The organism is Pseudomonas sp. EB271-G4-1 (genome assembly GCF_058791355.1).
On the sequence record NZ_JBYTEO010000005.1, the window covers coordinates 1 to 57,671 of the forward strand.

General features: G+C 59.3%; 46 protein-coding genes and 4 pseudogenes (1 of these 50 running past the window's edge). 29 read left to right on the forward strand and 21 right to left on the reverse strand.

What is annotated here, in order from left to right; translation table 11 throughout:
• The first annotated feature begins 201 nt into the window (after nt 1-201).
• Together rhtA and AC3WWR_RS03830 are read left to right on the forward strand one after the other, a co-directional pair.
• The gene (rhtA, locus tag AC3WWR_RS03825) at nt 202-1,089 is read left to right on the forward strand and encodes a threonine/homoserine exporter RhtA (RefSeq protein ID WP_020795980.1); all 888 of its coding nucleotides are present in this window, start codon (nt 202-204) and stop codon (nt 1,087-1,089) included.
• 169 nt (nt 1,090-1,258) lie between these two features.
• Nucleotides 1,259-1,540: a hypothetical protein gene (locus AC3WWR_RS03830; protein WP_033045385.1), complete on the forward strand. Its 282-nt coding sequence runs from the start codon at nt 1,259-1,261 to the stop codon at nt 1,538-1,540.
• Nucleotides 1,541-1,552: 12 nt separating this feature from the next.
• On the opposite strand, the gene AC3WWR_RS03835 is transcribed toward AC3WWR_RS03830, so the two are convergent.
• Complete coding sequence (locus AC3WWR_RS03835) at nt 1,553-2,113, reverse strand: TetR/AcrR family transcriptional regulator (RefSeq protein WP_083349554.1); 561 nt, start codon at nt 2,111-2,113, stop codon at nt 1,553-1,555.
• Between the two features lie 93 nt (nt 2,114-2,206).
• Between AC3WWR_RS03835 and AC3WWR_RS03840 the strand changes: the two genes are divergently transcribed.
• Nucleotides 2,207-2,935: an SDR family oxidoreductase gene (locus AC3WWR_RS03840; protein WP_020795977.1), complete on the forward strand. Its 729-nt coding sequence runs from the start codon at nt 2,207-2,209 to the stop codon at nt 2,933-2,935.
• A 39-nt stretch (nt 2,936-2,974) separates the two neighbouring features.
• Nucleotides 2,975-3,565, forward strand: a complete 591-nt coding sequence (locus AC3WWR_RS03845) for a 2-hydroxychromene-2-carboxylate isomerase (RefSeq protein WP_020795976.1) — start codon at nt 2,975-2,977, stop codon at nt 3,563-3,565.
• Between the two features lie 64 nt (nt 3,566-3,629).
• On the opposite strand, the gene AC3WWR_RS03850 is transcribed toward AC3WWR_RS03845, so the two are convergent.
• The 4 genes from AC3WWR_RS03850 to AC3WWR_RS03865 form a co-directional block, all read right to left on the reverse strand.
• Complete coding sequence (locus tag AC3WWR_RS03850; protein WP_020795975.1) at nt 3,630-5,438, reverse strand: aminopeptidase P family protein; 1,809 nt, start codon at nt 5,436-5,438, stop codon at nt 3,630-3,632.
• Between the two features lie 64 nt (nt 5,439-5,502).
• The gene (locus AC3WWR_RS03855; RefSeq protein WP_020795974.1) at nt 5,503-6,660 is read right to left on the reverse strand and encodes an aminotransferase class V-fold PLP-dependent enzyme; all 1,158 of its coding nucleotides are present in this window, start codon (nt 6,658-6,660) and stop codon (nt 5,503-5,505) included.
• A gap of 206 nt (nt 6,661-6,866) precedes the next feature.
• Nucleotides 6,867-7,481: a LysE family translocator gene (locus AC3WWR_RS03860; RefSeq protein WP_020795973.1), complete on the reverse strand. Its 615-nt coding sequence runs from the start codon at nt 7,479-7,481 to the stop codon at nt 6,867-6,869.
• Between the two features lie 101 nt (nt 7,482-7,582).
• Nucleotides 7,583-7,852 (reverse strand): hypothetical protein, encoded by a 270-nt coding sequence (locus AC3WWR_RS03865; RefSeq protein ID WP_020795972.1) that lies wholly within the window; start codon nt 7,850-7,852, stop codon nt 7,583-7,585.
• Between the two features lie 389 nt (nt 7,853-8,241).
• On the opposite strand from AC3WWR_RS03865, the gene msuE reads away from it, so the two are divergent.
• The 4 genes from msuE (at nt 8,242) to AC3WWR_RS03885 (ending at nt 12,384) form a co-directional block, all read left to right on the forward strand.
• Nucleotides 8,242-8,805: an FMN reductase gene (gene msuE, locus AC3WWR_RS03870; RefSeq protein ID WP_168758701.1), complete on the forward strand. Its 564-nt coding sequence runs from the start codon at nt 8,242-8,244 to the stop codon at nt 8,803-8,805.
• A 10-nt stretch (nt 8,806-8,815) separates the two neighbouring features.
• A complete protein-coding gene (gene ssuD, locus AC3WWR_RS03875; RefSeq protein ID WP_020795970.1) occupies nt 8,816-9,955 on the forward strand; it encodes an FMNH2-dependent alkanesulfonate monooxygenase in 1,140 nt (379 codons plus the stop codon).
• Nucleotides 9,956-10,067: 112 nt separating this feature from the next.
• Complete coding sequence (locus tag AC3WWR_RS03880) at nt 10,068-11,255, forward strand: acyl-CoA dehydrogenase family protein (RefSeq protein ID WP_492598471.1); 1,188 nt, start codon at nt 10,068-10,070, stop codon at nt 11,253-11,255.
• Between the two features lie 25 nt (nt 11,256-11,280).
• Nucleotides 11,281-12,384 (forward strand): sigma-54 interaction domain-containing protein, encoded by a 1,104-nt coding sequence (locus AC3WWR_RS03885; RefSeq protein ID WP_020795968.1) that lies wholly within the window; start codon nt 11,281-11,283, stop codon nt 12,382-12,384.
• Here the strand turns inward: AC3WWR_RS03885 and AC3WWR_RS03890 are convergent.
• A complete protein-coding gene (locus AC3WWR_RS03890; protein WP_020795967.1) occupies nt 12,381-12,746 on the reverse strand; it encodes an antibiotic biosynthesis monooxygenase in 366 nt (121 codons plus the stop codon). The genes AC3WWR_RS03885 and AC3WWR_RS03890 overlap by 4 nt on opposite strands.
• A gap of 96 nt (nt 12,747-12,842) precedes the next feature.
• On the opposite strand from AC3WWR_RS03890, the gene soxR reads away from it, so the two are divergent.
• Entirely contained in the window at nt 12,843-13,316 is a 474-nt protein-coding gene (gene soxR / locus AC3WWR_RS03895) for a redox-sensitive transcriptional activator SoxR (RefSeq protein WP_020795966.1), read from the forward strand.
• A 109-nt stretch (nt 13,317-13,425) separates the two neighbouring features.
• On the opposite strand, the gene AC3WWR_RS03900 is transcribed toward soxR, so the two are convergent.
• Nucleotides 13,426-14,166, reverse strand: coding sequence for a MetQ/NlpA family ABC transporter substrate-binding protein (locus AC3WWR_RS03900; RefSeq protein WP_492598472.1), 741 nt, complete (start codon nt 14,164-14,166; stop codon nt 13,426-13,428).
• A pseudogene (locus AC3WWR_RS03905) lies at nt 14,141-14,278 on the reverse strand (SfnB family sulfur acquisition oxidoreductase); the annotation flags it as partial. The gene AC3WWR_RS03900 and the pseudogene AC3WWR_RS03905, both read right to left, overlap by 26 nt.
• Nucleotides 14,279-14,586: 308 nt before the next feature.
• Here AC3WWR_RS03905 and AC3WWR_RS03910 point away from each other — a divergent pair.
• From AC3WWR_RS03910 to AC3WWR_RS03950, 9 genes are all read left to right on the forward strand, one after another.
• Nucleotides 14,587-15,045, forward strand: coding sequence for a VOC family protein (locus AC3WWR_RS03910; RefSeq protein WP_020795964.1), 459 nt, complete (start codon nt 14,587-14,589; stop codon nt 15,043-15,045).
• 289 nt (nt 15,046-15,334) lie between these two features.
• A complete protein-coding gene (locus AC3WWR_RS03915) occupies nt 15,335-16,534 on the forward strand; it encodes a PepSY-associated TM helix domain-containing protein (RefSeq protein ID WP_033041963.1) in 1,200 nt (399 codons plus the stop codon).
• Nucleotides 16,531-17,073 carry a PA2404 family protein gene (locus tag AC3WWR_RS03920; RefSeq protein ID WP_020795962.1) on the forward strand — a complete coding sequence of 181 codons (543 nt, stop codon included), beginning with the start codon at nt 16,531-16,533 and terminating at the stop codon, nt 17,071-17,073. Before AC3WWR_RS03915 ends, AC3WWR_RS03920 begins: the two co-directional genes overlap by 4 nt.
• A complete protein-coding gene (locus AC3WWR_RS03925) occupies nt 17,070-17,399 on the forward strand; it encodes a hypothetical protein (RefSeq protein WP_033041967.1) in 330 nt (109 codons plus the stop codon). The genes AC3WWR_RS03920 and AC3WWR_RS03925 overlap by 4 nt, the downstream gene beginning before the upstream one ends.
• Nucleotides 17,396-17,968 (forward strand): DUF6162 family protein, encoded by a 573-nt coding sequence (locus AC3WWR_RS03930; RefSeq protein ID WP_151142956.1) that lies wholly within the window; start codon nt 17,396-17,398, stop codon nt 17,966-17,968. Before AC3WWR_RS03925 ends, AC3WWR_RS03930 begins: the two co-directional genes overlap by 4 nt.
• Nucleotides 17,969-18,003: 35 nt before the next feature.
• On the forward strand, nt 18,004-18,930 hold the full coding sequence (locus AC3WWR_RS03935) for a metal ABC transporter substrate-binding protein (RefSeq protein WP_492598473.1): 927 nt from the start codon (nt 18,004-18,006) through the stop codon (nt 18,928-18,930).
• Nucleotides 18,927-19,772 (forward strand): metal ABC transporter ATP-binding protein, encoded by an 846-nt coding sequence (locus AC3WWR_RS03940; RefSeq protein WP_033041973.1) that lies wholly within the window; start codon nt 18,927-18,929, stop codon nt 19,770-19,772. Before AC3WWR_RS03935 ends, AC3WWR_RS03940 begins: the two co-directional genes overlap by 4 nt.
• Nucleotides 19,772-20,671 carry a metal ABC transporter permease gene (locus tag AC3WWR_RS03945; protein WP_033041974.1) on the forward strand — a complete coding sequence of 300 codons (900 nt, stop codon included), beginning with the start codon at nt 19,772-19,774 and terminating at the stop codon, nt 20,669-20,671. The genes AC3WWR_RS03940 and AC3WWR_RS03945 overlap by 1 nt, the downstream gene beginning before the upstream one ends.
• Nucleotides 20,672-21,574: a metal ABC transporter substrate-binding protein gene (locus AC3WWR_RS03950; protein WP_083349560.1), complete on the forward strand. Its 903-nt coding sequence runs from the start codon at nt 20,672-20,674 to the stop codon at nt 21,572-21,574. It begins immediately after the preceding gene.
• A 324-nt stretch (nt 21,575-21,898) separates the two neighbouring features.
• Here AC3WWR_RS03950 and AC3WWR_RS03955 read toward each other — a convergent pair whose 3' ends face one another.
• The 5 genes from AC3WWR_RS03955 to AC3WWR_RS03975 all read right to left on the reverse strand — a co-directional run bounded on the left by AC3WWR_RS03955 (nt 21,899) and on the right by AC3WWR_RS03975 (nt 26,362).
• Nucleotides 21,899-22,126 carry an MbtH family protein gene (locus AC3WWR_RS03955; RefSeq protein WP_033041979.1) on the reverse strand — a complete coding sequence of 76 codons (228 nt, stop codon included), beginning with the start codon at nt 22,124-22,126 and terminating at the stop codon, nt 21,899-21,901.
• Between the two features lie 81 nt (nt 22,127-22,207).
• The gene (locus tag AC3WWR_RS03960) at nt 22,208-23,620 is read right to left on the reverse strand and encodes an aspartate aminotransferase family protein (protein ID WP_033041980.1); all 1,413 of its coding nucleotides are present in this window, start codon (nt 23,618-23,620) and stop codon (nt 22,208-22,210) included.
• A 57-nt stretch (nt 23,621-23,677) separates the two neighbouring features.
• Nucleotides 23,678-24,160: a GNAT family N-acetyltransferase gene (locus AC3WWR_RS03965; RefSeq protein WP_492598474.1), complete on the reverse strand. Its 483-nt coding sequence runs from the start codon at nt 24,158-24,160 to the stop codon at nt 23,678-23,680.
• Between the two features lie 196 nt (nt 24,161-24,356).
• On the reverse strand, nt 24,357-25,682 hold the full coding sequence (locus AC3WWR_RS03970) for an ATP-binding protein (RefSeq protein WP_110749455.1): 1,326 nt from the start codon (nt 25,680-25,682) through the stop codon (nt 24,357-24,359).
• A complete protein-coding gene (locus AC3WWR_RS03975) occupies nt 25,679-26,362 on the reverse strand; it encodes a response regulator (protein ID WP_020795951.1) in 684 nt (227 codons plus the stop codon). The genes AC3WWR_RS03970 and AC3WWR_RS03975 overlap by 4 nt, the downstream gene beginning before the upstream one ends.
• Before the next feature lie 295 nt (nt 26,363-26,657).
• Between AC3WWR_RS03975 and AC3WWR_RS03980 the strand changes: the two genes are divergently transcribed.
• From AC3WWR_RS03980 to AC3WWR_RS04000, 5 genes are all read left to right on the forward strand, one after another.
• A complete protein-coding gene (locus tag AC3WWR_RS03980; protein WP_492598475.1) occupies nt 26,658-26,993 on the forward strand; it encodes a hypothetical protein in 336 nt (111 codons plus the stop codon).
• A gap of 445 nt (nt 26,994-27,438) precedes the next feature.
• Nucleotides 27,439-29,175: a protein-disulfide reductase DsbD gene (dsbD, locus tag AC3WWR_RS03985; RefSeq protein WP_492598476.1), complete on the forward strand. Its 1,737-nt coding sequence runs from the start codon at nt 27,439-27,441 to the stop codon at nt 29,173-29,175.
• Nucleotides 29,175-30,029, forward strand: a complete 855-nt coding sequence (locus AC3WWR_RS03990; protein WP_020795948.1) for a TlpA disulfide reductase family protein — start codon at nt 29,175-29,177, stop codon at nt 30,027-30,029. The genes dsbD and AC3WWR_RS03990 overlap by 1 nt, the downstream gene beginning before the upstream one ends.
• Nucleotides 30,005-30,772 carry a thiol:disulfide interchange protein DsbG gene (dsbG, locus tag AC3WWR_RS03995; RefSeq protein WP_020795947.1) on the forward strand — a complete coding sequence of 256 codons (768 nt, stop codon included), beginning with the start codon at nt 30,005-30,007 and terminating at the stop codon, nt 30,770-30,772. The genes AC3WWR_RS03990 and dsbG overlap by 25 nt, the downstream gene beginning before the upstream one ends.
• A 356-nt stretch (nt 30,773-31,128) precedes the next feature.
• Nucleotides 31,129-31,962: a fibronectin type III domain-containing protein gene (locus AC3WWR_RS04000; protein WP_052024672.1), complete on the forward strand. Its 834-nt coding sequence runs from the start codon at nt 31,129-31,131 to the stop codon at nt 31,960-31,962.
• A gap of 90 nt (nt 31,963-32,052) precedes the next feature.
• Here AC3WWR_RS04000 and AC3WWR_RS04005 read toward each other — a convergent pair whose 3' ends face one another.
• The 6 genes and pseudogenes from AC3WWR_RS04005 to AC3WWR_RS04030 form a co-directional block, all read right to left on the reverse strand.
• Entirely contained in the window at nt 32,053-32,793 is a 741-nt protein-coding gene (locus AC3WWR_RS04005; protein WP_020795945.1) for a hypothetical protein, read from the reverse strand.
• Nucleotides 32,794-32,851: 58 nt separating this feature from the next.
• Entirely contained in the window at nt 32,852-34,078 is a 1,227-nt protein-coding gene (locus AC3WWR_RS04010; RefSeq protein WP_454866208.1) for a hypothetical protein, read from the reverse strand.
• Nucleotides 34,079-34,128: 50 nt separating this feature from the next.
• Nucleotides 34,129-36,648, reverse strand: coding sequence for a TcfC E-set like domain-containing protein (locus AC3WWR_RS04015; protein WP_492598477.1), 2,520 nt, complete (start codon nt 36,646-36,648; stop codon nt 34,129-34,131).
• A gap of 105 nt (nt 36,649-36,753) precedes the next feature.
• Nucleotides 36,754-37,257 (reverse strand): CS1 type fimbrial major subunit, encoded by a 504-nt coding sequence (locus AC3WWR_RS04020; protein ID WP_033041099.1) that lies wholly within the window; start codon nt 37,255-37,257, stop codon nt 36,754-36,756.
• Between the two features lie 719 nt (nt 37,258-37,976).
• Nucleotides 37,977-38,166, reverse strand: a pseudogene (locus tag AC3WWR_RS04025) (alpha/beta fold hydrolase); the annotation flags it as partial.
• A complete protein-coding gene (locus AC3WWR_RS04030) occupies nt 38,167-51,162 on the reverse strand; it encodes a non-ribosomal peptide synthetase (RefSeq protein WP_492598478.1) in 12,996 nt (4,331 codons plus the stop codon). It abuts the pseudogene before it with no gap.
• 382 nt (nt 51,163-51,544) lie between these two features.
• Between AC3WWR_RS04030 and AC3WWR_RS04035 the strand changes: the two genes are divergently transcribed.
• Nucleotides 51,545-52,093, forward strand: a complete 549-nt coding sequence (locus AC3WWR_RS04035) for an RNA polymerase factor sigma-70 (RefSeq protein ID WP_492598479.1) — start codon at nt 51,545-51,547, stop codon at nt 52,091-52,093.
• A gap of 407 nt (nt 52,094-52,500) precedes the next feature.
• Here AC3WWR_RS04035 and AC3WWR_RS04040 read toward each other — a convergent pair whose 3' ends face one another.
• The gene (locus tag AC3WWR_RS04040; RefSeq protein WP_020795935.1) at nt 52,501-53,478 is read right to left on the reverse strand and encodes a TerC family protein; all 978 of its coding nucleotides are present in this window, start codon (nt 53,476-53,478) and stop codon (nt 52,501-52,503) included.
• Between the two features lie 386 nt (nt 53,479-53,864).
• Between AC3WWR_RS04040 and AC3WWR_RS04045 the strand changes: the two genes are divergently transcribed.
• Together AC3WWR_RS04045 and AC3WWR_RS04050 are read left to right on the forward strand one after the other, a co-directional pair.
• Nucleotides 53,865-54,767, forward strand: a complete 903-nt coding sequence (locus AC3WWR_RS04045) for a universal stress protein (RefSeq protein WP_033042256.1) — start codon at nt 53,865-53,867, stop codon at nt 54,765-54,767.
• A gap of 252 nt (nt 54,768-55,019) precedes the next feature.
• Nucleotides 55,020-55,220, forward strand: a pseudogene (locus AC3WWR_RS04050) (transposase); the annotation flags it as partial.
• Between the two features lie 33 nt (nt 55,221-55,253).
• On the opposite strand, the gene AC3WWR_RS04055 reads toward AC3WWR_RS04050, so the two are convergent.
• Nucleotides 55,254-56,081: a fibronectin type III domain-containing protein gene (locus AC3WWR_RS04055; protein WP_492598480.1), complete on the reverse strand. Its 828-nt coding sequence runs from the start codon at nt 56,079-56,081 to the stop codon at nt 55,254-55,256.
• Between the two features lie 827 nt (nt 56,082-56,908).
• Between AC3WWR_RS04055 and AC3WWR_RS04060 the strand changes: the two genes are divergently transcribed.
• The 3 genes and pseudogenes from AC3WWR_RS04060 to AC3WWR_RS04070 all read left to right on the forward strand — a co-directional run.
• A complete protein-coding gene (locus AC3WWR_RS04060; RefSeq protein WP_492598481.1) occupies nt 56,909-57,118 on the forward strand; it encodes a hypothetical protein in 210 nt (69 codons plus the stop codon).
• A gap of 85 nt (nt 57,119-57,203) precedes the next feature.
• Nucleotides 57,204-57,524: a hypothetical protein gene (locus AC3WWR_RS04065; RefSeq protein WP_492598482.1), complete on the forward strand. Its 321-nt coding sequence runs from the start codon at nt 57,204-57,206 to the stop codon at nt 57,522-57,524.
• Nucleotides 57,525-57,526: 2 nt separating this feature from the next.
• Nucleotides 57,527-57,671: pseudogene (locus tag AC3WWR_RS04070) on the forward strand (SOS response-associated peptidase family protein); its annotated part runs 341 nt beyond the window's last position; the annotation flags it as partial.

The following is a 57,671-nucleotide window of genomic DNA, read 5'->3' on the forward strand; positions in this document are numbered from 1 at the left end:
CCAAGGAGTTTTCCGTTTCGACTGCGCCGGAAGTGGGGCGAATTATAGGCTTCCAGAATCTGCCGTCAAGCATTGATCTGGTTTTTCTATCGAGAACACAAAAACAGCGCTTATATATAGACGCGCCTGCACCGATTGCGCAGTATATTGCCCAATACCAAGCACAACACTCAAGTTCCATACCTCGGACGGTGCCTCCCAATGAACGATCAGCCGCGCAGCCTTGCCTCGACCCTGTTTTCGGTCGGCCTGCTATTAATAGCCATGGCATCGATTCAGTCGGGAGCCTCGCTGGCCAAAAGCATGTTCCCCATTATCGGCGCCCAGGGCACCACCACCTTGCGATTGACCTTTGCCAGCGTGATCATGGTGTTGCTGCTGCGCCCATGGCGAGCGAAGCTCACCGCAAAATCACTGCGCACCGTCATTGTCTACGGCATGGCACTGGGCGGCATGAACTTCCTCTTCTACATGTCCCTGCGCTCTGTTCCCCTGGGTATCGCGGTCGCGCTGGAGTTCACCGGGCCATTGGCCGTTGCCATCTATGCTTCGCGCCGCGCCATCGACTTTTTATGGATTGCCCTGGCCGCTGTCGGCCTGCTGCTATTGATACCGACGGGGGCCACGGCACAAGGGATTGATCTACTGGGGGCCGGTTACGCGTTGGGTGCAGGGGTCTGCTGGGCGCTGTACATTCTCTTCGGGCAGAAGGCTGGTGCCGACAACGGTGTACAGACCGCCGCCTTGGGGGTGGTGATTGCCGCCCTGTTCGTCGCCCCCATCGGCATCGTTCATGCGGGTGCAGCGCTGTTGACCCCGTCATTGATTCCGATCGCCATCGGTGTTGCCATCCTGTCCACGGCCCTTCCCTATACGCTGGAGATGGTTGCCCTCACGCGCATGCCGGCCAAGACCTTCGGCACATTAATGAGCATCGAACCGGCGGTGGGTGCCTTGTCCGGTTTGTTGTTCCTGCATGAATTCCTGTCTTTGTCACAGTGGATGGCCATCCTGTGCATCATCCTGGCTTCCGTCGGTGCCACCATGACGATGGGCAGTGCCGCCAAGCCCGCCGTTGCAGCCGATTGACGACCGGTTTTACACAGACTCTGGTATTTACCGCTCAATTAGGCCATGTTTAGGCCCGCAACCCAGTGCCAGAAATGGACTTTTTCAGGACAGGGACCTCAAAACGCTTCATGCGCAAGCGAATACTGCCAGACCGGGCGATAGATCCGGGAACGCTACAAGGATAGCAATGAAACGAATTTTGATACTGATCGCCGTTCTTGCAGTTGCGGGCTGCGCGGCGACCGCCAAACCCCAGATCAAACACGGAAAGAAAGGCATTCATATCAACTGTTCGGGGCTGTCGTCCTCGTGGGAACAGTGCTACACCAGCGCCGCCAACTCGTGCGCCCCCAAGAACTACAAGGTCATCGCCAAATCCGGCGATGCCGTGGAAGAGCCGGGTGATTATCCGTTCGGACTCAACCCCGCGGGCTATGCCAGCCGCAGCATGATCGTCATCTGTAAATGATCTGAGCCGTTGTCAGGTCCTGGGGCCTGCCAACTGGCGGCCGATCTCCTCATGGCTGGACTTCAGCACCCTGCGCTGCAGATCCGGCGTGATGAGCATTCGCGCCACCACCAGTGCACCGATGCATTGCGACAGAATCGCCCAAGCAAGACTGTCGCTCTCCAGCACCCGCGCCCAACTTTCCTGAAGCTGGCAGATCCAGTGCTCAGCCTGCTGTCGAATCAGCGGATCGGAGCGGGCGATCTCAGCCCCCAACGCCGGTAATGCACAACCTGTTTCCGGGTGCTCGACGTGGGACATGCTCAAGTAGAGCTTGAGGCAACGCTCGAATTTGTCGCGCCCCCGATCAGCCCCCAGCCGCTCCAGGCTCTGACGCAACTCACGCTCGACTATGGAAGCGAACAACGCGTCCTTCGACGCGAAGTGGCTGTAGAACGCGCCACCACTCAAGCCGATGGCTTTCATCAAACCGTCGACCCCCACCGTGGAAAACCCGGATTGCTTGGCCGACAGCGCGCTGCTTTGCAGCAGTTTCTCTCGGGTTTCCAGCTTGTGACTGGCTGAATAACGCATGGCCCTTCCCTCAGGTTCCGTGATCTTGACGCCTGTCGAATCGTAGCATAACGTTCGTTTAGTTAACGATCGTTTACTAAAGGGGTCCAGGCAATGAATAATAAGAAGGTCGTGCTGGTTGTCGGTGCGGGAGATGCCACGGGTGGCGCCATTGCCAAGCGGTTTGCACAGGAGGGATTCGTTGCCTGCGTGACCCGTCGCAGCGCGGACAAACTCCAGCCACTGGTCGATGCCATCAGGGCTGGCGGCGGCGAAGCCCACGGCTTCGCCTGCGATGCCCGCAAAGAAGACGATGTGATTGCGTTGGTCGAGCAAATCGAAAGCGACATCGGCCCGATCGAAGCGTTCGTGTTTAACATCGGCGCCAACGTGCCTTGCAGCATTCTTGAAGAAACCGCCCGCAAGTATTTCAAGATCTGGGAAATGGCCTGTTTCTCAGGCTTTCTCAATGGTCGGGAAGTGGCCAAGCGCATGGCCAAGCGGCAACGGGGTACCATCCTGTTCACCGGCGCCACCGCCGGCTTGCGCGGCGCAGCAGGCTTTGCCGCGTTTGCCGGAGCCAAGCACGGGATTCGTGCGCTGGCACAAAGCATGGCTCGCGAACTGGGACCGATGAATATTCATGTCGCCCACGTCGTGGTCGACGGCGCGATCGATACTGACTTTATCCGTGAGAGCTTCCCCGAGAAGTACGCCACCAAGGACCAGGATGGCATTCTCGACCCCGAGCACATCGCCGAGAACTATTGGTACCTGCACAGCCAGCCCCGCGACGCCTGGACCTTCGAGCTGGACCTGCGCCCCTGGAGCGAACGCTGGTGATCCGCCCCACCCTACGACAACAAGAAGAGTGCATCGACGATGAGCAAAACCGTGGAGTTTTATTTCGATCTGGGCAGCCCCGCCACCTACCTGGCCTATACCCAGCTACCGAAGATCTGTGAACAGACCGACAGCCAACTGGTCTACGTGCCAATCCTGCTCGGCGGAGTGTTCAAAGCCACCGGCAACGCCTCCCCGGCCACCGTCCCTGCAAAGGGCCGCTACATGTTCATAGACCTTGATCGGTACGCTAAACGCTACGGTGTGCCGTTGAAAATCAACCCGCACTTTCCGATCAACACACTGGTGCTCATGCGTGCCGTAACAGGTATGCAGATGCGCCACCCTGAGCGCTTTGCCGCGTTCGTCGATTGCCTGTTCAAGGCACTGTGGATCGAAGGTCGCAACCTCAATGATCCGGCCACCGTCGGGGCAGTACTGAGCGAAAACGGTTTCGACCCGGAAGAGATACTGGCCCTGAGCGCCGAAGAGGATGTCAAAAGCGCCCTCAAGGACACCACCGAAAAAGCCGTGCAACGCGGCGTATTCGGTGCACCGAGCATGTTCGTCGGCGAGCAACTGTTCTTCGGCCAGGATCGATTGGACTTTGTCATCGAAGCCCTAAGTTAAAAACCTAGGGCCCAGTCGACAATGTGAGCCCGGGCGCTGGAGACAGCGCCCGGGCCAAAGTCGGTCAAACGGCCGCAGTTCGCGTGTTCAACCACTCCAGCGCAGCACCGTCGAGCAACGGGCTCAAGCGTTCGCGCACTTCGGCGTGGTAGGCGTTGAACCACTGTTTTTCCTCTTCGCTCAGCAGCGAGGTATCAAGACAGCGCGTATCGATCGGGCACAGGGTCAGGGTTTCGAACTTGAGGAATTCACCGAATTCACTGCTGCCTGCCTCGCGGTTCATGGCCAGGTTCTCGATTCGCACACCCCAGCGTCCTGGACGGTAGGTGCCCGGTTCGATCGACGTGATCATGCCTGGCAGCATGGCGGTTTGCGGCGCGGGGGCGGCCTGGTAGGCAATCACCTGCGGACCTTCGTGGACGTTGAGGAAATAGCCGACGCCGTGACCGGTGCCGTGACCATAGTCGACGCTTTCGGCCCAGATCGGCGCCCGGGCAATGGCGTCCAGCAGTGGCGACAGGATGCCCTTGGGGAATTGCGCACGGGACAAGGCAATCACGCCCTTTAGCACGCGGGTGCAATCGCGTTTCTGTTCTGCCGTTGGTGTGCCGACCGCGACCATCCGCGTGATGTCGGTAGTACCACCCAGGTACTGGCCGCCGGAATCGATCAGCAACAAGCCGTCACCTTCGATCACCGCGTGCTCTTCTTCGGTGGCGTGGTAATGGGGCATGGCACCGTTGGCGTTGAATGCGGCAATGGTGTTGAAGCTCAGCGACACGTAACCCGGCCGGCGTTTACGTGCCGCGGTCAGTTTTTCGTCGATGGTCAATTCGGTAATGCGCTCACGGCCCCAGGCCGATTCGAGCCAGGTGAAGAATTCGCACAGTGCTGCGCCGTCCTGCTCCATGGCCTGGCGGATGTGTTCGGCGTCTGCCAGGCTCTTCTGGGACTTGGCCAGGGTAGTCGGGTTCAGGCCTTCGATCAGCTTGACAGCGCTATCGAGGTTACCCAGCAGGCCCGCCGTTACCCGCGCCGGATCGACCAGCAGGCTTGCACCCGCCGGTATGGCGCGCAAGGCGTCGGCCACTTCGCTGTAGTCGCGCAAGGTCACGCCGTCCTGCTCCAGGACCGCACGCAGCTGCGCATCGACCTTGCCTAGCGCGACAAACAGCGTCGCCTGCTGCTGGCTGATCAAGGCGAAAGAGATGAACACCGGATTGAATGACACATCGCCGCCACGCAGGTTGAACAGCCAGGCGATGTCATCCAGGGTGGCAATGAAATGCCAGTCGGCAACACGTGCCTGCAAAGTCTCGCGCAGCTTGGCGAGTTTTTCGCCGCGGCTGACGGTCGCTTGCGGCGGCAAGTGCTGATAGATCGGTTCGTTCGGCAGGCTCGGGCGGTCACTCCAGACTTGGCTCAACAGGTCGATGTCGGTGCGCAGGCGTGCGCCCCGCTCCTCAAGCTTGCTGCCCAACGTGCGTGCGGAAGCCACCGCCATCACCGCGCCATCGACTGCGACCACTCCACCCTGTGGGGTTTGCTCGGCCAGCCAGTCCAACGGCCCGGGTTGCCCAGGTTGCAGCTTGACCAGCTCAATGCCACTGCCCTTGAGTTCCTTGCTCGCTTGTTCCCAATAGCGGCTGTCGGCCCAGACGCCTGCGAAATCCGCGGTAACGATCAGGGTGCCAACGGAACCGTGGAAACCCGACAGCCATTGGCGCCCTTGCCAGTAACCCGGCAGGTATTCGGACAGGTGGGGATCGGCCGACGGCACCAGCAAGGCATGGATACCCTCCCGGCTCATCAGCTCGCGGGTTTGCGCCAGGCGCTGGGGCACTGACCCGGTGATCGTAAACTGCGTATTCATCGTGACTCCTGCTAACCACTTGTCATTATTGTTCAGTGCCGATCAGGGTCGGCGCCTGGTTGCCCTATTGCCAGAATGCCGGAGCACTGGCGCAGGCGCTTTTAATCAGCTGTACCGCTTGATCGATATCCTGCTCGGTGGTGAACCGCCCCAGGCTCAAGCGAATGGTGCGACTCGCCGTGCGGGCATCATGCCCCAAGGCCAGCAGCACATGGGATGGCGCATTACTGGCGGAATTACAGGCCGAGGTCGCGGAAAACGCCATCGAGGCGAGCAATGCCGCGGAGTTGAACTCGCCTTCACTGAAGGTCAGGCTCAGGGTATGCGGGATGCGCCGGGTGAGGCTGCCATTGAGCCGCACACCCGGAATGCTCAGCAATTGCTCAAGCAGGCGTTCACGCAGGCGCACGATCAAGGCTTTTTCTTCATGGAACGAGGCCGCCGCCAGGGCAAAGGCCGCGCCCATCGCGGCAATCTGGTGGGTCGCCAGGGTACCGGAACGCAAGCCGCCTTCGTGACCGCCGCCGTGGATCTGCGCCAGCAAGCGCTGGTGCGCACGCGGGCCGACATACAGCGCACCGATGCCTTTGGGGCCATAGAGCTTGTGCGCCGAGAAGGACATGAGGTCCACCGGCCACTGCGCCAGGTCGATCGCAACCTTGCCCGCGCCTTGCGCCGCGTCGACATGAAACAATGCATTGCGCTCGCGCACCACCTGGCCGATGGCCGGGATGTCGTTGACCGTGCCCAGTTCATTGTTGACCAGCATCAGCGACACCAGGAAGGTGTCCTCGCGCATGGCGTCGCTGACCGCTTGCGCGGTGATCAGGCCATCGGCATCCGGCACCAGGTACGTCACCGCCACGCCGCTGTCCTGCAACTGCCTGGCGGTATCGAGGATGGCCTTGTGTTCGATCTGGCTGGTGATGAGGTGGCCGCAGGCCGAGCCGCGCGCCTGGGCCACACCCTTGAGGGCAAGGTTGTTGGATTCGGTGGCACCCGAGGTCCAGACGATCTGTTCTGGCGTGGCGCCAACCAGTTCGGCAACCTGGCGCCGCGCCTGCTCTACCGATTGCCGGGCCTGTTGGCCAAAGGCGTGGGAGCTGGAGGCCGGATTGCCGAAATTACCGTCAAAGCCCAGACACTCGACCATGATCTTGATGACTCGCTCATCCACCGGCGTGGTGGCGGCATAGTCGAAATACAGCGGACGTTTATTCATAAAAGACTCGCAGAGCGTGTTCCGGGATCAGGAAGCTCATGACTGCAAACGGCGAAACGCAGCCTTATGAGCTGCGTGCGGTTTTCAGAAGGTTACCAATACCTGATCGGATGCCGTTAAAGAAGAACAACTTCATTTAAAAGTGCGTCGGAACGCTCCTGATGAGCCAGCTTAACAGGCATCGGGCGAGCGGTTGAAGCAATGCGTCAGCTAAAGCTATCGAGCAAGATCGGATACAGCGACGCCACCAGCAGCGCGGCCATGCCCCAATTGAACAGGCGCAACCAGCGCCGGTCCTTGAGGACATTGCGCAGCAGCGTGCCGCAAGCGGCCCAGACACCGACGCTCGGCAGGTTGATCAGGGCGAACACCGCGGCAATCACAACCACGTTGGTGAAATAGCCCTGCATCGGTGTGTAAGTGCTGATGGCACCGATGGCCATGATCCAGGCCTTGGGATTGACCCACTGGAATGCGGCGGCGCCCAGGTAGCTGATCGGCTTGGGCTCGCCTTTGCCGCTGTCCGAGACAGGCCCGGAGTGCGCGATTTTCCACGCCAGGTAAAGCAAATACGCCGCACCGACGTAACGCAGCACGGTGTAGAGCAGCGGATACGCCTGGAACACCGCGCCGAGCCCAAACCCCACTGCCACGACCAGCACGAAGAATCCGCAGGTGATGCCCAACATATGGGGAATGGTCCGCTGAAACCCGAAGTTCACCCCCGACGCCAGCAACATGGTGTTGTTCGGACCCGGTGTGATCGAGGTGACGAGGGCAAACAGGGCAAAGCCCAGCAGCAGATCGAGCGAGAGTGTCATGGGTGGCAATCCATCGGGGTCAGTCAGGTATTGACCCTATCGCGAACACCCGGGGAAACCCATGGACAGTTAGGCGAAAGTTCCAGCAGTACAGTTTTGGCTCAGCTCTGGCGACCGTGCAGCTGTACAGCTCGTTCGGCGTTCATCTCGCCCTGTTTGTCGAAACCAAAGGTTTTCCGTGGCTCGCCGAGCAGTTCGGCTTTTTTCGCGTGGTATTCATCGAAGGACAAGCCGCGACGATTCAGGGCTTCCAGCGCCAGCTCTCGGGTTTCTTCAGCAGTGTAAGGGCGCAATTCCGGGGAAACATGGCTGGCACATCCGGCAAGTACGGAGACCGCGAGCAGCAAGAAAGTGGCGATTAAAGGTTTCATTTTCGGCGTCCTGGCGTTGTGTTCGGGGCAATGAACACAGGCTACTCGCGCCTTTAGCCGAGCAAAAATCAACGCTCTCGATAGTCGCTATCGGGTTTTTCTAATGCAGCCCGTTTGCAGCCTTTTTATCTCTTAATGATCTATAAATATCGTTTTATTGTATTTTGAGGAATAACAGACAAGCTTTATAACAATTGCCTCCACTGTTGCCCGAACAACTGTTTACCAGGCAACAGTCCTTCAACAAACAGCCCGTGAAAATCAACAGCGCGACCTGCCCGGAGCGCTGAAAGCCCGATAAATCGGGGCTTCAAGGGATTGGTACAGCTCTTGCTCAACCCGGTGACTACCCACTGCTCGCAGAGCTTCTGTTTAAAAAGGAACTGATCATGTCGCGCCCCTTGAAAGTCGTTGCCCTCTCCGGTGGTACCTGGCGTCCTTCGCGCACCCTGGTGCTGACCCAAGCGCTGTTGGCGCAGCTGGCCGAGCAACTGCCGATCGACAGCAAGCTGATCGAGCTAGGTGACATTGCCCGGCCTCTGGGCGCGGCGCTGTCGCGCCAGGAATTGGCAGCGGATATCGAAGCCGAACTGCAAGCGATCGAAAACGCCGACTTGCTGATCGTCGCCGCGCCGGTTTATCGCGGTTCCTATCCGGGTCTGCTCAAACACCTGTTCGACCTGATCGATCTCAATGCCCTGGTCAACACACCGGTCCTGCTGGCCGCCACCGGAGGCAGCGAACGTCACGCGCTGGTGCTCGATCATCAACTGCGGCCGCTGTTCAGTTTCTTCCAGGCCTTGACCTTGCCGATTGGCGTGTATGCCACCGAAGCCGATTTCTCCAATTACCAGATAACCAGTGAGCCCTTGAAGGCTCGCATCCGCCTTGCGGCAGAACGCGCGGCGCCGTTGTTCGGCGTGCACCCCAACCATCTGCTGAAAATCGCTTAAGGATTTGTTCATGGATGTTTTCTGGTTTCTGCCGACCCACGGCGACGGTCATTACCTGGGCACCACCCAAGGTGCACGCCCGGTAACGCTTAATTATCTGAAACAGGTGGCCCAGGCGGCGGACAGCCTCGGTTACCACGGTGTGTTGATCCCGACCGGGCGCTCCTGCGAAGACTCGTGGGTGATCGCTTCGGCACTGGTGCCGCTGACCGAACGCTTGCGCTACCTGGTGGCGATCCGCCCGGGGATCATTTCGCCAACCGTTTCTGCGCGCATGGCCGCCACCCTGGATCGACTGTCCAATGGCCGGCTCCTGATCAATGTGGTGACGGGGGGCGACCCCGATGAGAACCGTGGCGACGGCAGTTTCCTCGATCACAGCGAACGCTACGAAGTTACCGATGAGTTCCTGAAGATCTGGCGCCGGGTGCTGCAAGGCGAATCTGTGGATTTCGAAGGTAAACACCTGCGGGTACAGAACGCCAAGGCGCTCTATCCGCCGGTACAGAAACCCTATCCGCCGCTGTACTTCGGCGGTTCCTCCGATGCCGCCCATGACCTGGCGGCCGAACAGGTCGATGTCTACCTGACCTGGGGCGAGCCACCGGCGGCCGTGGCGCAAAAACTCGCCGATGTGCGTGAGCGGGCCGCGCGCAACGGGCGCACCGTGAAGTTCGGGATTCGATTGCATGTGATCGTGCGGGAAACCGCCGAAGACGCATGGAAAGCCGCTGACAAATTGATCGAACACATCAGCGACGAGACGATCGCCGCCGCACAGAAGTCGTTCTCGCGCTTCGACTCCGAAGGTCAACGGCGCATGGCTGCGCTGCATGACGGACGTCGCGACAACCTGGAGATCTCGCCCAACCTGTGGGCCGGTGTCGGGCTGGTGCGCGGCGGTGCCGGGACCGCACTGGTGGGCGATCCACGGCAGGTGGCCGCGCGGATCAAGGAGTACGCGGACCTGGGTATCGAGAGTTTCATCTTCTCCGGCTACCCGCACCTCGAGGAGGCCTATCGTTTTGCCGAACTGGTGTTCCCGCTGTTGCCCGAGCCGTACGCCAGCCTGGCCGGTCGCGGTGTCACCAACCTTACCGGGCCGTTTGGCGAAATGATCGCCAATGATGTGTTGCCGGCCAAAGCCTGACGTCACCCGTCCTGTAGGAGCTGCCGCAGGCTGCGATCTTTTGATTTCAAAGATCAAGATCAAAAGATCGCAGCCTGCGGCAGCTCCTACAGGACCCGAAAAGGATCCCCGCGTGACCGCCAAACCGCAAAGCGCCCTGATATCCCCGTTGCAGACCGCCCGCCAATTGGCCGCCGGGTTTGCCTTGACCGCCGTTGAGCGCGACGAGCGTGGCGGTACGCCCAAGACTGAACGCGATGCGTTGCGCCACAGCGGCCTGCTGGCGTTGAGCATTCCCAGACAGTTCGGCGGCCTGGGTGCGAGCTGGAGTGAAACCTTGGCCATCGTGCGCGAGTTCGCCAAGGTCGACAGCTCGATTGCCCATGTGTTCGGCTTCCATCACCTGATGCTCGCCACCGTGCGCCTGTTCGCCCGGCCCGAACAATGGCAGCCGTGGTTTGAACAAACCGCCCGCAAGAACTGGTTCTGGGGTAATGCCCTCAACCCCCTGGACACCCGCACCGTGGTGAAAAACCTCGGCGGCTGGCGTGAGTTTTCCGGCAAGAAAAGTTTTTGCTCCGGCGCCAGCGACTCAGAAATGCTGATCGCCTCTGCGGTGGATGAAAACGCCGGTGGCAAGCTGTTGATCGCCGCCATTCCCAGCGGCCGTAGCGGCATTACCCTGCACAGCGACTGGAACAACATCGGTCAGCGTCAAACCGACAGTGGCAGCGCGACCTTCGAACGGGTACGGGTCGAAGAGTCGGAACTGCTGCTCGATCCGGGTCCGTTGAGTACGCCGTTCGCCTGCCTGCGCCCGCTGATCGCCCAGCTCACGTTTACTCACCTGTTCCTCGGCATCGCCGAAGGCGCCTTCGAAGAGGCGCGGCAATACACACTGACCGAAACCCGGCCATGGCATAAATCCACTGCCAAGGAAGTGAGCCAGGACCCCTATGTGCTCGGTCACTACGGTGAATTCTGGGTGGCCCTCGAAGGCGTGCGTTTGCTGGTGGAGCGTGCCGCCGACTTGCTCGACAAGGCCTGGGCCAAAGGTCCTAGCCTCAGTGCCGAGGAGCGCGGATATCTCGCCACCGCCATCGCCGCGGCCAAGGTCGCGGCAACGCGCAATGGCCTGGAGTTGTGCAGCCGCTTGTTCGAGGTGACCGGCGCGCGTTCGACCCATGCCTCGCTGCGCCTGGACCGTCATTGGCGCAACCTGCGCACGCAAACCCTGCACGACCCGGTGGATTACAAACTCCAGGAACTGGGTGACTGGGCGCTGAACCAGGCCCTGCCGATTCCGACTTTCTATTCATAGCTTGCCCATCAAGGAGCGTGCCCCCATGCAACTGCTGACCTTACCGCCCTCGCCCGCTCTGGCCACGTCGATACGCGCCACGGCGCAGGTCTTCGAAGATCCGAAATCCCAGGCCTTGCTGGCGCATTTGCAACAAGTCGCACCCAGTGATGCCAGCGTGCTGATCATTGGTGAAACCGGCACCGGAAAAGAGTTGGTGGCGCGTCATATCCACAATCTCAGCGCCCGGCGTAACCGGCCATTCGTAGCGGTGAACTGCGGTGCGTTCTCTGAATCCCTGGTCGAAGCCGAATTGTTCGGTCATGAAAAAGGTGCATTTACCGGTGCCCTGAGCGCCAAGGCCGGCTGGTTCGAGGAAGCCAACGGGGGCACGTTGTTCCTCGATGAAATCGGCGACTTGCCGATGGCGATCCAGGTCAAGTTGTTGCGCGTGCTGCAGGAGCGAGAAGTGGTACGCCTGGGGTCGCGCAAGAGTATTCCCATTGATGTGCGCGTGCTCGCGGCCACCAACGTGCAACTGGAAAAAGCCATCAACGCCGGGCACTTTCGCGAAGACCTGTATTACCGGCTCGACGTCGTCAGCCTGGAACTGAGCCCGCTGCGCGATCGCCCGGGCGACATCCTGCCGCTGACGCGTCACTTCATCAATGCCTATAGTCAGCGCCTGGGTTACGGCGACATCACCATCAGCAAAGAGGCCGAACTGAAACTGCGCAGCTACAGTTGGCCGGGCAATATCCGCGAACTGGAAAACGTGATTCACCACACCCTGTTGATTTGCCGTAACGGCGTGATCGAACGCGATGACCTGCGCCTGTCGAACATGCGCATCGAGCGTCAGGACGACTATCACAGCCAGGTCGACGACTGCGCCGAAGCCCTGCTCGACCGGGCCTTCCAGAAACTCTTCGACCAACAGGCCGGCGCGCTGCATGAGAAAGTCGAAGATGCCTTGATGCGCGCCGCCTATCGTTTCAGCCATTACAACCAGGTGCACACCGCCGCCCTGCTGGGGCTGAGCCGCAATGTGACCCGCACGCGCCTGATCAAGATGGGTGAACTGGCGGTGAACAAACGCCGGCCCGCAGAAAACATTCAGGGTGAGCGCTTGGTGCAACTGTCGATCTAACCCACCAGCGTGCAGTGCAACCCGTGGTCGGGGCTGCGTTCCAGGCTGTGCAGCACCTGGAACGAGCCGAAGGTCACGGTCTTCGCCTGATGAGCGCGAATCAGTTGCCAGAAATCCTGTTCCCCGCTTTCGAACGCCTGAAACGCCGCCTCCCCCGCCTCGCGGGTTTGCCATTGCAGGTAGTTGAGCACCCGTCGCCCGTCTTCGCTGGCCTGGATGCTGGCACTCAGAAAGCCGCTGTGGTGCTGGGCCAGACGCTCGGTCTGCCGCGACAGCGCTGACACCAGGGCCGATTGCTGTTGCGGTTCGATTTCGAATTCGATCAGTTGGGTGAAGCTGCGATGTTTCGCTGGCGCGTGCATGAATAATCCCCCACTCAGGTGCAAGGCGAATCTTGCGATCCGAAGGTGTGCAGGGTAAAACCTCCAGTTAAGTAAAGGTCAAGAGGCATTTTTCAAATGATCACCTTGGAAAACCTGCATAAGGAACTCAGCGTCGGCCAATTGGCCGCCCGTAGCGGCGTCGCAGTCACGGCGCTGCACTTTTATGAATCCAAGGGGTTGATCAGGAGCAATCGCAACCAGGGCAACCAACGACGCTATCCAAGGGAAGTGCTGCGGCGGGTGGCGTTGATCAAGGTGGCCCAGCGGCTGGGCATTCCGTTGGCGGAGATTGGCGAGGCACTCAAGGCACTGCCGGATAACCGTGCACCGACGGCGGCGGATTGGAAGGATATGTCGGCGCAGTGGGGTCGGGATCTGGATGAGCGGATCAATCAGTTGACGTTGTTGCGCGACAAACTCAATGGCTGCATTGGCTGTGGGTGTTTGTCGATGGAGGCCTGTCCGTTGCGTAATTTTGGGGATGTGCTGGGGGAGCAGGGACCAGGGGCGCAACTGCTGGAATCGGGAATCGATCCAAGAATGAGTTGAGCCCTTCGCGAGCAAGCCCGCTCCCACATTCGACTAGGTTCCACCTGAAGAACTCGGTCAAAAGGTGGGAGCGGGCTTGCTCGCGAAGCGGTCTGCCAGGCGACGAAGATTAGAACCCCGGCGCGATCTGGCCTTTGTAACGAGTCAGGATGAACTGGCGCACCTCATCGGAGTTCAACGCCTTGGCCAGTTTCCGCAGGCCCGGATCGTTGATGTTGTCCGGCCGTGCCACCAGGAACTCGATGTAAAGGCTCTTGCCCTTCTCCACGATCAAGGCACTGTTGGTATCGATCCCGGCCTCCAGGGCGTAGTTGGCGAAGACGAACGCCAGGTCGATCTGACTCACCGAACGCGCCAGCAGTGCGCCTTCCAGTTCACGGATTTTCAAGTGCTTGGGGTTTTCAACGATGTCCCGCTGGGTCGCCAGGGTGTTGCCGGGGTCCTTGAGTTTGATCAGACCCGCTTCGTGCAAGAGCACCAAGGCACGACCGGTATTGACCGGGTCGTTGGGGATCGAAACGGTGGCGCCGTCCTTGAGCTCGGCGATGTTTTTGATTTTGGTCGAGTAAGCACCGAACGGCTCGATGTGCACGCCCACCACCGGCACCAGGTCGGTGTGACGGGTCTTGTTGTAGTCATCGAGGAACGGCCGATACTGGTAATAGTTGGCGTCGAGATTCTTCAGCGCCAGCTGCTGGTTGGGCTGGATGAAATCGGTGAACACCTTGATGTCCAGGTCTACGCCTTCCTTGGCCAGCGTCGGTTTGACGAATTCGAGGATTTCCGCGTGCGGCACCGGGGTGGCGCCGACGGTCAGTTTTTCGTTGGCGTGAACGCTCGCGTTCCGCATCTTGCTCCAGCAGGATGGCGGCGACCTGTTCAGCTACCCGCAGCGCTTCGGCTTCGTCGGCGATCCGGTGGGCGGCCGGCGGGTTGATCGGATAAACGGCAGATTGGGACATGCAAGACTCTCGGTAACAGTGTTTATCGAAGGTCATTGCAGCTTCTGTGCCTGATGGCGCGGGTCCGTGTTCAAAGGGGGTTCAGGGTATTTTGAAGGTTTCTTCGTGACGAAGTCAGGCAATCTGCTGCTTCACTGTTGGTGGCTGAACAGTGTCGATGAACCCTCAGGTTCGGAGCGCGTCGGGACAATCTTTTTGGAAACTTGAAACATGCTGAAGATCAAAACAAAAGATCGCAGCCTGCGGCAACTCCTACAATTGTTCGGCTGGAGAGCGATCTTCAATCCACAAGAAAAGGGAGAACCATCATGAGCGTTAAACCGATTCCAGAGGGTTATCACAGCATCACCCCATACCTGGGCATTCAAAAAGCCGCCGAAGCCATCGAGTTCTACAAAAAAGCCTTCGGCGCCATCGAGGTCATGCGCCTGGCCATGCCCGATGGCGGCATCGGCCACGCCGAACTGCGCATCGGCGACTGCCCGATCATGCTCGGCACACCCTGCGATCAAGGGCCGCTGAGCAATCCAGACAACTCGCCGTCGGTAGGCTTGCATCTGTACGTGACCGATGTGGACAAGTCCTACAAACAGGCGATCGAGGCTGGCGGCATCGTGGTGTCAGAGGTCAAGGATCAATTTTACGGCGACCGTTCCGGGACCTTGAGGGATCCCTACGGGCACCTGTGGTTCCTGGCCACACGTAAAGAGGATCTGACCCAGGAGCAGATCGAGCAGCGGGCGAAAGAGATGTTTCAGCAAGGCTGACGCACTGTTGGCTTGTAGGAGCCAGGCTTGCCGGCGAACTGTTCGCCGCGGTGCACCTGACGGACCGCATTATCGTTCTTCGCGGGCAAGCCTACCTCCTACGACGAAACACGAAACACGAAACACGAAACATTTTCTTTCATATCACCCTTCGGGATTTCGGGTGCTCATCCGTCCTATATAGATGCAGTCCTGTCGCGTGGGCAAAAGCCACGACCGGACCGTCCATGGACCTCATCGCTGCGAAGCCCGTAGCAGAGGCCCTTCATCGATATAAGACGCCTCAATCATGTCGAAGAAATCCCGCTCAAAAATCTGGTTCCTGGTCCACAGCTGGCTGGCACTGCCGATCTGGTTTTTCGTGCTGATCGTCTGTGTGACCGGCACGCTGGCGGTGGTCAGCCAGGAGATCGTCTGGCTGGCCAATCCGCAAATGCGTGCCAGCCAACCGGCGGATGACGCGCCACGGCTCAATTACGACCAGATCGTTGCCGCGATCAAGCAAGCCGAACCCGACATCATCGTCGACAGCATCAGCCGCCCCGACGAAGCACATTTCGCGCTGGACGTTCGCGTCAACTACCCCGATGGGCGTGAGTTGACGGTGTACGTCAACCCATACACCGGCGCCATCCAGGGCCCCGCCCCGCAATTCAACTTCCAGGCCTTCACCCGTGCCCTGCACGGCTGGTGGCTGGTGCCGTTCACCAACGGCTACAGTTGGGGCTGGTACTTGGTGTCGTTCCTCAGCCTGCCGATGCTGGCCTCCCTGGTGACAGGCCTGGTGGTGTACAAGCGCTTCTGGAAAGGCTTTTTCCGGCCAACCCTGCGCATTCGCCAAGGCGCACGGATTTTCTGGGGAGATTTCCATCGCCTCAGCGGCATCTGGTCGATCTGGTTCATCGCGGTTATTTCCGTCACCAGCACCTGGTTCCTGATCGAAGCGTTCATGTTCGATAACCAGATTTCCATCTCCACCGCGCCGGTGGCGGCCGTGGTCCCGCGTGAAAGCGTGCCGCTCACCACCGATGGATCGCCCACGCCGATGATCAGCCTGGAGGCGGCGATCCGCGAGGCCAAGGCGCGCATCCCGGGGCTCGACGAGAGCTTTGTGAGTATGCCGGCCAACGCCTACAGCTACCTGTCGGTGGGCGGGCGCAGTTGGTATCCGCTGATGTTCCAGACAGCCGACATCAATCCCTACACTGGCGAAGTCGCCGCCACGCGCCTGCTGTCGGACCGCTCGAGCCTGGAGTTCGTGACCGAATCCATGCGTCCGCTGCACACCGGTGATTTCGGCGGAATCTGGATCAAGCTGATCTGGTGCTTCTTCGGCCTGCTGTTGAGCATGATGGTGCTCAGCGGCCTGCTGATCTGGACCAAGCGCACCGCCCTGGCCACGGCCAACGCCCTCAAGCGCAGCAACAAACGACCACGCGACGAGGCTGCTACGGCGAGCAGCGCTGGAACCACGGAGATCAGCCAATGAGCCAGGTCCCCACGCACGCAACCCGTTCGACGCTGAGCCGCTTCTGGCACAAATGGCGTTTCCACATCAACGTTCTGCTGCTGCTGGTGCCGCTGGGTTTCATGCCCAAGTACTTCGCCGATGCCGCGCTGTTTCGCGGTGATACGGGCCTGGGCGAGCGGGAAATCGGCGAAGTCCAGGTCGGCCCCTGGAGCCTGCGCCTGGCCGAACTTCGTAATGAAGCACCACGGCCCGATGGCCCGGCCGGCTACATGAAGAGCTTCAACGCCGCGCTATGCGACAGCTGTCGCGAGCAGGTCAAGGCGACTTACCTGCGCATCGGCAAGCCCCGCAGCCTGCGCGCCGCCGGAGTGATTTTCTTCGGCACGCCCTACCGTATGGGCGCCATGCTGCCGGTCCCGGCAAAAACCAAGGCCGACGCCGAACTGTGGATCACCATGGAAGGCTGGGACGGCTCCATGCATCAGGCATCCATTCCTCTGAGCCAGGCCTCCCCCGCCACCCTCGCCTGGCTGTCCACCCAAGGAGGCAAACCATGATCAACCTCATCCGCCCTATGAGCGCCGCGTTGCTGGTACTTAGTGCCGGCTTCAGCGCCAGCGCCCTGGCGCACAACCCGATGTGCGAGTGCAAGGCCATCGACGCCGAGCAGATCAAGTGCACCGGCGGTTTTTCCGACGGCAGCGGTGCACCTGGCGTGACCCTGGACGTGATCGGCTACGACGAAACCATTTTGGTGCCGGGCAAGCTCGGGGCCGACTCGACCTTGACCTTCAAGAAGCCCGGTGCCGAGTTCTATGTGCTGTTCGACGCAGGCCCCGGCCACGTAGTCGAGATCGACCAGGCGGACATCGAAAGCCCATGAGTACGCCAACCACGCACATCGTCCGCCCGGCCGGCGCCGGCCATGAAACCCTCTATGTATTGCTGTTGTGCCTGATGATCCTGGCGGTGGCAGGTTCAGTAGTCGCCTGGCGCGGCGAGTCGCCGCAAGTGAGCAGCGTCAACAGTCATCAACTGGATGCCCGCCGCGATCTGAGCGCTTCCGAACAAGGCATCTACGCCGATTTACGCGTGACTCTGGATGAGATTCACCTGCTGCGCCAGGAACAACACAGCCTGCCGACACCTGAAAGCCTCGCCGATGAAGGATTTGCCCCCTTTGCCCGGGACGCCAGCTCGGTCAGTCGTGGTGGCCATGCCTGGCAATTGCTCGAGGCCGGGGCGTACTTCGGGCAGAGCCAGAGCGTCGACATGGCGGGCTCGTTCCTGATGCGCCTGAGTGCGAACGACGACGCCCCGGACATCTGGCTCAACCGCGCCGCCGACCTCAAGGCCCCTGTCGACCTCAGCGATGCCACGCTTGAAGGCGCCGGCTGGCAACAGGTCGTCGCGCAATTCGATGCCGGCGTGACCCGCCAGCACCGGCACTGAACCTTCGCCTTCATCCGAGAGAAGACCGCTTTCCCATGCCTATTTCATCGCTACGTTCTTTCCTGCGCCTGTCACTGATCGGCCTGCTGGCCTGCCTGTTGACACCCCTGGCCAGCGCCGATGAGGCCAAGCGCCTGCGCATCGGCATCACCCTGCACCCGTATTACAGCTATGTGGCCAACATTGTCGGCGACAAGGCCGAGGTGGTGCCGCTGATTCCCGCCGGCTTCAATCCCCATGCCTACGAACCACGGGCCGAGGATATCAAGCGTATCAGCGGGCTCGACGTGATCGTGCTCAACGGCGTCGGCCATGACGACTTCGCCGACCGTATGATCGCTGCCAGTGAAACGCCGAACGTGCCGGTGATCGAGGCCAACGAAAACGTGCCGTTGCTGGCTGCCACCGGCGTCGCCGCGCGTGGCGCGGGCAAAGTGGTCAACCCGCATACCTTCCTGTCGATCAGCGCCTCGATTGCCCAGGTCAACAATATCGCCCGTGAACTGGGAAAAGTCGACCCGGCCAACGCCAGGACCTACACCGAGAACGCCCGCGCCTACGGCAAGCGCCTGCGCAAGATGCGCGCCGACGCCCTGGCCAAATTGACCGCGGCGCCGAACGCCGAGTTGCGCGTGGCCACGGTTCACGCCGCCTACGATTACCTGCTGCGCGAATTCGGCCTGGAAGTGACTGCGGTGGTCGAGCCGGCCCACGGCATCGAACCCAGCCCCAGCCAGCTGAAAAAGACCATCGACCAACTGCGTGAACTGGACGTGAAAGTGATCTTTTCGGAGATGGATTTCCCCTCCACCTATGTCGACACCATCCAGCGCGAATCCGGGGTGAAGCTGTATCCGCTGTCGCATATCTCCTACGGCGAATACACCGCCGACAAGTACGAAAAGGAAATGACTGGCAACCTCAACACCGTGGTGCGGGCGATTCAGGAGTCCGGGGCATGACATCAAAAGCAACCATCCCGGGCGATGCACAATCCCCTGTGGGAGCGAGCCTGCTCGCGAAGGCGTCCAGCCAGGCGATATCATCATTGAATGACACAGCGCAATCTCGAGCAGACTCACGCCTGCAGGTTTCGGGTCCGACCCTGGATTTCGCCGACATCAGCCTGACCCTCGGTCGCACGACCATCCTCGACCACGTCACGTTTCAAGTGAGGCCCGGTAGTGTGCATGCGCTGGTAGGCCCCAACGGCGGCGGTAAAAGTTCGTTGATCAAGACCCTGCTCGGACAGATGCCGCACCAGGGCCGCTTGAGCCTGCAATGGCCAGGCGAGCCGGGAACGATCGGCTACGTGCCCCAGGCGCTGGAATTCGATCGCGGCCTGCCAATGACCGTTGACGATTTCATGGCCGCGATGTGCCAGCGACGCCCGGCGTTCCTTGGCTTGAGCAAGCACTACGCGAAGGCGATTGGCGACGCGCTGGAGCGGGTCGGCATGCAGGACAAGCGCAAGCGGCGCATGGGCGCGCTGTCGGGAGGCGAGCGTCAGCGGGTGTTGTTGGCGCAAGGACTGATTCCGGCGCCGCAACTGCTGGTGCTCGACGAACCGATGTCGGCCCTTGATGAAGCCGGCATCCGCGTGTTCGAACGCTTGCTGGACGATTGGCGTGCGGCGGGCATCACCGTGCTGTGGATCGAGCACGACCTGGAAGCGGTCGGACGCCTGGCCGATCACGTCACCGGGCTGAATCGCCGCGTGCTGTTCGACGCCACGCCACGACAAGCGCTGACCCCCGATCGCCTGCTCTCCTTGTTTTCGACCCATCCACGGAGCGCTGCCTGATGAGTTACGAAGCCTTTCGATTGATGGTCCAGGGGTGGGCCTCGTCGGGTTATCTGCCTGAGGCGCTGGCCTATGGATTTGTCGTCAACGCCTTGCTCGCCGGCCTGTTGATCGGCCCGGTGCTGGGCGGTCTGGGCACCCTGGTGGTGGTCAAGCGCTTCGCGTTTTTTTCCGAAGCGGTGGGCCACGCGGCACTGACCGGCGTGGCCATCGGCATCCTCCTGGGCGAACCCTACACCGGGCCATACGGCAGCTTGTTCGGCTACTGCCTGCTGTTCGGCATCTTGCTCAACTACCTGCGCAACCGCACGGGCCTGGCGCCGGATACGTTGATCGGTGTGTTTCTGTCCGTGTCGTTGGCGTTGGGTGCCAGTCTGCTGCTGATCCTGGCGGGCAAAATCAACGTGCACATCCTCGAGAACGTACTGTTCGGATCGGTGCTGACGGTCAACGGCAATGACCTGCTGGTGCTGGCCATCGTCGGTTCGCTGGTCATGGCCCTGGCCTTGCCACTGTACAACCGTATCATGCTCGCCAGCTTCAACCCGCAATTGGCGGCAGTGCGCGGGGTGGCGGTGAAGTCCCTGGATTATCTGTTCGTAATTCTGGTAACGCTGATCACTGTCGCCGCCGTGAAAGTCATCGGCGCCATCCTCGTTGGTGCGTTACTGGTGATACCGGCCGCGGCGGCGCGCCTGCTCAGCCAGTCACTGAAGGGCTTCTTCTGGTGCTCGGTGCTGATCGCCACAGTGAGCACGCTGTGCGGGATTCTCGCGCCGATTGTCTTTGACCTGCCGATCCCGTCCGGTGCCGCGATCATCCTGGTGGCCGGTATCGCCTTTGCCCTGGCCGCCATCGCGCGCGGCGTCGTCCCCAGCCTCAAAGGGAACCTTGGATAAATGTCATTTTCTCTGCGACAACTGACCCTGGCGCTCGCCCTGTGCGGGCTGGCCACAACCGCCATCGGCGCTGACAGCAGCAAACCTTTGCGGGTGCTGGCTTCATTGCCGATCACCTACGGCCTGGGCGAAGTGCTGCTCAGAGGCACCGATGTCAGCCTTGAGCGCGCGGCGCCAGCAAACCTGCCTGGCAGCCGCCAGACCGCCTACTTCACCGGACGTGGCGCTCCGGCGCTGGCCAAGCTGGCGACCGGCGCCGATGCGGTGATCGGCTTGCGCTCGCTGTGGCCGGACGATCCGCTGTACCCGATTTCCCGGCGCAGCAACATCCGCATCATCGAAGTCGACGCCGCGCGTCCAGTGGATGGCGCCCTGCCCGGCATTGCCGTGCAGCCGGGCAGCAAGGTCGATGGCTTGAACAGTCAGCCGTGGCTGGCCAGCAACAACATGGGACGCATGGCCGACGTGATGGCGGCGGACCTGGTGCGCCTGGCCCCCAAGGCCAAACCTGCGATCGAGGCGAACCTGGCGACGCTGAAACAGCGGTTGCTCAAACTCAGCGCCGACAGCGAAGCGCGCCTTGCTGCCACGGACAACCTCAGCGTGATGAGCCTCAGCGATCACCTTGGCTACCTGATCGGCGGACTCAATCTGGAGTTGGTTGGGCTCGATGCACGGCCGGATGCCGAATGGACGCCAGAGGCGCTGAAGGTATTGGAGGCGACGCTCAAGGACAATGATGTGGCGGTGGTGTTGCATCATCGGCAGCCCTCAGACGCGGTGAAAGCGGCGATTACGGAGGCCGGGAGTCGGTTGGTAGTGTTGAGTGTCGACGCCGCTGATCCGGTGGCGGAACTGGAAGGAAATGTGGATCTGCTGATCAAGGGGTTGAGCGGTGCATAGCACCAGATACACCGCTTTATCGTTCTTCCCGGAGGAGCCAGGCTTGCCGGTGAAGAACGATAACGCGGTATGACAGATAATCCGCAGTGTCTGGTTCGCGGGCAAGCCTCGCTCCTACGGGCGGAGAACGATAACTCAGTGTGACAGCTACGCCGCAGCGCCTGGTTCGCGGGCAAGCCTCGCGCCTACAGGCGGAGAACGATAACGCGGTGTGACAGCTACACCGCAGTGTCTGGTTCTCGGGGCCTCATCGCTCGCTCCTACAGAATGAAAAAGCCCGCTGACCAGACCGGCTCAGCGGGCTTTTTGTTTGCAGGCGTTGACTCAGTGCGCCACAGCCACCTGCTCATCCATCTTCTGGCGCAGACTCAGCGGACGCATATCGGTCCAAGTCTCTTCAATATAGGCCAGGCATTCTTTTTTCAGCCCGCTTTTGCCCACGGTACGCCAGCCCTCGGGCACGGCTTTGTAGTCGGGCCAGATCGAGTATTGCTCTTCATGGTTGACCACGACCTGAAAGAGGATGTCCTCGCGGTCGAATACTGACGTCATGCTGTCTCTCCATCGCTGCAGGGTCGGCTGTACGCTGTGTGCAGCCGCTATATGGAAGGAACGTTCCAGGGCTCTGGAAATTTAGAGACTGGCGGTGGCAGCGGCCAATGCCCTGCCGAAAATCTCGGCCACTCGATCAATTTCCGAGGCGGTGATCACCAGCGGTGGCAGAAAGCGAACCACGGCACCCAGGCGGCCGCCCAGTTCAAGGATCAAGCCGCGCTTGAGGCATTCACGCTGCACCAACGGCGCCAGTCGCGCAAACGCCGGAGGATGACCCAGGGCATCCGTCACTCCGGTCGGATCGACCAGCTCCACACCGAGCATCAGGCCTCGACCTCGAATATCACCCAGCTGCGGGAAGTCACGCTGAAGGATGCGCAGGTGCTCGTTCAGGCGTTTGCCCATGGCGGCGGCATGTTCGCAAACCTTGTGTTCGACCAGGTAACGCATCACGGCGGAACCGGCGGCCATCGCCATCTGATTGCCGCGGAAAGTCCCGGCATGCGCGCCCGGCAGCCAGGTGTCGAGCCAGTCGCGATAGACCACCACGGCTAATGGCAAGCTGCCGCCGATTGCCTTGGACATGACTACCACGTCCGGAATGATCCCGGCGTGCTCGAAAGCGAACATCTTGCCGGTACGGGCAAAGCCGCTCTGAATCTCGTCGACGATCAACGCCACGCCGGCTTTTTCGGTAATCCGGCGCAAGCCGCGCAACCAGTCGAGATCGGCCGGGATGACCCCACCCTCCCCCTGCACCACCTCGACGATCACGGCTGCTGGCAACTGCACGCCGCCCTCAGGATCGTTCAACAGGTTTTCCAGATAGTGGAGGTTGGCCTTCACCCCCTGAGCGCCACCCAGGCCAAACGGGCAACGGTAATCGTAAGGGTACGGCATGAACTGCACGCCGCTACTAAGCAACGCACCCAGGGGCTTCTTCGGCCCAAGGCTGCCCATCAGGCTCAACGCGCCCTGGCTCATGCCGTGGTAACCGCCCTGGAATGACAGCACGGTGCTGCGGCCGGTGGCCGTACGCACCAGTTTCAGCGCGGCTTCCACCGCATCGGTGCCGGTGGGACCGCAAAACTGGATCTTCGCTTGTGCAGCCAAGGCTTTTGGTAACAAGCCGAACAGGTCCTGGACGAATTGATCCTTAACCGGCGTGGTCAGGTCCAGGGTGTGCAGCGGCAGTTCGTCGGCCAGCACGCGCTGGATCGCTTCGATCACCACCGGGTGGTTGTGCCCCAGGGCCAGCGTCCCGGCGCCGGCCAGGCAATCGATGAACGTGCGACCCTCAACATCTTCGACATACAGGCCCTTGGCGCGCTTGAGTGCCAGGGGAATACGGCGCGGATAGCTGCGGGCGTTGGACTCCTGCTGGCTTTGACGCGCCAGCAACGGCGATTCGTTGAACTGATAAAGCGTGTCGGCCGGCACCGGAGTGAACCGGGCCGACTGGTCTTGCACAAGCCTGGTAGCGACGGACATCTCTCGACCCCTCAATAAGGTTTTCCTGTTCTGGAAACGCACCGGGAGCCCGAGGATTTAGACCACAGCCAACGGTTTGTGCATGGGAATGGCATAGAGGCCCGCTACCGCGAACGCCTGGGCGTAGGCCCGATAACCCAGGCGCCGGTAAAAGGCCTCGCCGGTGCGGGTGCTGTTGAGTCGTGAATGCCGCAGCCCCTGACCGATCAACCAACCTTCGAGATCGCGCACCAGCGCTTTCCCGATCCCGCGACGAAACCATTCCGGCAGTACGTAACAGAACGCTACCTTGCCGTTGCTGGAGGCCATGGCGACACCCACGGGTTTGTCCTGCAAGAGCGCGATGTTCAGGTACAACCGCCGGTCGGTGAACCAGGGAAGAATGTGTTCGATGGTCTTGTTGTGGGTCCAGTTGGCAACGGTTCGCAGGTTGTTGCGGTGGTCGGGGACGCAACCGACCCGGATGGAGCGCTCGATGATGCGACTGACGATGCCGGCGTCGGCAGGGGTTGCTTTGCAGGTGTGTACGGATGCTTCCATGGTGCGATCACCTCAATCCATTGAGTTTGAGCAACGATAGTCTTGCGAGGTCCGGGCGGCCAATCTAGAGACGTTACATCTGATGTGTAACACCGGTCCCTGTAGGAGCTGCCGAAGGCTGCGATCTTTTGCTCTTGTTTCTATAAAGATCAAAAGATCGCAGCCTTCGGCAGCGCCTACAGGGGTTTGTGGTGTGCTAGACGGGCTGCAACGGCATCGTCAGTTCCACCCGCAAGCCATCCGGCCGGCTGTCGAAATGCAGGGTGCAACCACAGCGCTGGACGATCGCCTGGACAATCGCCAGGCCGAGGCCGCACCCGTTGCTCTGGCCGTTGCGCCAGAAGCGTTGGGTCAGGTGTTGCAGGTCGTCATCGGCAATGCCCGGGCCATGGTCGCGCACCACGAACTGCACGCGGTTACCGCTGGTTTGCAGGCTCAGCTCCACCGGCCCCTCGCCGGGTGTATGGCGCAAGGCGTTGTCCAGGAGATTGCGCAGTGCGGCAATCGACAGCACCGCGGGCATTTTCACCGGAGCATGGGAGACCCTGGTCGGCAGCTGGAGCCTGATGCGCTGACGATCACCACCGGCCGCATCCTGTATGGCGAGTTTCGCCACCTGCTCGGCACTGCACTGCACACCATCGTCAAACGACAGGCTGCCCTCGACTCGCGCCAGCAACAGCAGTTGTTCGAGGGTGCGATGCAGACGGTCGGCGCCCTCTTCGGCCCGGGCCAGGGATTGATCCCGTGCCGCGCCTTCGGTCATGCGCGCCACTTGCAGGTGAGTCTTGATGGCGGTCAGCGGGCTGCGCAATTCATGGGCTGCGTCACCGGTCAGCCGACGCTCGCGCTCGATGGTCTTGCCGATGCGCTGGAACAACTGGTTCTGCGTGTCGAGCAAGGGCTGCAGTTCACTGGGCAACGGCTGGACCTGCAAAGGCTCAAGCGAGTCAGGGCTGCGGCGCATCAAGGCGTCGCGCATGCGATTGAGCGGCGCCAGTCCCTGACCGATGCCGAGCCAGAGCAGGCACAGGCAACCGAGCAGTGCCACGCCCACCGGCACAGAAGCGGCCAGCAGGATCGACATGTTCAGCGCCTCGCGTTCGATTTGCCGGTCGGCCGTGGTGATCCGCAGGTCGCCACGGGCCAGGGTGAAGCTGCGCCACGGCGCACCGTCGATGATCTGGTCGTGGAACCCCATTTTCTCGGCTTCCAGGGTTTGCCCCGGATCACTGTGGCTGCGGGCGAGGATTTCACCCCGTAGCGAACTGACCTGACACGCCATGCCGCCGGGAATATTCAGTTGCTCGGCACTGAAATGGGTACCCTCGCCCTTGCTCGGCAACGCCGGCAATTGCTCCATGAGCCCGGCGACCATACGTGCCGAGGCCACCAGGCGCTGGTCGAGGGAAAACATCATCTGGTTGCGCAAATCGCTGAGCATCCAGGCCGCTGCCAGGGCCCAGATCAGGGCAAAAGCGCCGCCGAGCGTCAGGCTCAGGCGCAAACGCAGGCTCATCACTTTTTCAGTTCCCCTGCCCCATCAGCCGGGCCCAGGCGATAACCCAGGCCGCGCACGGTCTCGACGATGCCGTTGCCGAGCTTGCGCCGCAGGTGATGGATATGAACGTTGAGGGCGTTGCTTTCCAGTTCGTCGTTAAAACCATAGACGCTGTCCTTGAGCTGCTCGGTCGACAGCACCCGGCCACGGTTATGCAGCAGCGCCTGCAACAGTGACTGCTCACGGCGCGACAGGTCCACCGGCTGGCCGGCCAGGGTAGTTTCACGACTGCTCGGATCGTATGTCAGCGGGCCATGCTCGATCAAATTGACGCTGCGCCCCGCCACCCGCCGCAACAGTGTGTGCAAGCGGGCGGCCAGTTCACGCAGATCGAAAGGCTTGAGCAGGTAATCATCCGCACCCGCCTGCAAGCCGTCGACACGATCCGTTACCGAGTCGCGGGCGGTGAGGATCAGCACCGGGATCTCCAAGCCGCTGTGGCGCAACTGCTGCAATAGCTTCAGGCCGTCTTCATCGGGTAACCCGAGGTCGAGCACCATCACGTCGAATTCCGCGACCTTGAGCATCGCCCGGGCAGCGGACGCCGTGGCGACGTGCTCCACGGTCAACCCCTGGGCGGTGAGACCGGCAACAATGCCGCTGGCGATCAGCTCATCGTCTTCGCAAACCAGTACGTGCATGGGCGCTCCAGAAATAAAAACCTGAGTGAAACAGCTCAGGATTAAGGCGTAATTATGTCAACTGCGACGACTGACGAACAGCCCGGCTGTCTGTCACCCCCATTCGTTATATTACAAATAGTTTAGTTGCATGACGATACAAACATCACTAAAAACCATTTCCTGCAAAATAAACCAGAGCGATAAACTATTTACCATACGAACACTACAATCCAACCATCAAATCAAAACCACCAATCCCTGAAGACCCTAATCGACAAACGAAAGAGCTTCACCCGCTGAAAGGAATCAGCCCATGCCAAACTTCAACAACTTCGTCGCTACAGATTGGCGCTCCGGCAAGGACCGCATTTACTTTTTCTTCAAAGATACCAACAAATACACCCGATTTGACCTTGGCGATCGTCAAGTCCCTGACAGCTTTCCTAGAGAAACCACACAATACGCGTGGCCCGGTTTCCACGAAAATGCCGAGCACCTGCGGTTTGGCTTCACCACCACGGGCCTGGATACCAGAATCGCCGGTGGTTCCGACGACTTTTCCTGGTTTTTTTATTACGACGGCAAGACCCCAATGGTCTGTAAATACGACCAGGATCAAGATAAGACACTAAACAACTACCGTGTTTAAAACTCAATATGGGCGCCGATATTTCCCTATTTCGAGCGCATCGTAGCGGGCACCTGGTGGCAACTTACAGGTAAAAAATTCCTGTTTCGCTTCCTCCTCAATGACGGACATTACCTGTCTTTCGACTATCAAAAAAAACGACTGACACACGAAGAAATCACCGCCACCTCCATGCCTGGATTAGAGCGTTTTAAACACCGAATCATAACGGCCGCGCAGAATGACAGAACTTTTGCCGATAGTTTTTACTATATTTTTCTAAACCGAGGTCAGTTCCTCATCTACAACATCCAGCAAAACCATCTGCATTCCGGTCCGCACGGGATGAACGATGAGGCGTGGCCCGGCCTGTTCCGAGACTGAGTATTCGTGAAGGCGCGGTTAATCATCGGTTAATCGCCAACCGCCAATGTGCACCTCACTTGCACAGGGACAAGGCTTACCCATGCGTCGACTATTTTTGTTGTTTGTTCTCTTGATCTCGGGTTTGGCCCAGGCAGGGACTAATCCGTTTGAAACCCAACCTGAATTCCTGCCGGTGGACAAGGCGTTCGTCTTCACTTCCGAGCGCCTTGAATCAGGGGAAACACAGCTCTATTGGCAAATCAACGATGGCTACTACCTCTATCAAAAACGCTTGAAATTTGATGGGCTGCCTGCGGATCAACAGCCTTTGTTACCGGAAGGTGAATCCCACAGCGATGAGTTCTTCGGAGAACAGCAGGTCTACCGTCAAGGCCTCGAACTGAAAATCCCCGCGGGCGCCAGCGGTCAGATAAAGGTCGGCTTCCAGGGCTGTGCCGATGCCGGCCTGTGTTATCCGCCACAAACCCAAGTCGTGGATCTGGGCGGGCAATCCCTGACGGGCACGGCAGACGAAGCGCCGGACCAGGCCTTGGCCAGCAATCTGCAGCAACGAGCACTGGGCTGGAGCCTGTTGGTGTTCTTCGGTCTGGGCTTGCTGCTGGCGTTCACCCCATGTTCGCTGCCGATGCTACCCATTCTGGCCGGGTTGATCGTCGGCAGCGGCGCTACGCCCAGGCGCGGCGTGGCCCTCGCCAGCAGCTATGTGGTGAGCATGGCGCTGGTGTATGCGGCAATGGGTGTGTTGGCTGCATCTTTAGGGGCAAACCTGCAAGCCTGGTTGCAGAACCCTTGGCTGCTAGGCACTTTCGCGGCGATCTTCGTGCTGCTGGCGTTACCGATGTTCGGCTTCTTCGAGCTGCAACTGCCGGTTGCCGTGCGGGATCGCCTGGAAAACGTCTCGCGCAATCAGCGCGGTGGCAGCCTGGTCGGCGCTGGAGCGCTAGGCGCGTTGTCCGGCCTGCTGGTCGGCCCGTGCATGACCGCGCCGCTGGCCGGCGCGCTGCTCTACATCGCACAGAGCGGCAACGCACTGCACGGCGGGTTGATCCTGTTTGCCATGGGCATCGGCATCGGTGTGCCGTTGTTGCTGCTGGTGACGGTTGGCAATCGCTTCCTGCCCAAGCCTGGCGCCTGGATGAACCTGCTCAAAGGCATCTTCGGCTTCCTGTTTCTTGCCACGGCGTTGCTGATGCTGCGCCCGGTGCTGGATGAATCGCTGTGGGTCGGCTTGTGTGGTGCATTGCTGCTGGTCGCGGCCTATAGCGCGTGGAAGCAGTCGGATGGTTTTGGACGCATCGCTCATCTGTTCGGTGCCAGCTCGCTCCTGCTGGGTTTATGGGGCAGCCTGTTGCTGATCGGCGCGGCGGCGGGCAGTGATGATCTGTTCAAGCCGTTGCAAGTCTTCCGCGCTTCCAGCTCGGCCGTCGCTGCTGTGCCAAGCGGCCACGACGCCTTTACCACGATCAAGGACCCTGCGGTCCTGCAACGGGAACTCGATGCCGCGCAAGCGCAGGGCCAGTGGGTGCTTCTGGACTACTATGCCGACTGGTGCGTGTCGTGCAAGGTCATGGAAAAACAGGTGTTCGGCAAGGCGAAAGTGCTGGAGGCCCTTAGCGACGTGCGCTTGCTCCGACTGGATGTCACCGCCGACAATGCCGCCAGCCGCGAACTGCTCGGCCGCTACAAAGTGCCGGGGCCACCAAGCTTGCTGTGGATCGGCACCGACGGTATCGAACGACGCAGCCAGCGCATCACCGGTGAGGTCGATGCCGACACTTTCCTGCAACGCTGGACCACCACCCGAGACGCCCGTTAATGCTGACTTTTACCCTCGGCACCTTTGCCATCGCGCTTAACCATCTGCTGCTGATCAGTGCCTTGGTGTTGGCAACATTCGTCGGCTGGCGGGTGGCCAAGCGTGGTGGCGAGAATCCCGAGTCAGTGCTGTTCGGCCTGTTCCTGATCGGCATGCTCGCGGCGCGAATCGGTTTTGTCGCCGTTTACTGGACGCACTATCGCAGCGACCCCTGGCAAGTCATCGACCTGCGCGACGGCGGTTTCCTCGCCTGGCCTGGGGTCATCGCACTGGTGCTCGCCACACTATACCGTGGCTGGCGTCGCCCGGGACTGCGTCGTCCCTTGGGCTTCGGCGTGGCCAGCGGCCTGGCATTCTGGTTGCTGGCGACCTTTTCGCTGACCATTTTTGAACAGGGCACGCGCCTTCCGGACATCACCCTGCGCAATTCCGCCGGTGAAACCGTGCAATTGGCGGACTACAAGGGTGGCCCGTTGGTGATCAATCTCTGGGCTACCTGGTGCCCGCCCTGCCGCCGGGAAATGCCGGTGCTGGAGCACGCACAGCAACAGCGCCCCGACCTGACCTTCCTGTTCGTAAACCAGGCCGAAAGCATGCAAAGCGTCAGCACGTTCCTGGAAACCCAAGGCCTGAGCCTGTCCAATGTGCTGTTCGACGGCGGCGGTCGCCTGGGCCAGGCCGTCGGCTCCATGGCATTGCCAACTACGCTGTTCTATAGCCCCGAAGGCCGCCTGTTGGGCAGTCATCTGGGTGAACTGTCACAAGCCAGCCTGGCTCGCGCGCTGGAAAACTTCGATTCCGTTCCTGCCACTTCTTCAAGGAAACTGCCATGTCCCGCCTCCGCCACCTGCTGACCCTGAGCCTGGGTGCCGCCCTCCTGCACCTGCCATCGGTGCAGGCCGAAGAGTTGCCCGAGGCGATCAAGAAGATCGAAGCCAAGGGTGCGAAAATCGTTGGTCAATTCGACGCCCCCGACGGCTTGCGCGGCTACGCGGCGCAATACCAGAACCGCGGCATGGCGCTGTACCTAACGCCCGATGGCAAGCACGTTTTGCTCGGCAATCTGTACGACGCCGAAGGCAACGACCTGAGCAGCGCACCGCTGCAGAAACTGGTGTACGCGCCAATGTCCAAGGAAGTCTGGGGCAAGATGGAGGCAAGCAACTGGATTGCCGACGGCAAGAAGGATGCACCTCGGATCGTCTACATGTTCAGTGACCCTAACTGCCCATACTGCAGCATGTTCTGGGAACAGGCGCGGCCATGGGTCAAGGCTGGCAAGGTGCAGTTGCGGCACATCATGGTCGGAATCATTCGTGAGGACAGCCCGGGCAAATCCGCCGCCCTACTCGCTGCCAAAGACCCGCAAAAAGCCCTGTACGACCACGAAGCCGCTGGCAAGGGCAGCACGCTCAAGGCCTTGAAGGATGTTCCGCCAGCGATCCAGGCGAAGCTCGCCGCCAACATGCAATTGATGGAAGAGCTGGAGTTGTCTGCCACCCCAGCGATTTTCTACATGGACAGCAAGGGTGAACTGCAACAGCAACAAGGCGCGCCGTCGCCGGATAAGTTGGTGAAGATACTCGGACCCAAATAATGGAATCGAACGCAATGGCGCACACCGGCCATTGCGACCGCTCAGATCCGCGTGCAGATTCAACTCCTGGGGCCCTGCCCTTTGCTCACAACTAACGCCTCTAATTGCGATTTTTTTACGCTATGAATGCACGTGAGCCAAGAGAACTGGATAGTCCGTAAGACATCCACAAACAATTAACAACAAGCAAATTCCGCACCACAAAAACACACCAAACACTAATACATCTGCTAGTTTACTTACCTAAGCACAGGTGAGATAAGTTGTTTCGCATTAGAAAAAATGATTTAAAACCGCCAAGAAACGTTCATAACCATACAGACAATAAATGATTGAAATTTCAGGATGGAAAAATCATGAACATCAAAACCGAAACCAGAAACAACAACGAAGCTCCGATAATTGAAAACCTCAGCATTACGTGGAACTCCATCAGCCTGAGTATAACGCCAAATCCGTTTTATCCTGTAACCACCATAACCGAGAATGGTACAGGTAAAGAGTGGTATCGCGGAAACGGAGGTAATGTCACCATTAATAATCTAACAAGAAACAGAATGTACTCCTGGGAGGTAGTCGGGCTAGACCCTATTATTGGCCAGACAAAGTCATTTATGCTGAATTTTTCTACGCTCGACAGAAAAAAACCAACACCTGTGGACTACTGGGATTATTATGATCTTAAACCCAGTAGCGTTTCATTTTTTTGGCACGGCGGCACAGTAGACGGCGGAACTGCTAAATATGAAATAAAACGAGATGCCGTACTACTCGACACACCCCTTAGGCCCCCCTACATCGACACCACTCCAGCAGAAGGGCGTAATCACACTTACTGCATTCGCACCTTTGATGACGAGCTTAGTTTTTCCGACCCTGTGTGCGTAGAAGTATATTTTGAAGACCTCACCAAACCAACCGACCCCACTAATTTAGTAACAAGCTCCCTTGCCCTGACATTAAGCTGGGAGGAGTCTTACGACAGCTCCGGTACAATTCGTTATCTAATCGATCAAGGTATTGGCAACGATCTGGGGACCACGGTCGAAACCCAGTTTGCTGTTGATCACCTGGAAGCAGATAAGCGATATGAGTTCGGTGTGACAGCAGAGGACCCAACGGGTCATAAGTCGAATCGAGTGATGGTGCACTATCCCCCACTGGGCGTTCCTTTCAAAGGAAAACGATAGCCTCTCATCTGTTGATGGCAGGTGCCACGCAATAAAAAAGGCGCTGAGTGGAATATCCACCCAGCGCCCTTTACCGAGATCATGAAGTTCTTAACTCCCCTTTACCTCAACTAGCGTCTTGTTCTGGTCTTCGATCAAATTGTAGCGATAGACGCGACCTGCTTCCTTGTTGAACGTAAAATCATTTCCTGGAATCAGGTGAACCTTTTTCGTCGGCCGGCATTTATCGTCGTTCTTCGCTTCACAGTCCTTGAAGGCGTCGATAACCACTACGCTATTTCCATTGTTTTGCACTTGATAGCGAACAGCGCTGTTATCGACTTTTGTATCAAACCGGGTGTTGGCCGGGCGAACAAAAAATACCATGCCATAACCGGCCATCACGTTAAACCCGGCAGACATCTCCTTTTCATAGGATTCGCGTTCACTGTCGGAGACGGCAAATTTATCTTCCTTTTCAGGTACGACTGGCATAAAACGGACCCGAAAATAACGCTCTATGCTCCGGTCACCGGTGTACAGCAGGCGGGTTCCCTGGGTTCCCTTGGCCGGTACGATAAGCCGGGCCGGGCTGGCGACCAGACCATCACGGGTGCTGCCCTCGACCATCTTCAATGGTTCTTCGCGGGAAGCGCCGTTCTTTTGGTAAAAAATCTCCTTGATCTCGACTTTGACAAACGCCGTCGAAGTACCGCCGTTACGAATGCGTTTTAGATAACTACTTTGGTTACCTCCCATAAAGTCGTAGAACGTACCAATTTGCAGGCTGGGACCGGCATAAGCCCCCATACTGAACAACGATGTGCAGAGCAGTGTATAAATAAATTTCATGATATAAAGCCTCGTGCGAGAAACTAGCCTGAGTAAGCCTCGGGCCGTGCTACTGCCGTTAGATGTCCGCGTCAAATTTAATCGTAACGGTTCCGCGATAACTACTGTCACTTACCATATGTTCGACTTCGCTGGCGGGTACTTCAAAGTGCAATAAGCTGGGGTTTCTATTGGGCACCCCCAAAGACTTTATGTGTGGAATACCGGTATCCGCATTCAGTGAACGCCGTTCTACTGTGTTCCCCACATCGTCCACCCAAGGACTTGGCAGGCTCACACTTATATCGACCGGCACCTGATGAGTTCCGTTACTGATCTCACATCTATTACCCGCCAAACGCTCACAACCGAGCTCCATCTTGAAGGGCGTGCTAGACAATATGAAAAACCGCAGATCAGCCAATAACTTCTCGTTTTGTCGACCATGATTGATCCAATCCATCCAGCCGCCCTTGGGGGCCAAACTAACCCTGTCGGTGGACATTTCGACCTTGACGTCTTGCTTCACCGCAAGGTTCAAGTCGAACGTCATCATGGATTGGCTCGGATTCAAACTTCCCATGTTGAAGTCGCTCCCTGGGCCGCCTACCGTGTAGTGCACTGAACCCTGATAACCGCCACTTATCAGCCTCTCTGGTCGTACAGCGCGTAACTCATAATGAACGTCGAGCTTCTGCAAAACCAGGCCGGGAATATTGCGATCGGCATCCCTTGGGCATGTATCGACGATTTCATTCGTTGCCCAGAATGCTGAAAAACTGCGTCCGTCATGAGCAGCGTTTTGCTCACTGCCAGCGACTTTAGTGCAATTGCCGGTCTTCTCCGACCACGACGGCGTCCAAAGATAGGCATGAGCCTCAAAATCAGAAAGTCCTGGTTGTCCAACAAGAGTTTGTGCGGTTTCCCCCATGGTATAACGGGTACCCACCCCGCCAATTCGAATTTGGATCTCTGCCGTTTCGCCAGGAATGCTGTTATGGGTAACCGTAAACGTGCGCCATCTTGCGTCAATACCAAAGGGGATTACGTCACTGGTATTGAAAATCCCCGGCCACGTCAGGGTAATGGGAAATTCGTTACTTCGAACTCTCGCGAGGCTACATCGCGAACTAAAGCTTGGAATCGAGCAATAGCCGGTAATCGGCGTGTTATTTATAATCACTGCGCTTCCAGGATTACTCGGATCGGGTTTTATTTCTGCGTCCACCACCAATGCATTGGCAGAAGCCGTATAAAATCCACAGAGTGTCGATAACAACACCAGGCGGCTCATTAGCTTGTTCATTTGACTTTCCTGTGTACGCCATGTTCTGGCTGCTATTGTATAAGTGCCTATCAACTGGCTTTCTCAGACTTATAAGCAGCTTCGGCCAAAGTGTCTGGATGACACCGCAGATCGCCTACCATCAGCACATCATTCTCTCGCTGGGAGGTTGGATCGAGCCTGAACTGACATAACAACTGACTGTCGTGCCGCACTTCAAGTGTAGGCGATTTTTCACTAAGTTCCATGGAGAAGAACCCATCGACTTCGCTGACGCCACGACTGGCATGGTTGATAACATGATGGCCTTTCAACGGTTTTCCACTGGCATCCACCAGACGGCCCATCACCGTCACGGTCTTGAGGATACGCACCTGGCGATAATCCACGCCGCCCTTATTCAAGTGATAAGTGGTACGCGCAGGGTGAATGGATGCGGCGGGCACGTCTGTGCCGTTGAAATCAAAATTCACCGTGCCGTTCTTGTAGGCCGACACCGGAATGAAATTACGTCCTGGACGTAACGTGGTGCTGGTGCCGGACAAATCGTCGGCGCGCATCTGGATATCATCCACCTCGCTTTCGACATCAATGATCATTCCCGCCTGCCTCGTCGAGGCCTGACCGCTGAGAACAGCCTTTTGGCCACTGACTGCCAGGGTGCTGTCCAAATTCAAACCACCGCTGACATGACCGTTGTAGGAAGAACGTTGTACATGCATGGAGCCGTTGACCTGATCGGTGATGAAATCGGCCGTGCCCGCCAGCCCCGTCCCGTAGACATCACTACTGGCGGTTGCAGAAACACTTTGCAGTACGTGATCCTTGAGGTCCCGACGATAGGAAACCGATGCGTTGGAATCGCGCCCACCGTCACGCGATGTGCGCTGACCGACGCTACCGGACACCTGGTGACCGTCTGAGCCCAGCGCCAGGCGCAGGCTGATATCGACCCCCCTGTTGCGCTGATCAGCCGTGCCAACTGTTCCCGGCCGGTCAAATACCGCCACGCGCCAGTCGGCGTTATGGCCAAACAGCTGTGCATTACGGGTCCAACTCAGGTCGATGCCCAAGCCCTCGGAGTACCCTTCGCTATGGGAGACTTGCGCGCTGACCGAACTCTTGCTGTTCAGGCGCTGGTTTACCGCCAGCGACGTGTTGCTGGTTTGCCCGTTATAGGTATTGCGCTGGCGAATATGGGTCCCGTCCGGCAGCTGTTCGTAAGTATTGCGCGTGTCCAGCCAACTGCGCTGATGGCGCAACACCAGGCTACCACCGTTGTATTGATGCACAGCTTGCAGCTCCATCCCCGTGCCTTGGCCCTTGGTCTGGGAAACGCTGCTATAGAAAGAGGTCCTGTCGCCCGCCGTCCACTCGGCGGAAGTGCCTAACTGCATTTGCTCCTTGACCTGTCGCGCGGACAAGCCCAGGACAACTCGCGGATGCAATAGAAAGTTGAAGGCTGCGCCCGCGGTCAAATCACCATCATCGCGTTCCTGCCAATTGCTGAGCAACTTGCTTTCGCGACCGGCGAAAAGGTTGTAACGCCAGCGATTTTCCGGGTTGTTCCAGTTCCTGGGCTTGTAGATAAGTTCCCGGTTGCTGGAGATCAACTGGCCGTCTTCGATCAGGCGCACTTCCACCTCGTAGATCCCGCCCGGCAACGGACGCGTGTCCAGCGTCTGAAGTCCGCTGGCTACCTGCTGGCTATTGATCAGCACGCCGTTGCGATAAATTTCGACCATCGCTTGGCGATTGGCGGTCACGGAAATCGGATAGAGGCTGGGTTTAGGGTTATCAATTGCCAGGCTGTCAGAACTGCCATACATCATGCCCAACACCGTATCGGGGCCAGAGCCGATGGTGCGCACTGGCCGAGTCAGGCCTTGCGCGCTGGGTGTAAAGTAACCGGCACGAAAGAAGGTGCCTTCCAGTTCCCGCTGGGTATGCAGTTCGTGGACCGCATGCTTGATGCCCGTGTCGGCACCCGACATACGCGAGAGTTGCGCGTTGAAGGTGTTCGTCCAGTTACCCAGACTCGCGCTCGCTTCCAGGCCATAACGACCGGCCGGGTTCTGCTCTTGTCCACCACTGATGTTCAGTTGATTGCGCACAATCAGGCCGACGCTGCCGCCTTCCGGCTGATCGTGAAACTGGCGAGCTTGCGGATCGCGTTCGGCGTTGGCCGTTACCAGCGACACCGTGGAGTCTTCAAGGCTGTAGTGAACCGTCAGCAATTCCCGAGGGCAGCCGCTTTTGCACGCGCCCAACGCCACGCCCTGGATCAAGAGAGCGGCCCACTCATCGCGCTCGCTGGAATTCAGGTCACTGTCTCGTGTGTCGGTAAAGTTGATCAGTGTCACCCGCTCGTCACGGCTTAACAGGATCATTGCTTCGCCTAGAAACTGTTGATCAACTTCCACCCGAACTGCCAATGGAACATCAAAAAAGAATTCATGAAAATCTGCAGGCAAGCCTTCAGCCTGTTGAAGCAAACTAACGGACTGGGCCGCTGGCTTGGTTTCACTGGCAAGCGCACCCGCGCAAATAATTAGCGCAAGCGCTCCCGCGATAGGAGTCTTCGGAAACATGGAAGTTTATCTCAAGTTAGCGCTTGCTTGTGCAAGTTAGAGTGCGGCCGACGAAGTGCGTCGACCACACAGATAGCTTATTGATAGCCCGTATTTATTTAACTATTATGGAGCATCAAATGTAACATTGACGTTGCCGCGATAGTTACCTTCAGGGTAGCCGCCACCTGGTTTAACTGCACTAACTTCCATATCCGTATTCATTTCACTTACCGCGCCATCCGCATCAACAACACTCGTCGCGATACCATTAACCAATGTTACACCGTTGAATTTCACATTCAGATCGATAGTATTGGCGCCCGAAACCATGTTAGTTGGGCCATTAAGGGTTGCCATGATCGCAGGGCCGGACGTACCACCAGCTGCACTTTTTGCCTTGAACTTAAGGACCATATCTTTCACTTCAGGAGCCGCCGGATCGGAAGCATCCACAATAAAGCGCTGCGGCAGTGTTACAGTGTCGACTGACACAGGCTGAACATAGAAGTCAGCACTTGGAATATCGGCAATCACTTCAATATCATGAGTTTGGGGAGTAGCCAGTGCGGCCGAAGAAGCAAAAGCCAAAGCCAGCACGGAAGTAGACATTGCAATTTTCTTGAACATTAATTTCACCTTTAAGCATCAAAATAATAGTGCAAGCTTCAGCCAAGCGACAAAAGTCCACACCGGGTTGTTTACCAAGTTGGTTATAATGCAACACTGCATTCAACGGGGCGCATCTTCGCGCTTTCTGAAGGACCGGTATGCCGGATTTTTCTGTACTTCTTGTAGGACTTATCCTGACGCCTGAAGGACCAACCTGTAAGCTACCTCTATATTGCTGGTAGGAATTTTCGTATGGTATAGCTGATCCCAAGCCTGGCACGATTACGGCCAGGAGCGGTCATTCGACGTTTTCAAGAACAGCAAGCCCAAGCTACGAGAACCGATGCCTGGGACAATAGAAAGATCATGGCATGTGCACATAGCAGTGCGGCTGGGACACAACTGACGCTTGAAGAAAATTCTGAGCCTGAGATCAACCCGTCAACTACCACCCGATTGGCCAGTGCTCCACGGAAAAGGGGACTGCGAATAAAAAAAAATCCCGATGCACAGGCATCGGGACTGGGTGAAGCGCATCAAGCCAACTGCGTCAAAAAGTTACTGTTGGTGTTTGAAAGGAAAACCGATCGGTGGGGAACTGTCAAAAGACTCATCCCACTTCAGAATCAAAGTAAGATGCGAAGTTGACAGATTGGCTGGATCAGTGGGCACGGTAAAGTCATCGAAACACACGGTGACAGTAGTTTTCTCGGAAAGATTGAACTGATCATCCATGGTTTGGCCATTATAAGGGCCTCCAAATGAGGCTGCGGCTTTTCCTGATGGCCACAGATCACCAGCGTGGTCGCTGCATCCAACTCACCCAGTCGCTGCAACAGATCATCCCGGCCAAAAGAAAACCCGCCCCATCGGTACGATACTTTCACGCAAACGATCCTCAGGCAAAACTGCCCAGGAAGCACGGAATCAAAGCCCCTCCAGCTCAGCCATCAGATCATTCAACCGCTCCACCTTCTCCTCGGTAATATCGCTTGTCGCCAACCCGTCGATGTACTCGGCCAGCTCCTCCACCGTGGTGCACTCGAACATCGCCCGCAGCGGCACTTCACGCTGCAGGGTTTTCTGCACCCGCGAAGCGATCTGCGTGGCCAGCAACGAATGCCCGCCGAGCTCGAAGAAGTTGTCGCGGATGCCGACTTTCCCGACCTTCAGCACCTCGGCCCAGATAGCCGCCAACGTCTGCTCCAGGTCGTTGCGCGGCGCCTGGTAATCCTGGCTTTGCAACAGGCCGATCTCCAGCGCCGGCAGGGCCTTGCGATCCAGTTTGCCGTTGGCGTTGCGCGGCAGCTTGTCGAGCCACAACCAGTGCAGCGGCACCATGTATTCCGGCAGCTCGGCGCGCAGGCGTTGCTTGATCTGCTCCAGGCAATGAGCAGGATCGAACGTTGAATCCGCCGCCACCAGATAACCCACCAGATGCTTGCCATTGATCCCTTCCTGCACGCCGACCGCCGCGTCGCGCATTTGCGGCTGTTCATGCAGGCGCGCTTCGATTTCACCCAGTTCGATACGGTAGCCGCGGATCTTCACCTGATGGTCGATGCGCCCGACGTATTCCAGCATGCCGTCACTGCGACGGCGGGCCAGGTCGCCGGTGCGATACAGGCGCTCGCCTGGGGCACCAAACGCATTGGGCACAAACACCTGGGCCGTGCGCAGCGGATCGCTGACGTAGCCGCGCCCAACCCCGGTGCCCGCCACGCACAACTCGCCCACCGCACCCAGCGGCACCAGCTGCAGCGCACCATCGAGCAGGTACAGGCGGTTATTGTCGGTCGGCGTACCGATCGGCAAATAGCTGCCGCGGGTGGAGGCCATGTCGACGCGAAAGAACGCCACGTCATCCGAGCATTCCGCCGGGCCATAGGCATTCACCAGCCCGATCTCCGGGTAACGCAGCAGCCATTGATGCGCCAGTTCCGGCGGCATCGCCTCCCCCGTCGGCAACATCCAGCGCAGGCCATCGAGGCGCATGCGTTCCTGGGCGAGCATGCCCTGGATCAGCGACGGCACGCTCTCCAGCACCGTGATGCCTTGCGCCGAAACATGCGCCAGCAAACCCTGCGGATCGTGGGCAATGCTGTTCGGCACGATGTCCACCCGCGCGCCGAACAACGGCGCGGCGAGGAACTGCCACACGGAAATATCGAAGCTTTGCGAAGCGGTCTGGGCAATCACGTCAGCCTCGCCGAGGCTCAGGTACGGCACCTTGCTCAACTGGTTGTTGAGCATGCCGCGCTGCTCGACCATCACGCCCTTGGGCAAACCGGTGGAGCCGGAGGTGTAGATCACGTAGGCCAGGTTATCCGGCCCGCTGTAGATGCCCGGATTGGCCACCGATACATGGCTCGCCTGTACCTCTTCCCAGACCAGCAACCGAGGCCGACTGGCGCAACCGAATTCATCCAGCAACGCCAGTGCTTGCGCGTGACAGGCTCGAGTGCACACTAGCAACGGCGTGCGACTCAGGTCGATGATGCGACTCAAGCGCTGGCCCGGTAGCCCCGGATCCAGCGGCAGATAACCCGCCCCCGCCTTGAAACTGCCAATGATCATGCCGAGCAAATCGAGGCTGCGTTCGGCCAACAGCGCCACCGGTTGATCCAGCCCGACGCCAGCGGCAACCAGTGCATGGCCGAGGCGGTTACTGCGCTGGTTCAGTTCCAGATAGTTGTAGTGCTGATCCAGACAACTGGCGGCAATACGCAGCGGGTGGGCAGCCACTTGCGCTTCAAACAAGGCAACGTAGCTCTGCTCCAAGGGGTATGCATGTTCGCTCTGGTTGCAGCCGTGGATCAGGAATTCATGTTCCTCAGTGCCCAGCAACGGCAGGTCCGCCATGTCACCATGGAAACCTTCGACCAACGCCAGCAACAGGCGCTTGAACTCGCCAAGCATGCGCTCGACCGTGGATTCATCGAAATAACGCTGGTCATAGGACAGGTGCAAACCCAGGTCATCACCCGGATAGCACACTGCCGTCAGCGGGAAATTTGTGTGGGTGCGGCCCGAATCCGACGTCGCATTCAGGCTTTGCGCACGGTCCAGCACCGAGACTTCCACCGGGGCGTTTTCGAATACGAACAGGCTGTCGAACAGCGGCTGGCCCTTGGGCAGTTCGCTGTTTTCCTGAATGCTCACCAGCGGCAGGTACTCGTACTCACGCAGTTGCATGTTGCTGTCGAGTAAAGCGCTCAGCCATTGGCGCACACTGCAACGCTGATGGTCGTCAGGGATTTTCACCCGCAGTGCGATGCTGTTGATGAACAGGCCGACGGTGCGTTGCATCTCTGGCATCTCGACCGGACGTCCAGCCACCGTGACCCCGAACAGCACGTCGCGATCACCACTCAGCCTGAGCAATACCAGGGCCCATGCCGCCTGGGTAAAGGTGTTGATGGTCAGCTGATGCGCCTGGGCCAGTTCACGCAGCCGTGCACCGTCACGGGCATCGAGGCGGGTGTAGCGGTCGCCGACGATCATGCCGCCGCTGTCGCCGGCATGTTCGCGCAGGAACGGCCGGTCGCTCGGGATCGGCGTGGTCCGTTCGAACCCTTGCAGGTTGGTTCTCCACCATTGCCGCGCTTGGGCCAGGCTCTGGTGTTGCAGCCAGGCGATGTAGTCGCGGTAACGCGGCGCTACGGCCAACTGCGCTTCCCGGCCTTCGCCGAGGGCGGTGTAGATCTCGAAGAAGTCGTTCATCAGCAGGGAGCGGCACCAGGCATCGATCAGGATGTGGTGGTTGCTCATCATGAACCAGTAACGTGCCGCACCCACCCGGATCAGGCGCAAGTGGAACGGTGCCTGGTTGAGCAGGTCGAACCCGGCCTCGCGCTCGGGCTTGAGCAGGGCTTGCAGCTTCGGCTCCTGCTCGGCGGCGGCGATCTTGCTCCAGTCCAGATATTCGATCGGCGTGCTGCCCGGTTTGTGGATAACCTGCAGCATGCCTTCGCCGACGTTCCAGCAGAACGAGGCGCGCAAGGCTTCGTGGCGGGCGATAACCGCCTGCCAGGCCTGGACGAAACGCTGCGCATCGAGCTCGCTGTCGATGCGGTAGCGATCCTGCATGTAGTACAGGCCCGTGCCCGGTTCCAACAGGGTGTGCAGCAGCATGCCTTCCTGCATGGGCGTCAGCGGGTAGACGTCTTCGATCAGCGCTGCAGAAATCGGCAGTGCATCCAGTTGCGCCTGGTTCAGTTTCGCCAGCGGGAAGTCCGACGGCGTCAGGCCGCCCGCGTCATCGCGCAGGCAGTGCTCGATCAGGCTGCTCAACTCACACAAGTAAGCATTGGCCAATTCGCTGATGGTCTGGGGCGCATAGCGTTCGGCGCTGAAGGTCCAGCGCAGCACCAGTTCGCCGCCGTAGACCTGACTGTCGACGCTCAATTCATTCGGCAGCGGCGCCTGCGCATCAAAGGCCGCGCCAACCGCTTCATCCAGCGGATGGAACAGTGCATCGGCCGCAAAGCTCTGGTCGAACTGACCCAGGTAGTTGAAGGTAATCGGCGCCGCCGGCAGCTCGGCCATGCGCTGGCGGGTAGGCTCATCGGCCAGATAACGCAGCACGCCATAGCCCAGCCCTTTGTGCGGTACGGCGCGCAATTGCTCCTTGATCGCCTTGATCGAGGCGCCCTGCCCGGCCACCTCCTCGATGTTCGCGGGTGTCAGGCGCAGCGGGTAGGCGCTGGTGAACCAGCCGACGGTGCGGGTCAGGTCGATGTCGTCGAACAGCGCCTCGCGACCATGGCCTTCAAGTTGAATCAGCGCCGACGCGTGACCGTTCCAACGGCAGAGCACGCGGGCCAATGCAGTCAGCAGCAGGTCGTTGACGTGGGTGCGATATGTACTCGGCGCCTGTTGCAGCAATTGCCGAGTGCGCTCGCTGTCGAGGCGCACGCTGACGGTTTGCGCATGGCGATGCTGGCGACCACCCTGCGGTCGATCGCAGGGCAACTCGGCGCTCGGCCCGGCCAATTGCGCCTGCCACCAGCCCAGTTCTTCACGCAGGGATTCGCTGCCGGCATAGGCCTGCAAGCGGGCGGCCCAGTCCTTGAAGGCACTGGTCTTGGCCGGCATTTGCACCGGCTGTTGTGCGTCAAGTTGGCGATAGACGCTCTGCAGATCTTCCAGCAGCACGCGCCATGAAACGCCGTCGGTTACCAGGTGGTGAATCGCGATGAACAAGCGCTGCTGACCTTCGGGACCGTCGACCAGCAACACCCGCAGCAACGGCCCCTCTTCGAGATCGAGGCTGCGCTGGGCGTCGGCGAACAGGGCGGCGCATTGGTCCATGGACGCGACGCGCACTTGCCACAGCACCGGCACATCGGACATCGCCTGGTGCCGGGCTTGCCACTGACCGCCCACCTGGCGGAAGCGCAAGCGCAACGCATCGTGCTGTTCAATCACCGCCAGCAAAGCTTGCTCCAGGCGATGGGGCTCCAGGGCCTCGCTCGGTTGCAACAGCAACGCCTGGTTCCAGTGTTGGCGCTGGGCAATGGCGGCGTCGAAGAACCAGTGCTGGATCGGCGTCAGGCGCGACTCGCCGCTGAGCAAGCCTTGCTCGGCGGTGACCTGCTCGGTGCGAGCCGCCACGGCGGCGAGGGTCTGCACGGTCTGGTGCTGGAACAGGTCGCGAGGGCTGAAGTGAATGCCCTGCTGGCGCGCGCGGCTGACCACCTGGATCGACAGGATGGAGTCGCCGCCGAGTTCGAAGAAGTTATCGTTGAGCCCGACCTGTTCGACGTTCAGCACTTCGCACCAGATCTGCGCCAAGGTCAGCTCCAGCTCGTTGCTGGGCGCCACATACTGCTGACGGTTCAGCTCCGGGTCTGGCGCCGGCAGTGCGCGACGGTCGAGTTTGCCGTTGGCGGTCAGCGGCATGCTCGCCATCAGGATCAGGTGCGTGGGCACCATGTAATCCGGCAGCTGGGACTTGAGGTGCGACTTGAGTGATTCACGCAGTGCGGCTTGATGCGACTCGTCCTGTTTGGCGACGTCGGATACCAGATAGCCAACCAGTTGTTTGCCGCTCGGTGCATCGAGCGCCAACACCACCGCTTCACGTACCGATGGATGTTCCAGCAAACGGCTTTCGATCTCGCCCAGTTCAATGCGGAAACCGCGGATCTTCACTTGATGGTCGATTCGCCCGAGGTATTCCACCAGGCCATCGGCGCGCTGGCGCACCAGGTCGCCGGTGCGGTAGATACGCCCGCCGTTGCCGGCAAACGGATCGGCAACGAAGCGCTCCGCGGTCATGCCTGGACGTTGGTGATAACCCTGGGCCAGGCCGGCACCACCGACGTACAACTCGCCGGTCGCACCCTGTGGCACCAACGCCAGGTCGGCATCGAGAATGTACGCCACGCGGTCGCCGATCACGCTGCCGATCGGTACGCTGCCGGCGCCTTCTTCCAATGCTTCGTGGGCCAGGCTGGCCAGGGGCATGACCACGGTTTCCGTCGGGCCGTAGGCATTGAAGAACAGGCTCGGCTTGAACGCCGCACGAATCCGCGCCAGGTGTTCGCCGGTCAGCGCTTCGCCACCGGTGATAATCATGCGCACCGGCAAGGTTGCGTTCTGCGTTGCCAGCCACTGCGCCAACTGGCTGCCGTAGCTCGGGGTGAAACCGAGGATATTGATATGGTGGCGACGGATCAGTTCGCAGATCTCTTGCGCGTCCCATTGGCCCTGGGCACGCAGGACAACTTGGGCACCGCTCAGCAGCGGCGCCAACAAGCGCTCGGTGGCGGCGTCGAAGTTGATCGAATAGAAGTGCAACTCGCAGTCGTCCGGGCGCATGCCGAAACGCTCGATCACCGCGCGGCAATGCATGGCGATTTCGCCGTGGGACACCACCACGCCTTTGGGTTTACCGGTGGAACCCGAGGTGTAGATCAAGTAAGCCTGATGTTGCGGCAGGCTGATGTCAGGCAGTTCGCAGACGGGATAATTGGCAAGCGCCGCAGAGTCTTCCTCCAGGCACCAGCGGCCGACGCCCGCGGGCAAATCGCCAAGGGCCTGGAACATCGCCGCGTCACTGAGCAGCAAACCGACGCCGCTGTCTTCGATCATGTAGAGCAAGCGATCCAGCGGGTATTCCGGGTCCAGCGGCACGTAGGCGCCACCGGCCTTGAGGATCGCCAGCAGGCCGATGACCATCTCCAGCGAACGCTCCAGCGCCAGGCCCACCCGCACCTGCGGGCCCACGCCGCGCTCGCGCAGCATCCAGGCCAGGCGATTGGCGCGGCTGTCGAGTTCGGCGTAGGTCAGGGTGTGCCCGGCGAAGGTCAGGGCCGGCGCATCGGGACGCGCCCGGGCCTGTTCGCTGAACAACTGATGGATGCACTGGTCGAGTCGATGCGCGCCCGGCTCGACGCCCAGGCTGTCGAGCAGCTGTTGTCGTTCACCGATATCGAGTAACGGCAACTCACTGAGGCGCTGCTGCGAATCGGCAATCAGCGTCTCAAGCAGGTTGCGCCAGTGCGCGGCCATGCGCGCAATCCGCGGCTCGTCGAACAGATCGGTGCTGTAGGTCAGGCAGCAACCGAGGCGATGGTCGAGGTCGGTGACTTCCAGGTTGAGGTCGAACTTGGTCGCGCGGGCATCGTTGGCCAGGTATTGCACGGTCATGCCGGCCAGGGTGCGGCTCTGCTGGAACTCCCAGCGCTGCACGTTGCACATTACCTGGAACAGCGGGTTGTAGGCGGCGCTGCGCGGTGGCTGCAAGGCTTCCACCAGATGATCGAATGGCAGGTCCTGATGGGACTGGCCCTCGATCACGGTGTGGCGAACCTGCTCGAACAACTCGCCGACGGACATCTGCCCATCGAGCTGGCAACGCAGCACCTGGGTATTGAGGAACGCGCCGATCAGCCCTTCGCTTTCCGGGCGAATGCGGTTGGCCACCGGCGCGCCGATGCGCAGGTCGGTCTGGCCGCTATAGCGATACAGCAGCGTGGCCAGGGCGGCGGTCATGGTCATGAACAGGGTCAAGCCGTTTTGCGCATTGAAGGCACGCACCCGTGCCGCCAGATCGTCGCTCAGGTCGAAACGGTACAACTCGCCCTGGTGGCTTTGTACCGGAGGACGCGGACGGTCGGCCGGCAATTCCAGCAGCGGATGCTCACGGCCCAGTTGCGCGGTCCAGTAGTCGAGCTGGCGCTGGCGTTCACCGGACTCCAGCCATTGGCGCTGCCAGACGCTGTAATCCAGGTACTGCACCGGCAACGGCGCCAGCGGTGATTTGCGTTCCTCGACGAAGGCTTCGTAGAGCACACTGAGTTCCCGGGCAAAGATGTCCATCGCCCAGCCTTCGGTGACGATGTGGTGCAGGGTCAGCACCAGGTAGTGCTCCTGTTCGGCTGTCTTGACCAGGCAGGCGCGCAGCAGCGGGCCGGTTTCCAGATCGAAGGGTTTGTGCGCCTCATCGTCGGCCAGTTGCTGGACTTGCCACTCACGGCCATCGGCATCCAGCGCGGTGAAGTCCTTGCAGTCGATGCGCACTGAGGTTGAGGCATGCACCTGTTGGCGCGCGACGCCATCGACACTGGGGAAAGTGGTGCGCAGGGTTTCGTGACGCATGATCAGCGCCTGCAACGCGGCCTCGAAACGCTCGACATCGAGCACCCCGCGCAGGCGCGCCATGCCACCGACGTTGTAGGCCGGGCTGTCCGGTTCCATCTGCCAGAGGAACCACATGCGCTGTTGGGAATAGGACAACGGCACCGCTTGGCTTCGGTCGACCTGGGCGATTGGCGGCTGTTCGTTGGTACGACCGCTGGCCTGGATCAGGCGCACCTGTTCGGCAAAGGCGCCCAGCCCGCTGTTTTCGAACAGGGCGCGCAAAGGCAACTCGACGTCGCAGGCCTGACGCGTGCGGGAGATGATTTGCGTGGCCAGCAGCGAATGGCCGCCAAGGGCGAAGAAGTCATCGCCCAGGCCGACTTGCCCCAGGCCCAGTACTGCACGCCAGATGTCGGCGATTTGCCGTTGCAGTTCGGTCACCGGTTCGACGTGTTCGCGCACCTGCCACTGCGGTTCCGGCAAGGCACGACGGTCGAGTTTACCGCTCGGGCTGAGGGGCATCTCGTCCAGGCGCATCAGCTGTGACGGGACCATGTATTCCGGCAGTTCCGCCGCCAGCACGTTTTTCAGGCGGGTGCTTTGGGCTTCTTCGGATTCAGTAGAGTCGGCGGTGTAGTAACCGATCAACTGGCCGCCGGCGGACGTTTCGCGCACCAGCACCACCGCCTGGGCGACACCTTCTTGCGCCAACAACCGCGCTTCGATTTCTTCCGGCTCGACGCGGAAGCCGCGCAGCTTGACCTGCTGATCGAGACGTCCGAGGTATTCGATCACTCCATCGGTGGTCCAGCGCGCACGGTCACCGGTGCGGTACAGACGCGCGCCCTGCTCGCCCAGTGGATCGACGACAAAACGCTCGGCGGTCAGGCCCGGACGGCCCAGATAACCGCGGGCCAGGCCGATGCCGCTGATGCACAGTTCACCCGGCACGCCGGCCGGCAGGGGATTCAGATCAGGGTCGAGTACGCGGCAGATCACGTTGCCCAGCGGCCGGCCAATCGGCGAGCGCTCGCCATCGGCGCTGGAGCAATGCCAATGGGTCACGTTGATCGCGGTTTCGGTCGGGCCGTAGCGGTTGTGCAATTGCACGGCCGGCAGTCGCTCCAGCACCCGATTGCGCAGGTCGGCGGGCAGCGCTTCGCCACCGGAGAACAACCGACGCAGGCTGGTGCATTCGGCGCTGAGCGGTTCGTCGATGAACAACGCCAGCAGCGGCGGCACGAAGTGCAGCGTGGTCACGCCGTAGGCTTGAACCAGCTGCGCGATGCGCTGCGGATCGCGGTGTTCACCCGGCCCGGCCAGCAGCAGCCGGGCCCCAGTAATCAGTGGCCAGAAGCACTCCCACACCGACACGTCGAAACTGATCGGCGCTTTTTGCATCAGCACATCGGTTTCATTCAGGCTGTAGGTGTCCTGCATCCATTGCAAACGTTCGGCGAGGGCCGCGTGGGTGTTGCCGACGCCTTTCGGTTGCCCGGTCGAGCCGGAGGTGTAGATCACGTAGGCCAGGTTGTCGCCGTGCAGGTGCAGGCCCGGCGTGTGGCTTGGCCAGTTTTCCAGGTGCAGGGCGTCCATCGCGATCACGCTGACGCCGTCGCTCGCTGGTAAGCGCTCGAGCAATTGAGTGTGCGTCAGCAGCAACTCGACGCCGCTGTCGCTGAGCATGTAGGCCAGCCGTTCGGCGGGGTAATCCGGATCGAGTGGCACGTAGGCGCCACCGGCCTTGATGATCGCCAGCAGTCCGATCAACAGTTGCGGCGAGCGCTCGGCGGCAATGGCCACGCACACATCCGGACCGACGCCTTTGTCGCGCAGGTAGTGGGCCAGACGATTGGCCTGGGTGTGCAGTTCGGCGAAATCGAGGCTGCCACCGTCCCACAGCAGCGCGGTGCGTTCCGGTGTCTGACGGGCTTGTTGGTTGAGCAGTTCCGGCAGCCACTGGCTGGCGGGTGGGCACGGAGCCACGGCCCATTCGGCTTGCTGATTTATTTCAGTTCCGGTCAGCAGTGGCAGATCACCGATGGCGGTTTCAGGTTGTTCACTGATGGCGCGCAACAGGCGGCTGTAGTGCTCGGCCAGGCGTTCGATGGTCGCGGCATCGAACAGCTCGCTGGCGTAGTCGAAGGACAGGCTCAGGCGCCCGTTGCGATCTTCTTCGCTGTGCAACTGCAGGTCGAACTTGGCCTCGCGACTGTGCCACGGCAGTTCCTCGGCAAGCAGCCCGGGTAGGCGTTTCAAGGCGCTGAGATCCCGTTGCTGGTGGTTGAACATGACCTGGAACAGGCCCTGTTCGCGCGCCTGGGGGAAGGCCTCGAGCAGTTGCTCGAACGGCAGATCCTGATGCGCCTGCGCCCCCAAGGCAGCCTGTCGGGTTTGTGCCAACAACTCAACGAATGGCAGACGCGAATCCACCTCGGCGCGCAGCACCTGGGTATTGATGAAGAAGCCGATCAGGCCTTGGGTTTCCAGGCGTGGGCGGTTGGCATTCGGCACGCCGATGCGGATGTCGCGCTGCCCGCTGTAGCGATGCAACAGGCTCTGAAACGCGGCCAGCAAGAGCATGTACGGCGTGGCTTGATGGGCCTGGGCGGTCTGGCGAATGGCATCGCTCAAGTCCGCCCCCAGGCGCACGGTATGGCGGGCGGCGCTGTGCAGCTGTTGCGCCGAGCGCGGGTGGTCGGTGGCCAGGTTCAGGGTTGGATGCTCATCGCCCAACTGCGCCTTCCAATAAGCCAGTTGGCGCTCGCCCTCCCCTTGCGCCAGCCATTGGCGCTGCCAACTGCCGTAGTCGGCGTACTGGGTCGGCAGTGGCGCGAGCGTGGCTTGTTGTCCTTGGGCAGCCGCCGCGTACAGCCGGGAAAATTCGTCGATCAACACATTCATCGACCAGCCGTCAGCGATGATGTGATGCAGCGTCACCAGCAGTTGGTGATCTTCGTCGTCGAGGCGCACCAGCGTTACCCAGAGCAACGGCCCCTTCTCCAGGTCGAACTGAGTGCGCGCTTCGTCCTCGCGGATTTGCCGAGCCTTGGCTTCACGCTCGGCCAGCGGCAGATCGCTGATATCGATGCGTTGCAGATTGAATTCAGCGGCCGTAACGACCTGCTGCAGCGCCACCCCGTCACGCTCGAAGAAACGTGTGCGCAGGGATTCGTGGCGCTCGATCAACTGCTGGAAACTGCCGCGCAGGGCGTCTTCGTCCAGTTCGCCGCGCAGGCGCAAGGCACCGGGAATGTTGTAGGCGCTGCTCTGCGGGTCGAGCTGCCAGGTGATCCACAGGCGATTCTGCGCCAGGGATTGCGGCATGGCCTCGCTACGCGACAGCGCGCTGATCGCGCCTTGGGCGAGGCCACCGTCCTGCTGTTGCCGCGCCACCGCGTCGGCGAAGGCACCAAGGGTCGGCGCTTCGAACAGCAGGCGCAGGTTCAGCTCCAGGCCAAGTTGTTCCCGCAGACGCGCCACCACTTGCGTGGCCGCGATGGAGTTGCCGCCCAGCAGGAAGAAGTGATCGTCGGCAGCGACCTGCTGGACCTGCAATTGCTCGCACCAGATCTGGCCGATCAGGCTTTGCAACTCACAGGCGGACTCAACGTTGCCTGTGCTTTCTGTGACCGCCGAAGGGAACAGCGCATAACTGTCGAGGCTGCCTTCGGCCAGGCGATTGCGGCACGCCGAGCGTTGCAGTTTGCCGCTGGAAGTCTTGGGCAAGGCGCCCGGATTGAGCAGCACCACCACGCTCGGCGCTTCCTGGTACGCCTCGGCCACGGCCTGGCGGATAGCCTTGATCAAGGCCTCGGGCGGGAGGATTTTTTGCACACTGCGGCTGATCTCCGCAGCGATGCCGATGCCTTCCTGGCCATCGATATTGACCGCAAAGGCGGCGACGCGCCCCTTGCGCACCACTTCCACTTCACGCTCGACGGTCTGCTCGATGTCCTGTGGATAAAGGTTGTGCCCGCGCACGATCAGCATGTCTTTCCGGCGCCCGGTGATGAACAACTCACCGTCGCGCGTGAAACCCAGGTCACCGGTGCGCAGCCATTTTTTACCTGCGTGCTGGACGAAGGTCTTGGCCGAGGCTTCGGGGTTGCGCCAGTAACCGTGGGCGATGCTCGGGCCGCTGGCCCAGACTTCGCCGACCGCGTTGTCAGCCAGTTCGTTGAGCGATGCCGGGTCCATGATCAACACCGTGTGATCCGGCTGGCTGACGCCGCAGCTCATGATCGCGCTGCCCTCGCCGGCTTCGGCACGGTTTTGCGCCAGGGCCCGGTCGTCCACTCGCAAATTGCCGATGCCTTGGCCGCGCGGAGTACCGGCGACGAACAGCGTGGCTTCCGCCAGACCGTAGGAGGCCATGAAACTGTCTTCGCTGAAACCGCAGCTGGCGAACTTCTCGGAGAAACGTTCCAGGGTGTCGAGGCGAATCGGTTCCGACCCGGAATAGGCCACGCGCCAGCCGCTCAAGTCGAGGCGTTCCAGGGCCGACTCACTGACTCGTTCACTGCACAGGCGATAGGCAAAATCCGGCCCGCCACTAATGGTGCCGCCGTATTCACTGATCGCTTCCAGCCAGCGCAGCGGCCGGCCGAGGAAGTACGCCGGCGACATCAACACGCACGGCACGCCACTGAAAATCGGCTGCAACAGGCCGCCGATCAGGCCCATGTCGTGATACAGCGGCAACCAGCTGACGATCACGTCGTCGGGGTTCAGGTCGATACCGAAACCGTGGCGGATCAGCAATTCGTTGGCCACCAGGTTGCCGTGGCTGACCTGCACGCCCTTGGGCAATGCGGTGGAACCAGAGGTGTATTGCAGGAAGGCGATGTCAGCGTCTACCAGGGCTGGCGCGACCCAGCGTTCGGCGTGGGCGCTGTCGAGGGTATCGACACACAACAGCGGCGGCGCCCCTTCGATTTGCAGCAGCGAATCGCGCAGGCCGGCACTGGTCAGCAACAGGCGCGGCTCGGCATCGCCGATGATCGACAGCAGCCGCTCCTGATGATGCCGACGCGCCGACTCCGGCGGATAGGCCGGCACCGCGATCACCCCGGCGTATAGGCAACCGAAGAATGCCGCGACGTAATCCGGCCCGCTGGGAAACAACAACACCGCGCGCTCGCCAAAGCCGGCCTCGGCCTGCAACGCGCCGGCAATCGTCCGCGCCCGCTGATCCAGCTCGCGATAACTGAGCACCACAGCCTGGTCCCGGGTTTCGGCGAGAAAACGCAAGGCCACCCGATCCGGCGTCAGGGCCGCGCGGCGCTGGAGGGCTTGGACCAGTGTGCTGGGGATTTCGAACGCGTCGGTCATGAGGTTTCCTGCCTGAATTCGGCTTGGTAGGAGCGAGCCTGCTCGCGAAAATCCGGAGAACGCCGCGGGGTGTCAGGCGCCCATCGTCATCATTGACGACCATCGCGAGCGAGCTCGTTCCTACGGGGTGATGAGGGTTGCGCTGTGCAATTTCTTCCTTGAGAACGGATGGCGCCTGGAAATAATTAGTCGCCAGGCATGAGCGCCAACCGGGCCGTGGCACGACAGCGTGTCGCAGTTCTCACTCTGCACCTTCAATGCGCATTACTTCTCTTTCTCAATTGACAATCATTATCATTCAACATAATTTGTCGCTCGATGTGTAGGGCGGCCCCGGCCTTCTTGTCGTCCCACTAACCTATTGGCAGCAAGGTGATTTCCAATGACGGAACAAGCGTCCACAAGCAGGTGCGATTCGCCGCTACTTCAAGCCTTCGTCGACAATCGACTGATACTGGTCAAGATTGCAGCCCGCATCACCGGCTGCCGCTCGCGCGCCGAAGATGTGGTGCAAGATGCTTTCTTCCGCCTGCAATCGGCGCCGAACATCACCTCCTCCTTCAAGGCGCAGCTCAGCTACCTGTTCCAGATCGTGCGCAACCTGGCCATCGACCACTACCGCAAGCAGGCCCTGGAACAGAAATACTCCGGCCCTGAAGAAGAAGGCCTCAACGTGGTCATCCAGGGCGCCTCCCCGGAAACCTCGCACATCAACTTCTCCACCCTGGAAAACATCGCCAACGCCCTGACCGAGCTGCCGAGCCGGACGCGTTATGCTTTTGAGATGTACCGCTTGCATGGCGTGCCGCAGAAGGACATTGCCAAGGAGTTGGGAGTGTCGCCGACGTTGGTGAACTTCATGATTCGCGATGCGTTGGTGCATTGCAGGAAGGTGTCGGGGAGTCGGGGGGATACGTTTGCCCAGCGTTGAGGCTTGATCGTGGGATCAAGAAGGCTGTTCTGAGATTCGGGACGAATCAGTCGTCATGCAGCAAACCTGAACTGTATTCGCTGAAACTGCTGACAAGCGCACTGCCCTTTCAGTATTGCTGGGGTCTCAACTAAAAAGGACGTCACTCAGGGACGTCCGTCTGTTTATTACCACTCACTTCCGGTTGCCGCCCGTGCCTTCATACACTGCTGGGCGGGTCGACGTGCGCGCAGGTGTGGAAGACCGGGGATCCAGGAACCCGGCGCACCCGAAAGTGCCCCGCACACACCCGCCATAATTTAACAGCACACATGAAAAAAGTGACTGCATAAATTCAGGTGGCGCCTGTGCGTCTAGATCACGTGAAGGGCTAGGAAAAATAAATCGGTCCCCTTTTCGGTCCCTGATCATCGTTGTTCTCCCGTAACCCGTGTTTTGCTCTTCGTTAAAGTCAGGCTCAACAGGACGGAAACCAAGATGATGCCGCCGACTGTGGTCAGCGACCATTGGATCGGCACGTGCCACCACGGCGCGACCAGCATCTTGCCGCCGATGAACACCAGTACGATGGCCAGGCCATATTTGAGCAAGTGAAAGCGGTCGGCCATGTCGGCAAGCAGAAAATACAGTGCGCGCAGGCCCATGATGGCGAAGATGTTGGAGGTGAACACGATAAACGGGTCCGTGGTGACGGCGAAGATAGCCGGGATGCTATCCACCGCGAACACCAGGTCGCTGGCCTCGATCAGTACCAGCACCAGGAACATCGGCGTCGCCCAGCGCAGGCCGTTCTGGCGCACGAAGAAGTGCTCGCCGTGAAAGCCGTCGGTGATGCGAAGATGGCTGCGCAGCCAGCGCAGCAAAGGGTTCTTTTCGAGGTCTGGCTGCTGGTTGGCGAAGATCAGCATCTTGATGCCGGTGATGACGAGGAAAGCACCAAAGACATAGAGTAGCCAGGCAAACTCCTGCACCAGCCAGACGCCGGCGAAAATCATACCGGCGCGCATGACGATGGCCCCGAGCACGCCATAGAGCAAGACACGGCGCTGCAACTCTGGCGGCACGGCGAAGTAGCCGAAGATCATGACGAAAACGAACATGTTGTCGATCGACAGCGACTGTTCAATCAGGTAGCCGGTGAGAAATTCGAGCGTTGTACGCTGGGCCACTTCGGCACCGACATGGCTGTGCAGATACCACCAGAGCAGAGCGGCGAAGACCAGTGCCAGGCTGACCCAGGCGATGACCCAGGCCAGCGCTTCGCGGACCGAAACACGATGCGCCTTGCGCCCGCCGAAGACGAACAGATCGAGCGCCAGCATGGCAAGGACGAACACGATGAAGGCGGCCCACATCCAGGGTTGGCCGACGCTGATGGCCGTCATCTACTGTCTCCGCATGAAGCAACAATAGGCTGGAGGAGTCATGCTAGCGAGCCTGTTACCACAACAAAAATCGTTTATTCGTTGCGAATAGTTCGTTTTTTACGAAGTATTGATTCAGGTGCTGAACTACCAGCAACCGCATTGGTTATGCTCCGTGGTCAAGACGGGTGGCGTGGCGCGCGCTTCCAGCAGTCTCGTCTCTTGCTCGATCGTGATGGAAAGGTCTGCTACACCCTTCGACAGTCTTGGCAACTGGTAAGCCGGTGATGCTGGCGTATATTGATAGTGTCGATCCAGGTAGTTGAGGCGATAAAAGATCGCCAATGGTGGGACAAGCGAGAGTGCTGGGGGCACTAGCGGATAACCCGGAACGTTGGAGGTGTCACATGAGGCAGTATCAACGACTCTTTCTGATCGCAGGTCCCACCATGCGTCACTCGCCGGCGATGGAGCGGGCAATCGCATTGGCCGACGCTACAGGCGCAGCGCTGCATATTGCGGTGTTCATCGAAGACTTCGACCTTATGCGGTTAATGAGCAACAGTGAACAGCTTCGTGAGAGTTGCCGGCAGGAGAACCTGCAGTGGCTGACGGATGAGGCCGAACTCATGCGCAGGAAGGGCATCACTGTGACCACCGAAGTTGCATTGACCCGTGACCCGCTGCAAGAAATCCTTGGGCATGTGGCTGAAATGCAGCCTGACCTGATTATCAAGGACGTACACCATGAATCAGCGCTCAAACGTGTATTCATCACGCCTTTGGATTGGCAGTTGTTACGCGAATGTCCGAGCGCTGTACATCTGGTCAGCGAAGTCAGGTGTCCGCTTCCTCGAGTAATAGTGGCGGCGGTTGATCCATCGCATCCTGAGGGTCAGATCAGCGCAATCAACGACAGCATCATTCAGGCGGCGAGCGAAATGGCCGCGCAATGCGAAGCTGAATTGCACATCCTGTATGCCTATGAACTAACCCACACACATTTCTCTGATGCAGGTGCTGGCGCCGTGACGATGCCAGGCTTCGCCAACGACGTGCGCCGGTCACTTGAAAAGTGCTTCGTTGCCTTGGCCGGACGCCACGGCGTGCCACCTGAGCGACAACATTTCATTGCTGGGCCGCCAACGAAAGCGATGGCCGACTTTGCCACTCATACTCGAGCGGATGTCTTCGTAATGGGAAATACCCATCACAAAGGGGTGGACAAGCTGATTGGCAGTACCACGGAGCATGTTCTGTATCAGGTGCCCTGCAGCGTTTTGGCCATCAAGGGAGAAGCGGATCACTGAACGAAAAAACGGCTGGGGAAAAGGGGACAAATTTTTTTAGAACACCATTGGCGTAAGAATAGGCTTCTACCCCAGTGGTGCTTTACAACGACTTCGCAGCCGAAGGGCGCGAAAGCCCCCCCTCGCCCAAAAAACGTGGCTACTCAGTTGAGTCGAGTCGATCCAACGCCTGTTTACAGCCAGCTCACCTGACATGATGACCTGCGCCTTGAACATGGATGGAACTCCGATGCTATTTAGAAAGGAGCCATCACCGCCTGCGCCATCGAGTCGATCAACATGAGCCTGCGCAAGGTCACCAAAAGCAGAGCCTCATTCCCGACTGACGATGCGGTAATGAAGCTCTTTTATCTGGCGCTGAACAACATCAGCAAGAAGTGGACAATGCCAATCAGGGACTGGGCGGGAGCCTTGAACAGGTTCAGTATCCAGTTCGAAGACAGGCTTTTGCAGGATTACCAGCCACCCCCGTTTACACAGGATTCATTACACCCCCCGCTTATCCTTAAGAGAAATACCGATTGCGGGATAAGGAATGATTTCTCGATCTGACTTGTTGTTGGAATTATCGATCGCTGTCACACCAAACTCGTATCGCACCCCCGCTTCCAGCCCGGTAATGGAAAATTCCAGTTGTTTCGTGCGCCCCAATTCATCATCGATACCTTTATCGACGATATAAGTAATATCCCCAGAACTGTCATATGACTCATCCCAGCTCAACTGCAAGGCCAAATTTGAGGTTCTTAACCCTGTAGGTTTGGTGGGCGCGGTAAGATCCTCGAAGTAGACATTGACACAAACAGGCTCTGAGAAAGTGAATCCATCATCAAAGGTACGAATGCAGTAGGAGTGGTCCCGCCCCTGTTCTGGAGTGGTATCGGTATAGGGAGGTGTTTTTGGGGTATCGAGTAAACTCTTATCTCGGCGTATCTCATAACGAGGCTCACCACCTTCAACTTCACCGGGACTCCAAAAAAAGGAAACCTGATCGAGAGTCTGATTGAAGGGCTCGAAGAAGCTTGGAGGCTTGGGTTGCATTCGGTCGGGGGTCTTGAATTCGACCAAAGCTGGTTCTGTATTTCCAAACGGCGGAACGTACCCAACGAGCGTAAAACTGTAGTTTGTATTTTTCGTTAAGTTATCTAAGGTAATTCTTCCATTCGGCCCTCTATACAGCTCAGTTGGAACACCAAAGGAATAGTCAGTAAGAATATACGTAAGCGCAGGCGACGTCGCTTCCACCTGAAAAGTAGTCCAGGTTATATAATTGATTTTAAACTCCAAAGGAGGCAAATTAGCTTCAGCGTTCATACACATTCTCCAAAATGATTAATAGTTACCCTTCAGCACTTGTTATTCAAACCGCATTAACAAAACAGCCTGCATGAAATCAGTACAAACTTATCTAATCACAAAAATACAATTAAGAATACTAGCAATTCTGCTAGTAATTAATCGCAACCTGAAACTCCCACTCGTGTTAAAGCCCCCTCAATCATTCGGTCGAGCCCCTTATCCCAAGGAACACAAAGAGAACATTCAATACTCTTGATCATCTGTTCGCCCTCATCTGAAAATTAATGGTACGTTCGTATTTTCACTGCACATTCGACTCTTGGGCACTGTAAGAAATGCCAGTTTTTAGACCCTATCGAAATTACGGCTATCATCAAATCGTAAAATCCGGCCAAATAAATACAAACCGAATGGGCATATATATTTTTCCGGCTCCGTTTACCCGCCTGTCCATAATGAAACCTTGCTGAGTAACACCTTTGGGTTATGGCAAAGTGCGCTAGGGGGGGGGGGCAAAGCGAGTGCAAGACTCACCAAACCCCCACAACCCCAATCCTGATAAACTCCCCCACCTCCCAGCCTCACCGATTCCAGATCCCCCATGTCCGTATCCAACGCCACACCCGCCCCACTCTCCCGCCGCTTCTCCGTCGCCCCGATGATGGATTGGACCAACTATTCATGAAGGCCTCACAAATAAAGGCTTAAAGAGCATCTGTTTTTGCTGCGTACCTCTTTCGTACCACCGCCCGCACATTTCCAGCCGCCATTTGAGTTCACCCATCGGCATTCCGCTAACTTAAAACTCCCTGCTACGCTGACCTCAAAACCGAGGATTCGCGATGCCAAATTCTGACCTGCTCCCTTCCCTGCTATTCAAGATCAACGAAAACCAGCTCGCCTTGGAAGCCGCCATCATGGAGTTATCGAATTGGGTCGAACAACATGGCGCCGCTGACGCCGCCGATAACGTCCGCGGCGCCTTGGACACCATCGACAAGAATGAGGAGTTCATCAAAATGACACTCGCGCTGATGATGACTCCGGAGTGATCTGCTTGGCATTCCGTCGCCAGCATTCGCCATAACGTCGCAACTCAATTACTGTATATTCAAACAGTATGTGTAAGGCGCGACCGTGGATCCCTACGAAATCGAAGACACCAGCGAATGGCTCTGCAGCCCGACCAGGTTGGAAACCGTCAAGCATTACGCAAGCATGCTCGAGGAAGACGTCCAGGATCTAAAGCGTCAGTTGCAGGCGACAAAGGAAAATATTTCCACCCTGGTGGAAATGAACGACCTGCTCTCGACCGAACTCCAAAAGAAGCGGGCATGGATGGCGAACCTGGAGGCGGAAACCACCGACCAGCTTTTCCAGATTCGAAGCCTGACGCTGGTCCTGGATCAAAAAGAAAGGATCATTCGCGAGTTGCAAGCTGGTAATCAGAGAGGCTGAACATGTGCGGACGACTTTCCCAATACGACGGCATCCACGATTTCGTCGCGGCACTCAGCATGCCCAACCCTCTGGTAAACAGCGCCGGCGACCATCCGTTTGAGCGGTACAACGCCGCTCCGACAACCCAGCTCGCCATCTTTCACC

Bases quoted from the DNA above. Each gene is read 5' to 3' on its own strand.
- soxR (WP_020795966.1), top strand. From the start codon at position 12,843: ATGATCACCTTGGAAAACCTGCATAAGGAACTCAGCGTCGGCCAATTG.
- AC3WWR_RS03835 (WP_083349554.1), bottom strand. From the start codon at position 2,113: ATGCGTTATTCAGCCAGTCACAAGCTGGAAACCCGAGAGAAACTGCTG.
- AC3WWR_RS04020 (WP_033041099.1), bottom strand. From the start codon at position 37,257: ATGTTCAAGAAAATTGCAATGTCTACTTCCGTGCTGGCTTTGGCTTTT.
- AC3WWR_RS03885 (WP_020795968.1), top strand. From the start codon at position 11,281: ATGCAACTGCTGACCTTACCGCCCTCGCCCGCTCTGGCCACGTCGATA.
- AC3WWR_RS03950 (WP_083349560.1), top strand. From the start codon at position 20,672: ATGTCATTTTCTCTGCGACAACTGACCCTGGCGCTCGCCCTGTGCGGG.
- AC3WWR_RS03855 (WP_020795974.1), bottom strand. From the start codon at position 6,660: ATGAATAAACGTCCGCTGTATTTCGACTATGCCGCCACCACGCCGGTG.
- AC3WWR_RS03990 (WP_020795948.1), top strand. From the start codon at position 29,175: ATGCTGACTTTTACCCTCGGCACCTTTGCCATCGCGCTTAACCATCTG.
- AC3WWR_RS03960 (WP_033041980.1), bottom strand. From the start codon at position 23,620: ATGTCCGTCGCTACCAGGCTTGTGCAAGACCAGTCGGCCCGGTTCACT.
- AC3WWR_RS03830 (WP_033045385.1), top strand. From the start codon at position 1,259: ATGAAACGAATTTTGATACTGATCGCCGTTCTTGCAGTTGCGGGCTGC.
- AC3WWR_RS03965 (WP_492598474.1), bottom strand. From the start codon at position 24,160: ATGGAAGCATCCGTACACACCTGCAAAGCAACCCCTGCCGACGCCGGC.
- AC3WWR_RS04030 (WP_492598478.1), bottom strand. From the start codon at position 51,162: ATGACCGACGCGTTCGAAATCCCCAGCACACTGGTCCAAGCCCTCCAG.
- AC3WWR_RS04040 (WP_020795935.1), bottom strand. From the start codon at position 53,478: ATGACGGCCATCAGCGTCGGCCAACCCTGGATGTGGGCCGCCTTCATC.
- AC3WWR_RS03955 (WP_033041979.1), bottom strand. From the start codon at position 22,126: ATGACGTCAGTATTCGACCGCGAGGACATCCTCTTTCAGGTCGTGGTC.
- AC3WWR_RS03900 (WP_492598472.1), bottom strand. From the start codon at position 14,166: ATGCGGAACGCGAGCGTTCACGCCAACGAAAAACTGACCGTCGGCGCC.
- AC3WWR_RS04015 (WP_492598477.1), bottom strand. From the start codon at position 36,648: ATGTTTCCGAAGACTCCTATCGCGGGAGCGCTTGCGCTAATTATTTGC.
- AC3WWR_RS04035 (WP_492598479.1), top strand. From the start codon at position 51,545: ATGACGGAACAAGCGTCCACAAGCAGGTGCGATTCGCCGCTACTTCAA.
- AC3WWR_RS03940 (WP_033041973.1), top strand. From the start codon at position 18,927: ATGACATCAAAAGCAACCATCCCGGGCGATGCACAATCCCCTGTGGGA.
- AC3WWR_RS03890 (WP_020795967.1), bottom strand. From the start codon at position 12,746: ATGCACGCGCCAGCGAAACATCGCAGCTTCACCCAACTGATCGAATTC.
- AC3WWR_RS03945 (WP_033041974.1), top strand. From the start codon at position 19,772: ATGAGTTACGAAGCCTTTCGATTGATGGTCCAGGGGTGGGCCTCGTCG.
- AC3WWR_RS03845 (WP_020795976.1), top strand. From the start codon at position 2,975: ATGAGCAAAACCGTGGAGTTTTATTTCGATCTGGGCAGCCCCGCCACC.
- AC3WWR_RS03840 (WP_020795977.1), top strand. From the start codon at position 2,207: ATGAATAATAAGAAGGTCGTGCTGGTTGTCGGTGCGGGAGATGCCACG.
- msuE (WP_168758701.1), top strand. From the start codon at position 8,242: ATGTCGCGCCCCTTGAAAGTCGTTGCCCTCTCCGGTGGTACCTGGCGT.
- AC3WWR_RS04010 (WP_454866208.1), bottom strand. From the start codon at position 34,078: ATGAACAAGCTAATGAGCCGCCTGGTGTTGTTATCGACACTCTGTGGA.
- AC3WWR_RS03915 (WP_033041963.1), top strand. From the start codon at position 15,335: ATGTCGAAGAAATCCCGCTCAAAAATCTGGTTCCTGGTCCACAGCTGG.
- AC3WWR_RS04005 (WP_020795945.1), bottom strand. From the start codon at position 32,793: ATGAAATTTATTTATACACTGCTCTGCACATCGTTGTTCAGTATGGGG.
- dsbG (WP_020795947.1), top strand. From the start codon at position 30,005: ATGTCCCGCCTCCGCCACCTGCTGACCCTGAGCCTGGGTGCCGCCCTC.
- AC3WWR_RS03850 (WP_020795975.1), bottom strand. From the start codon at position 5,438: ATGAATACGCAGTTTACGATCACCGGGTCAGTGCCCCAGCGCCTGGCG.
- rhtA (WP_020795980.1), top strand. From the start codon at position 202: ATGAACGATCAGCCGCGCAGCCTTGCCTCGACCCTGTTTTCGGTCGGC.
- AC3WWR_RS03930 (WP_151142956.1), top strand. From the start codon at position 17,396: ATGAGTACGCCAACCACGCACATCGTCCGCCCGGCCGGCGCCGGCCAT.
- AC3WWR_RS03910 (WP_020795964.1), top strand. From the start codon at position 14,587: ATGAGCGTTAAACCGATTCCAGAGGGTTATCACAGCATCACCCCATAC.
- AC3WWR_RS03935 (WP_492598473.1), top strand. From the start codon at position 18,004: ATGCCTATTTCATCGCTACGTTCTTTCCTGCGCCTGTCACTGATCGGC.
- AC3WWR_RS03920 (WP_020795962.1), top strand. From the start codon at position 16,531: ATGAGCCAGGTCCCCACGCACGCAACCCGTTCGACGCTGAGCCGCTTC.
- AC3WWR_RS03925 (WP_033041967.1), top strand. From the start codon at position 17,070: ATGATCAACCTCATCCGCCCTATGAGCGCCGCGTTGCTGGTACTTAGT.
- AC3WWR_RS04000 (WP_052024672.1), top strand. From the start codon at position 31,129: ATGAACATCAAAACCGAAACCAGAAACAACAACGAAGCTCCGATAATT.
- AC3WWR_RS04045 (WP_033042256.1), top strand. From the start codon at position 53,865: ATGAGGCAGTATCAACGACTCTTTCTGATCGCAGGTCCCACCATGCGT.
- dsbD (WP_492598476.1), top strand. From the start codon at position 27,439: ATGCGTCGACTATTTTTGTTGTTTGTTCTCTTGATCTCGGGTTTGGCC.
- AC3WWR_RS03980 (WP_492598475.1), top strand. From the start codon at position 26,658: ATGCCAAACTTCAACAACTTCGTCGCTACAGATTGGCGCTCCGGCAAG.
- ssuD (WP_020795970.1), top strand. From the start codon at position 8,816: ATGGATGTTTTCTGGTTTCTGCCGACCCACGGCGACGGTCATTACCTG.
- AC3WWR_RS03865 (WP_020795972.1), bottom strand. From the start codon at position 7,852: ATGAAACCTTTAATCGCCACTTTCTTGCTGCTCGCGGTCTCCGTACTT.
- AC3WWR_RS04055 (WP_492598480.1), bottom strand. From the start codon at position 56,081: ATGAACGCTGAAGCTAATTTGCCTCCTTTGGAGTTTAAAATCAATTAT.
- AC3WWR_RS03975 (WP_020795951.1), bottom strand. From the start codon at position 26,362: ATGCACGTACTGGTTTGCGAAGACGATGAGCTGATCGCCAGCGGCATT.
- AC3WWR_RS03860 (WP_020795973.1), bottom strand. From the start codon at position 7,481: ATGACACTCTCGCTCGATCTGCTGCTGGGCTTTGCCCTGTTTGCCCTC.
- AC3WWR_RS04060 (WP_492598481.1), top strand. From the start codon at position 56,909: ATGCCAAATTCTGACCTGCTCCCTTCCCTGCTATTCAAGATCAACGAA.